Source organism: Mesorhizobium sp. GW821-FHT04C10 (assembly GCF_059420305.1).
Window position 1 is genome coordinate 6321563 of record NZ_JBWKTL010000001.1, and the last position, 57671, is coordinate 6379233.

Consider the following 57671-nt stretch of genomic DNA (forward strand, 5'->3'; position numbering starts at 1 on the left):
GGCCGCGACGCTGATCCTCGACGGACAATGGACGGGCTGGCAGCCCACTCAGCTCAACGGCATCGAGCTCGCGGGCAAGTCGCTTGGCATATTCGGCATGGGCCGGATCGGACGAAGCATCGCCCATCGCGCGCGGGCCTTCGGCATGGCCATCCATTATTCCAATCGCCGCCGCCTGCCGCCCGAACTTGAAGCCGGCGCCCACTTCCATGCCGATCCCACCTCGTTGCTTACGACGAGCGATGCGCTGATGCTTGCCTGTCCGGCCAGCGAGGAGACACGGTACTTCCTCGACACGAAGCGGCTGGCGCTCATGAAACCTGGGGCGATCGTGGCCAATGTGAGCCGAGGCAACGTCGTCGTCGACGACGCATTGATAGCCGCGCTCCAGACCGGCAGGATCCGCGCGGCCGGCCTGGACGTCTTCGACGGCGAACCGCGCTTCGACAAGCGTTATCTTGCCCTTCCCAACGTGTTCATGCTGCCTCACATCGGCAGTTCAACGATCGAGACACGCGTGCGCATGGCCGAAAGCTTGCGCGATGGATTGCTCACATGGGCCGGCGGTGCGACGCCTTCCAATCGCATCGACATCAAAGGGGGGTGATCGGCCGGTCGCCGAGACATAAACGTCGGTTATCGGAACTGCAAAAAACAGATTAGTGGACCGTTTCAAATGTGACCGCGATAGTCGCGCCGAGGAGGACGCCCGCCTGGTTTGCCGGAAGATTGTTCGCGTTGCAGCGGAAGGACCATGAACCTTCCTTCCCTGCGGCGGCAGCGGCACTGCGCGGCGTGAAATACTGGTACATGCTCAGAAAAAGCCTGAAAGACGTAAGGGTAGCCGATTTCAGCCAGATAGGCGCGGGCCCGACCTGTTCGATGTTCCTTGGCGACCTTGGCGCGGACGTCATCAAGGTCGAGCCGCCCTCGGGCGATATTGGCCGGGGGCTCGGCCCGCCCTGGGTCGCGGACAATGTCAGTTCCGTCTTCGTGGCGTTCAACCGCAACAAGCGAAGCATCTGCATCGACCTCAAATCCGAGCAGGGCCTTCGGGCGGCCAGGCGCCTTGTGCGGTCCTGCGACGTGCTGATCGAGAGCTTCAGGCCGGGGGTGATGGATAGGCTGGGGCTCGGCCATGGAGAGGTGAGCGCCGACAATCCCGGCATCGTCTATTGCTCCGTCTCCGCCTATGGGAGCACCGGCGAGGCGGCGCGCCTCGGCGGCGTCGACGGCATCGTCCAGGCGGAGTCTGGATTGATGAGCCTACTTGGCGACGAAGGCCAGCCGCCGAGCAAGGTGCAGGCGCCGGTCGTGGATGTGACCACCGGCTATGTCGCGACGATCGCCGTGATGGCGCAACTCTATCAGCGCCAGGCGACCGGTTTCGGCGGCTACCTGGACGTTTCGATGCTCGGGGCCGCGGTCGCGCTGCAGCAGTCGTCCCTGACCGGCTTTCTCGGCGACGGCGAGTTGCCTGGCCGGCTCGGCAGCGCGGCGCCCTATTCGGCGCCAAACGAGGCGTTTCCCGCAAGCGACGGCTGGATCATGGTCGCCGCCTATCAGGGCGGCCGCTGGGAGCGGCTCTGTGAAATCCTCGAAAGGACGGACCTGGCGCAAGATCCGCGTTTCGAGACGTCGGCCCTGCGGGTCCGGAACCGCCAGGCCATGCGCGCGGAACTGGGTGGCTCTTTCTCCCGCCATCCATGCGCCTATTGGCTGGAACGCCTGATGGCCAGGGACATATTGTGCAGCAAGGTCTGCGACTATGCAGACCTGATCGAGAATCCTGCCGTCGCCCATCTCGAGCTCATCACGAGCCTGACCGACGACCTCGGTCGGAGCCACCGCGTCCCGGGCTTCCCGGTGAATTCCCGCGAGAGCCAGTCGCTGCCGCACCGCGCGCCGCCCAGGCTTGGCCAGCATACGCTGGAGGTGCTTTCCGAACTCGATTTCACCGCCGCCGAGGCGGCGGCTCTCGTCACCACCGGCGCGGTCTTCGCGGACCGCTCCGCCGCAGAAACCGCTTAGGAGGAACCTAGATGTCGGAGTTTTCCGTTCTCCCCGCCAATGATACCGTGCTGGTGCTGACCCACCTGCAGAACGAGTTCGCCCATCCGGATGGAAAGGGAGCGAGCATCGTCTACAAATTCCTCAAGGAGTCGGGCTCTCTCGACCGGATCAAGCGCGTGCTCGCCGTCTGCCGCAAGGTCGGCATTCCGGTCATCTTCCACAACGAGACGTTCCGGCCCGGCCATCCGGAACTGCGCGCCAGCCGAGGCGGCTATGTGCGGGGGACAGGCCGCGTGCTTGGACTTGCCCGCGACGACATGGCGGTGCGCGGCCAGTGGGGCGCCGAGGTGATCGACGATCTGGCGCCCGATCCGGGCCGCGACGAATTCGTCCTGCACAACGCCAAGGTGGATCCCTTCACCTGCAGCGAATTCGAGGTGCTCCTGCGAAACCTGAACCGCAACATCATCCTGGTCGCCGGCCTGGCCTGCAACTTCGGCATCGAGATGACCGCGCGCAGCGGCAACGAGCGCGATTACGGCATCTGCGTCCTGTCGGACTGTATCGATCGGTTCCTCGGCGAATACAGCGAGAAGACGGTCACCGAACTGCTTCCGCTTTATGGCCGCGTCGCAACCAGCGACGAGATCGTCAAGGAACTGGAAAGCCAGGCCTGAGCCAGATCGAGAGGAGGCCGCCGATGCAACAATTCGGGATTTGGATCGACAACGAGGAGCAGGCTTCGGCCTCGGGCCGGTATTTCGAGAGCCTCGACCCGGCCACGGGCAAGGTCTGGAGCCGGGTCGCCGCTGGCGGGAAAGCCGATGTCGAGCGCGCGGTCGCGTCGGCATGGCGGGCCTTTGAAGAGCCCGCCTGGTTTGACATGGAACCGTCGGCGAGGCGCAGGCTGCTGCTCGCGATCGCGGCGCGCATCCAGCAGAACAGGCACCAGCTTGCGGAAACGGAGAGCAACGATTCCGGCAAGCTGCTGCGTGAATGCCTGCTTCATGTCGACGCGATGGCCGAATGGTTCGAATATTTTGCCGGCATGACCGACAAGGTCTGCGGCTCGACGATCCCGTCGGACCGGGGCGTGTTCAACTACACCACCCTGGAGCCTTACGGCGTCGTTGGCGCCATCGTGCCTGGAAACTCTCCGCTGCTGCTGTCCACGTGGAAGCTCGCGCCGGCGCTGGCCGCCGGGAACACTGTCGTGATGAAGCCCAGCGAATACACCAGCGCCTCCATCCTCATCCTCATGCGGTTGCTGAAGGACATCCTTCCGCCGGGCGTCGTCAACATCGTCACGGGCGACGGCGTGGAAGCCGGTGCGGCTCTCGTCGATCACCCCGACGTAAGGAAGATCTTCTTCACCGGCGGGCCGGCGCACGGCGCCGCCGTCGCTGCCGGGTCGGGTCGAAGGCTGGCGCCCTCGATCCTGGAACTCGGCGGCAAGAGCGCCAACATCGTGTTCGACGACGCGATCTACGACAAGGCGCTGGCGGGGGTCATGGCGGGGGTCTTCGCAGCCAGTGGCCAGACATGCATGGCGGGGTCCCGCGTCCTTATCCAGGAAACCATATTCGACAGGTTCTTGAACGACCTCCGCGAGCGGACGAAAGCAATCGTGGTCGGCCATCCGGCCGACGCCACCACGCAGGTCGGGCCGCTCGGCAACAGGAAGCAGCTCGACCGGGTGGCGTCGCTCGTCGAGGGAGCCCTCGCCGAGGGCGCCCGGATTGCAGCGGGCGGCCACAGGGCTAGGGTCGAGGGTTTCGAAGGCGGTTACTATTTCCAGCCGACGATCCTCACGGACGTGACCAACGACACCGCCATCTGCCGCGAGGAAATATTCGGGCCGGTGATGACCGTCATGCCTTTTTCGACGGCCGAAGAGGCGCTGAAGATCGCCAACCGCAGTGATTTCGGGCTCGTGGCCGGGCTCTGGACCAGCGACCTCTATCGCGCTCACTCACTTTCACGCAGCCTCAATGTCGGGACGATCTTCCTCAATCTCTACCGGAAGGTCGCGCCTCAGACGCCTTTCGGCGGGCGGAAGGCGAGCGGCTTCGGGCGCGAAAATGGCTTCGCCGTTATGGGCGAATATCTGCAGGTCAAGAGCGTTCTCGTCGACACGGACGCCGAGCGCGTGCAGGACCCCTTCGTCATGCGGGTTGGCAGTTCCCGCTAGGCTGTCCAGGAGAACGTGAAGCGGCTTCTGTTCCAGAACCGCTTCACGACAAGGACGCCATCAGATCCCGGTCAAGCCCGCATCCTCCCAGCGTGCCTGACAGCAAGACGCCGCCGGAAAGCTCCGGCGGCGTCTTCGCGTTGAACGGGCAAACGGTGCTCAGTGGACCGCCGCATACATGATCTTTTCCTCGGTCACGCTGAGCGGCGAGAACTCCTCGACGATGCGCCCCTTCTGCGACACCAGGATGCGATCCGAAAGATTGATGACCTCGGGAAGGTACGACGAGATAACGACGACGGCCATGCCCTCATCCGCGAGGCGGTTGATGAGCTGGTGGATCTCGGCGATCGCGCCCACGTCGACGCCCCGGGTCGGCTCGTCGAAGATGATGACCTTCGGCTTCTGCACCAGCGACTTGGCGATCACCACCTTCTGCTGGTTGCCGCCGGAAAGCTCGATGACATGGGCGTTGTTGTTGATCGCCTTGATGTTGAGCTTCTTGGTCCATTCGTCGGCGAGTTGCTGCATCTCGCTGAAGCGGACCACGAAACCGCTTGAATGCGAGGATGTCAGTTCACCCATATGCAGGTTCTCCGCGATCGACATGGTCTCGAAGAAACCTTCCATCTTGCGGTCCTCCGTCACATAGACGATACCGTCGAGCACGGCCGGCCGCGGCACGCGATAGCGCACCGATTGCCCGTTGAGGTGTACCTCCCCGCCATGGAAGAAGTTGCGCTTCAAGACGCCGGCGACGATCTTTGCCGTCTCGGTGCGGCCGGCACCGATGAGCCCGAATATGCCGGTGATCTGCCCGGCATAGACCGTGAAAGAGTTGTTGCGCACGAGCTTGCCCATCGACAGGTTCTGTACGCTGAGCACGCGCCTCCCGGGTTTCCTGACCGACTCGCGGCGATGATAGAGCGCCTGCGACAAGGTGCGGCCCACCATGGCGCGCACGATCTTCTCGCGGTCGAAGTTCTTCGTCTCGTCGGTGACGACGTGTTCGCCATCGCGCAGCACGGTGATGCGATCCGAGATCGCCAGCGCTTCCTCGAGCGCGTGGCTGATGAAGATGATCGAGACCCCGCGCTCCTTCAGCCGCTTCATCAGCGCGAAGAAGTAATGCTTCTCCTCGGGCGTCAGCGTCGCCGTCGGCTCGTCGAAGATAATGACGCGCGCGTTGTGGCGCACGGCCCGGGCGATTTCCACCATCTGCTTCTTGGCTGCGCCGAGCGTCGCCACGTTTGCCCACGGATCGACGTTGAAGTTAAGCGACTGCAGGAACTGCTGAGCCGCGATGTACAGGCCGCGAAGGCGATTGAAGTACTTCTCGTCGCCGAGATAGAGGTTCTGGGCGACCGTCATGGACGGAACCAGGCTGTTCTCCTGGAACACCATGTTGACCCCGTTGTGCAGGGCCTCGGCGGGAGTGGCGAAATGCGTCGGCTTTCCGTCGACAAGCATTTCACCTGAGGTCGGCGATGTCACGCCGGCCATCATCTTGGTCAGTGTCGACTTTCCCGCGCCGTTCTCGCCGAGCAGCGCATGGATTTCTCCCTTCTCCAGCGAGAACGACACGTTCTTGACCGCCGGCACGCCCCGATATTCCTTGGTGACGCCTCGCATTTCGATCAGCGATGCCATGCTATTCTCCAAACCCTTCGTCGGTCGGCAGGGACACGATCGCGTCTCCGCCTTTGCTCGTCGCCAGGAGGCGGCCGTCGGCTTCAAGGCAGGACGTGATGCCGTGGCGGCGGCCATCGGCGCGGCTGTGCATGCTGAATATCGGCTGGAACGCCTCGTCCAGGCGCAGAACCAGTCCATAGGAGCGTGTCGGGGCCCATGGCTTGACGATACCGAGGTGCTTCAGCCCTCCGCCCTGCAGGGGCTCGAGGAACGTCAGCGGCGCTGAAATCGAGGGAGCGATCCACAGATGCTCGGGCACCTCGGTCATCATGCTCTGGCGGTAGTCCTCCTCCCTGAGCACGAATTCGATGAGCTGGCTGCGCGGCGCGAAGACCGCAAGCCATGCTCCGCCTCCGACGGCTGGGGAAAGGCGCGCCGGGTAGCCGGCTATGTCGCCGAGTTCCACGACCGGCCGCCGCCCCCTGGCAACGCGTATGAGCTGGTTGCGCCAGCTCTCCGACACGATGACGCTGCCGTCGGCCTGCGCCAGCAGGCCATAGGGGAACGCAAGACCGTCCGCCAGGCATTCGGCTTCGCCGTCGACCGGCACGCGCCAGACCGAACCACTGGCATTCTTCTGCATGAAATCGCGCTTCCACCGCGAGGGCTGGTTCGAGGCCGAGCCCACGGCCAGGACAAGCGTGCCTTCGTCAACGAAGCTCAGCGCGGTCGGGCATCTGATGTCGTGACCACCGACCTTCGACACTATCTTGCCGTCGTGGCGTCCGCCCTTCAGCAAGACACGACCGTCGTCCAGCCCGACGGCGAAACCACCGCCCGGACGCGCTGCGAGCGCTGTCACCGGGCTGTCGAAAGTCGCCACGCTTTCCGACGAAGACCCGCGCAGTGACCTGACCTCGTTGCCCGAGGAGAAGAGGATGCTCGAACCGTCGGATATGAGATTATCTGGCGACTTGGCTTCGAGGGCGAGTGGAGAGCCCTCGATGACCTGATTGGGACTGAGCGCGCCGTCCATGGGCGGCACCGTGACCGAATAGGCGCCGGCACCACGCCAGGCGTCGAAGAGATTTCGGATGGCGCTGATCATTTCTGCTTCCCCCAATAGCAGTCCTGATTGGTGAAGTTCGGATCGGCGCCCGGGATTTTGTATTTGCCGACCCGGTTGTTGTAGATGCCGCCGAGATAAAGGTAGCCCTTGTGCTCGTTGCAGGAGGTGAGCATGGGGTGGTTGACGCCGCTCTTGTCCCACAGGCAGTCGACGATCTTGCCCTGTTCGGTGAACTTCACCACATTGCCGACGTTCATCTGCGGGAAGAGCCATTCGTCCTGCGCCACCCGCTGCACCATCCGCTTGCGGAAGCCCGGCTTGCGCAGGGCGAGATCGAAGACCGGTGTACGCATGCCGACGATCGCCAGCCAATACGTGCCGTCCGAAGCGCGATTGATGTTGTCGGCGTAGCCAGGCAGGTTGGTGATGAGTGTCTCGACCTTGCCCGCCTTCGGACCTTCCAGCCAGTAGCGCTCGACCGAGCAGCCCCAGGTTGTCGCAAACAGCACGGACTTGCCGTCGTGCGCCACGCAGACGCCGTTCGGGAAACGCAGGTTGGGAACGACGGTCCTTGTCGTCTTGTCCCGCGGATCGTAGCAAAGGATGCGACCGTTGCCGCGGCCCTCAAGCGCGTCCACCATCCATTCGTCCGGGTCGAAGCGTATCGTGCCCTCGCTGAAAAAGACCCGGCCGTCCGGTGCGATGTCGAGATCGTCCGCGTAGCGGATGCGGGAATCGTCGATGATGGAGAACAGGGACCGGTTCGTTTCGTCGGCGAGCTTGACCACCTCGCGCGTGTCCTTGCGGATCTGGTAGAGCCCCATGCCGGCAACGCAGCATGTCAGGTTGCCGTCCCGGTCGAAGGCCATGCCCAGCGGCGCGCCGCCGATATGTGCGTAGACTTCCCAGCGTTTGTGGTCCGGGCCGAAGTAGCGGATGATGTCGCCCTGCCGGTTGCCGAAGTAGATGTTGTCGTCCCGGTCGAGCAGCGGATCCTCGCAGCCATCGATCTCGCCAAGGCCGATAAGCTCCACATCGCGCAATTTATCGTTGAGCGCGTAGGGAGAGTCGGATCCTTCCTCGGTGGAGGGGCAAGGCACCATCTTGAAGTAGGTCGGCGAAACATAGACCTGCGACAACACCTTGTGGCGGTTCTTCAGCCAGCGGACATCGATCGCGACGGCGATCAGCAACGCCATGCCGAGCACCATTGTGTTGGCGCCGCTGGTCAGGCCGAGCCGAACGAGACTGTTGGTGATGATGAGCACGATGATGGCGCCGAGGACGGCCTTGGCGATCGAGCCACGGCCGCCGCCGAGGCTGATGCCGCCGAGGACGGCGGCGGTAAGCGCCGTGACCTCGAGGCCGACGCCGGTGCTGGCGCCGGCCGAGGCCAGGCGCGAGGCATAGAAGATGCCGCCGGCCGCCGCGAGCAACCCCGACATGACGTAAGTTATCGCGACCGTGCGGCGCACGTTGATGCCGGCATTGTGCGCCGAACGGCGCGAACCGCCGACGGCGAGAATGTGCCAGCCGGGGCGAAGCCGGGACAGGAAGACATGGCCGACAACAGCGATCAGCGCCGCGAGCAGGAACGCGACCGGAATGCCGAAGACGCCGTCGCCGCCGACAAAGTTCCAGATTTCCGATGTCTGCGTGGGCAGAAGGATGTCGATTGAATAGTTGAGCACCAGCGTGTCGTCGATCGCCCGTACGATGATCAGGGTGACGAGAGTGGTGAGAAAGGCGCGCAGCCGCAGGTAGCCGACCAGCACGCCGTTCACGAGGCCGACCGCCGCGCCCGACAACAGCGCGGCCCCGGCCGCCGCCCATACCGGGTAGCCCAGCCAGTTGAACATCGCCAGCATCACGAAATTGCTGAGCGCGAAGGTCGAGCCGACGCTGAGATCGATGCCGCCGGCGAGCATGACGACCGTCATGGCAAGCACGACGAAGAGAATCTCGCCGAGCTCCCTCGCCTGATCGCTGACGCCGACGCCGCCGAGGAAGTTGGGTATGAGGGACCAGAAGATGCCCAGGGTGACGACCAGGATCAGGAACGGGATCGCGTTGTCGATCCAGTTCTTGGACAGAATCTCACCGATCACATGGTCCGGTATGAGGCGCGTGCGCCAGCGAGCGTAGGTCTCCGAGGCCGACATCAGCGGCGCCTCCTGCAAAATCAGTCACAGGGAGCGGCGCTTGCGCGCCGCTCGTTTTTGTTTCGGATTGTTCGCCTCACCCACTCACTGCTGCGTCCAGCAGGAGGTCGGCGTGACGTTTTCCTTGGTGATGGTCGTCAGCGTCGAATAGAAGCCGAAGGGCTTGGAGCCGGGCTTTTCCGGTGGGTTCTGCAGCAGCGAGCGGACGGCGAGGGCCAGGTCGCGGCCCTGTTCCTTCGCGTTGTAGCCGACATAGGCGTCGAAGGTGCCGTCCTCGATACGATCGCAGGCTGCTTCCTTGCGGCTGCCGCCGTCCGTTATCAGCTTGACCTTCCCGGTCTTGCCGGCTTCGGCGATCGCAGCGGCCGCGCCCATGTCCTGGCTGTCCCAGAACCCCACGACGGCGCAAAGATCCTCGTTCTGCTTCAGGATGGTCGCGGTGATGTCCTTGGCCTTGGAGGCATCCCAGTCGCCCGACTGCGTTGCGACGACCTTGAGCTCGGGATAGCGGGTCAGGGCATCCTTGACCCCCTGGAGGCCGATGGTGACGGTGGGCGTCGTCGGCGTGCCGATGAGCAGCGCGATCTTGCCGGACTGGCCGGTACCCGCGCCGCAATATTTCGCGGCGATGTCGATCTCGCTCGAAAGCAGGTCGAACCAGTCGACACCGACATAGGCGTCACCGGTGTTGAGCGACTTCAGGTTGACCTGGACGACCGCGATACCTTGCGCGTTCGCGCGGTCGACCAGCTTCGAATAGGCCGTCATGTCGAGCGGATGCAGGACAAGTACATCAGGCTTCTCGGCGATAAGCTGGGTGACGGCCTGCGCACCGGCGGCGACGTCCCAGCTCGGATCGCGGATGATCAGCTCGTAACCGAACTGTTCGGCGTCCTTCTTCAGCGCGGCGGCCCACGCCTGTGTCAGGTCGATGCCCATCGAGAGCGGCACGAAGGCGACCTTCTTGCCCTTGAGGGCCTTCAGCGTCGTGAGATTCTGGCCGTCGTCGAAATGCTCGGCGACGGCAACGGCCGGCAGCGTGAAGAACGCTGCCGTCAGCAGGCCCATGATAAACTTCCTGATACGCATGACTTTCCTCCCTGGTCACTTGTTGGCTTTGGATTAAGGCGGGTTAGATGTCCCCTTGCTGGGACGTCTGCTCATCGCGCGGATTGACGATTGAATCCGCGACGATGGCCACGAGAAGAATGCAGCTCTTGACGATGTTCTGGATCGTGTACGGGATATCCATGATCGTCATGCCGTTGAGAAGGATGCCGATGAGGAGCGTGCCGACGACGACGTTGCGGACCCCGCCCTTGCCGCCGCTGAGGCCGACGCCGCCGATCACTGCCACCAGGATGATGTCGTAGACCAGCGTCGAGTTGGCGACGCGGGCGTTCATGGAGCTGACGGCCGTGGCCGTGATGATGCCGGCCACGAATCCGATAAGCGATGAGATTACATACTGCACCACCATCATCGGGCGTACGGGCACGCCGGCGACCCGCGCCGTCAGAGGATTGTCGCCCATGGCGAAGATGAAACGGCCCGGACGTGTCTTGCGCAGGAACAGGAACGCAATGAACGAGAACAATGCGAAAAGCAGAACCGGATTGGGAATGCCAAGCACCCGGCCGCTGCCGATCGCCTTGAACGAGGTCGCGGTGGCCGGCATGAAGGTGACATCGTTGGCGACGAGAAAATAGCGGCCGAAGCCGTAGACGACGAGCCCCATAGCCAGGGTCGCGAAAAGCGCGGGTATTTCGACATAGGCGATGAGCAAGCCATTGGCCAAGCCGACGGCGAGACAGAGGCAAAGCCCGTAAAGGAGCGCAATGCCGAGCGGCGTGCCGCTGTTGGCCAACGTCAACATCCAGGCAACGGAAATCGCCATGGTGGCGACTATGGACAGGTCGATGCCGCGCCCGATGATTGTGAGCGCCATGCCGATGCCGAGCACTCCCAGTATGGAGACGCTGCGTACAAGCGACAGCAGATTGTCGGCCTGCAGAAATCCCTTCAGCGTCGCCGCGAAGACGAGGAAAAGGACAACGGCAATGGTGAAGACGATCTTTTCCTGACTGAAGTGAAAGGCCTTCAGGTAACGGCCCGCCGAGGCGCTCACGACAGGAGCTCTCCGGACGGCCTATCGGCGGCCGGGCAAAGAACCGCCTTCATTGCATGACAGCGCACGGCATTCCTCCCTCATTCCCACCCTTTGCCCCCCTGCGCGCGAGTCCTCCGGCGCATGACGGCAGGGTTTCCTCAGACCCAAATTATCCCAGACGGTTAGAATAAATACTGACCAGTTTTATATTGTCCTGGAAGGTACATGGCTTTGTTTTTTTCCGCAAGCTGACCCTCGAATTTTCGCAAAGCGTTTCCGCGCAATCCATTCGCGGATCGGAAGGCGCGTCTTTGGATATGATGAGTTCTCCACCTTGCGCGCCGCTTCGGTCAGGCGCCCCGGAATTGCGGCTTGCGCTTCTCGGAAAACGCGCGCCGGCCTTCCACGCGGTCCGCGCTGCCGTACAGGTGGCCCCAGAGCATCTCCTCGAAATCCGCCGCCTCGGACAAGGGCAACTCAGCCGCCTTGTCCGCCAGGCGTTTGGCTGCCCGCACCGCCAGCGGCGCGTTGTCGGCTATGGAGCGCGCAATCTCCCTTGCGCGCGGCATCAGCCGCTCCGCCTCGACAACCTCGCTGACGATACCCCATTCCAGTGCCTTGGCCGCCCCGACGATCTCCCCGGTCAGAAGCAATTGCATCGCGACGGGTCGCGGCAGGGAACGCATCAGGCGTTGGATGCCCGCTATGGCGGGGATGGATCCGATCCTCACCTCGGTCAGGCCGAACCGCGCATTGGCCGAGCCGATGCAAAGATCGCAGTTAAGCGCGATCTCCATTCCGCCGCCGACCGCCGCGCCGTTCACGGCGGCAATGATGGGCTTGGTCAACCCCATCCTGCTCAGCGCGATATTGCGGACATAGAGCGGGTGGGTCGCATCGGTCTTGCGATCGAAATAACCCTGGAGAAAGCCGCGTTCCTTCGGAACGGTCTCGTGGATATCGGCGCCGGCGCAAAAAGCCAGGGTTCCTGCGCCGGTGAGAATGGCGACCCGCGCGCTCCCGTCGTCCTCGAAACGCAGCAGCGCCTCGTTCAGCGCGACTATCGTCGAGGGCGCCAGCGCGTTTCTGCGAGCCGGCCGATTGATGACGATCGTCGCAATGCCGTCCGCGACCTTGAAATCGATCATCCGTCACGCCCTCCCCGGCTTCAATTCGGGCGAGGGTGCGATCGGGAGGCCCGGCTGTCTAATCGCAACTTTTTTTAAGGATACAAAAACGCCGGCTTTGAATGACCGGTCAGGCCATCGGTCCTGCCTCTCCCGATTGGCCGGCGAAACCGCCCTAGCCCAGCCTGAGGTCTCTCGCCCGCTTGAGCATCTCAAGCACGATCGGCTCGTTCTCGCCCTTGCGGACCACGGCGAAGAACGCGATTGGGTCGGCGACCATCTCGGGCACCGGAACGAATTCGCCTCTCGCGATCCTGTCGCGCACCAGGAGTTCGGGCAGGATCGCCATGCCGCCCGAACTGGCGACGACATCGATCAGCGTGCGGACATGGTTGCAGGTGTTTATCACGGGCCGCTTCAGGTTGGATTGCCTGAGCGACTCCGCCATCACCTGGTAGAGATGTGAGGGCCTCGACAGGCACCAGACCGGAAGATCGGGCACCTCGCCGCCATCCACGGACCCTGAAAGCCGGAAGGCAAGCTCGCGGCCCATCAGCCACTTCATCTCGACCGTGCCGATCGGAGCTGCCTCCAGCGCCGGGCTGTCGATCGGTCCGACAAGGAAAGCAAAATCGATGGCGCCGGCTTCAAGCTTGTGCCGCAGGTGGATCGTGAGGTCGATCTCAACCTCCAGAGTGACGTTCGGCATCAGGCGTTTGATCTCGGACAGAAATGCCGGCAGGCTCTCGACCGCGACGATCTCGCCACAGCCGATCTTCACAATCCCGGTCGCCGTCGAGAATGCTTCCGTCGCGAGCAGGACGGTCTCGAGCTGCGCCCACAGGGCCTCGCATTGCGCGGCGAACTCCCTGCCCTTCACCGTCAGCAGCATGCGCCGGCCTTCACGCCGGAAAAGGCTGAAGCCGAGATGGTTCTCGAGTTCCCTGACGCGCGCCGATATCGACGGCTGGGTCGTGTTCAGCCTTTCCGCGGCCGCGTTGAACGTTCCAAGGCGCGCGATCCAGAGCAGCGTCTCGATGTGATAGAGCGCGATGCGATTGATCACGAACGGCAGGCCTCCGGTCCCAACATCAATCCGCGGCGCCCGCCCTTTCTACGCCTCTCCAGGGATTTGTCAGGACGCCCGGCCAATGGCGCTCGTGGCACGCCGCGAACGGCTGCCGCGATCAATGCACGGCCGCGTACATGATGCGCTCTTCGGTCGCCTCGCCCGGCGTGAACTCCTCGACGATGCGGCCGAGGCGCGAAACCAGTATCCGGTCCGAGAGGTTCATGATCTCGGGCAGATAGGACGAAATCACCATCACGGCCAGCCCGTCGTCGGCGAGCTTTCCAATGATCTCGTGGATCTCGGCGATCGCGCCCACGTCCACGCCGCGCGTCGGCTCGTCGAAGATCACCAGCTTCGGCTTCTGCACAAGGCCCGAGGCGATGACAACCTTCTGTTGGTTGCCGCCGGACAGTTCGATGACGCGCGCGTTGGAGTTGATGGCGCGGATATTGAGCTTCTTAGTCCACTCGTCCGCCAGGACTTTCGCGCTGGCATGGTTCACGACGGCGGCCGTGTTGAGGCCCGCGCCGAGCAACCCCGAATAGAGATTGTCGGCGATCGACATCGTCTCGAAGAACCCCTCGAGCTTGCGGTCCTCGGTGACGTAGACGATGCCGTCCCGGACCGCCGGTCGAGGCACGCGGTAGCGCACAGAGTCACCGAAGAGCTTTATCTCGCCGCCGTGGAAATAGTTGCGCTTCTGCACGCCCGCTACGACCTTGGCCGTCTCCGTGCGTCCCGAACCGATCAGGCCGAAGATACCCGTGATCTGTCCGGCGTAGATGGAGAAGCTGTTGTTGCGCACCATCGAGCCCATCGAGAGGTTCTGGACGCTGAGCACCTTCTCGCCGGCCGCGCGGTTCTTGCGCGGAGCATTCGAGTAGAGTTCGTTGGACAGGCTGCGGCCGACCATGGCTCGGATGATGCTGTCGCGGTCGAAATCGCTGGTATCGCCGGTGGTCACCAGTTCGCCGTCGCGCAGGATCGTGATGCGGTCGGAGATTGACAGCGCCTCCTCCAGCGCATGCGAGATGAAGACGATGGAAACCCCGCGTTCCTTCAGCCGCTTGATCAGGGAAAAGAAGTAGTACTTTTCTTCCGGGGTGAGCGAGGCGGTGGGCTCGTCGAAGATGATGACGCGCACGTCCTGGCGCACCGCCCGCGCGATCTCGACCATCTGTTTCTTGGCAGCGCCGAGCGTGGCCACCGTGGCCCAGGGATCGACGTTGAAATTGAGCGACTGCAGGAACTGCTGGGCGGCGATGTAAAGGCCGCGCAGGCGGTTGAACAGTCGCTCGTCGCCCAGATAGATATTCTGCGCCACCGACATCGATGGAACCAGGCTTGTTTCCTGGAACACCATGGCGATGCCGTTGGCGAGGCCTTCGGCCGGCGTCTGGAAGGATACTTCCTTGCCGTCGAGCAGCATCTTGCCGCCCGAACGCTCGGTGACCCCGGCCATGATCTTCATCAGGGTCGACTTGCCTGCGCCGTTCTCGCCCAGCAGGGCGTGGATCTCGCCTTTGCGAAGCGTGAAGTTGACCTTCTTGACGGCGGTGACCCCTCTGTACTCCTTGGTCACCGACTGCATTTCGACGATAGAGGTCATGCCCGCTCCGCTTTAGCTGCAAGCGCCATCAGGACGCCGTCCCCCTTGCTCGCCACCATGGTCGCGCCGTTCCAGTCCGCGGCGCTGGTCACGCCGTGGCGCTTGCCGTCGGACCTGCTGTGGAAGCTGTCGACCGGTTTGAAATTCTCGTCGAGCCTGACAAGCAGGCCATAGGATCGGGTCGGCCCCCAAGGCTTGTGGATGCCGAGATGCTTCACGCCTCCACCCTGCAGCGGTTCCTTGAAGCTGCGTCCCGCACGCAGCGACGGCGCCATCCAGAAATCCTCCGGCACCTCCGCTATCATGCGTTCGCGATAGACCTTCTCGCGCAGCACGAATTCGATCATCTGACTGCGCGGCGCGAACACGCTGAGCCAATAGCCCTGCCCCGACGCGGCACGTGCGAGACGACCGGGATACCCCGGAATGTCCCCCAGTATGGTCTCCCAGCTGCCATTGGGGCGCTTGCGCACCAGGCGATGCCTCCACGCCTCCGAAACTACCGGCGCTCCGCTGGGGTCGGTGACAATGCCGGCCGGGAACGCCATGCCTTGGCCGATCGTTTCACCCCGCGATCGTGAGGGCGGCACCCGCAGCACGGTCCCATCCGACCCGAGCGTCATCAGGTCCCGCTTCCATTCCGACGCGCTGTTCCTTGTCGAGCCGACACAGACCAGCAGCGCGCCGTCGTCCGCCAAGCTCATCGCGGTTGCCGACGCGCCCCTTTCCGGAAGATCGATCTCGATCTCGTTCGCATCGCCTGCCGCGGGCCTGATAAGAACGCCGCCTTTGTCGAAGCCGATCGCCAGACCGGCGCCTTCCGATGCCGCAAGCGTGGAGATCGGGGCGTGGTAGGCCTTCACCAGCCGCGGCTGCGCACCCGGCGCGTCCAATGCCAGGAGCTTTTCGGCCTGGCTGAAATACAGCACGCCGCCATTGACCGTGAGGTTGTCGATACCGGTCGCATCTAAAGCGGTGGGAGCTTCGTCCAGCCGCGCATTGGGACGCATGGCGCCGTCCATCGACGGAACCGTGATGGAATATTCGCCCCGGCCCCAGACGGCGTCCCAGATCCGTGTCAGACTGTTTCTCACGACCAGTTCCTGAAATAGAGCGCGCGATCGTTGAAGTTCGGATCGGCATCCGGCAGCTTGAGTCGGCCAAGCCGGTTGTTGAAGACGCCCCCCAGATAGAGATACCCCTTGTGCTCGCGCATCGAGGTGATCATGGGGTGCTTCTGGCCAGAGCGGTCCCAGAGGGATTCGAGGATCTTGCCGTTGACGTCGTATTTGACCACGCCGCCGGTGTTGATGTTCGGATAGATCCATTCCTCGAAAGCCACGCGCTGGGTCATGCGCCGGCGGAAGCCCGGCATGCGCATGGCGAGGTCGAGCGAGGGTGTGCGCATGCCGAGCATTGCGACCCAGAAATGCCCGTCGGATGAGCGCCGGATGTTGTCGGGATACCCCGGCAGGTCGGTGATGACCGGAAGCACCTTGCCCTTCTGCGGCCCGGCGAACCAGTAGCGGTTGATACGTCCCGCCCAGGTCTCGGCGAAGAACAGCGACTCGCCGTCGCCCGTCATGCAGATGCCGTTCGGGAACATGCGGCCCGGCAGGACAGTGCGCGTGACCCCGGTCTTCGGATCGTAGCGCAGGACACGCCCGTTGCCACGTCCCTCCATGGAGTCCGTCGCCCAGTCGGTGACATCGTAGCGGATCGTCGCCTCGCTGAAATAGACGGAGCCGTCGGGCGCGAAATCCATGTCGTCGGCGAAGCGCATGCGACTGTCGTCGATGATCGAAAGCCGGCTGCGATTGGTCTCGTCGGCCAGCCGGATCACCTCGCGGTCCGGCGTCACCTTGTAGAGGCCCATGCCGCTGATGCAGGCATAGAGCGCGCCTTCCCCGTCGAAGTGCAGGCCGAGTGGCTGGCCTCCGATATGGGCAAAGATTTCGCGGCGCGTATAGTCGGGCGCGAAGAACTTGACGATGTCGCCGTGACGGCTGCCCGTGTAGATGTTGTCGTCCTTGTCGAAGGCCAGGTCCTCGGCGCCGTCCACCTGGTCGAGGCCGATCGGCTCGGCCTCGGCCAGCCGGTCGTTGATCTCGTAGGGCGAGCCGGAACCCGGATCGGTCGCGGCGGCCGCTGTCGGGGCGAAGTAGGTCGGCGAGACATAGACGCGCGAAAGCAGCTTATGCCGGTTCTTGAGCCAGCGCACGTCGGTGGCGACGGCAACGAGCAGCGCGCCGCCGAGCAGAAGCGAATTGTAGCCGCTGGGCATCTGCAATCGAAGCAGGCTGCCGGTCAGCAGGACGACGATGAAGGTTCCGAGCAGCGCCTTGGCCACGGAGCCGCGACCGCCGCCGAGGGAGTTGCCGCCGAGCACCGCCGCCGTCAGGACGGTGACCTCCAGGCCGGCGCCGGTTTCCGAGCCGGCGCTGTTGAGGCGCGCCGCGTAGAGGATGCCGGCGAAGCTGGCGAAGATGCCCGATATGACATAGGTCAGGCACACGGTGCCGCGCACATTGATGCCGGCGTTGTAGGCCGAGCGCCGCGATCCCCCGACCGCCGTGATGTGCCAACCCTTGCGCATGCGGGTGAGGAAGATGTGCAGCGCCACCGCGACGACCAGCACCAGCACGAAGTTGAAGGGAATGCCGAGCACGCTACCCGCCGCCAACAGGTCCCATAGATGCGAATCCGGCATGAAGAGGACGACGTCGCGGGCGTAGCGGAACGTCAGGATCTCGACGATGGCGTCGATGATGATGAGCGTCGCGAGCGTGGTGAGGAAGGCGCGGAGCTTGAGGTAGCCGACCAGGACGCCGTTGACGAGTCCGCAGAAGGCGCCGACCAGGATGACGATCGCAATGCCCGCCAGCACTGGCACCTGGATATAATTGAGCAGGAACAGCGTCAGGAAATTGGCAAGGGCGAAGACCGATCCGACGCTGAGGTCGATGCCGCCGGCAAGGATGACGAGCGTCATCCCCAGCACCACGAAAGTCAGCTCGCCCATCTGCCTCAGCATGGTCGAGAAGGTTCCGAAGGTGAAGAAATTGTCGATGACGGTGCCGAAGAAGATCAGCAGCAGCGCAAGGATGAAGACCGGGATCGCATTGTCGATCCAGTTCTTCGAAAGCAGTTCACCCACGACGTGGTCTGGCACCAGGCGGTAACGCCATTTCGCATACGTTTCCGATATCGCCATTTCACATCTCTGAATTCGTAACCTGCGGAAAATAGAGCGCCCGTGCGGGGCGCTCTATCGAAATGGGCTCAGTAGCCGCGCTTGATCTCGTCCAAGGTCCAGCACGAACTCGGGGTCAGCGCCTCCTTGGTGAGGTTCTGCGTCGTCAGGTAGATGGCGAACGGCTCGAGCGTTTCCCCGGCCGGACGCTGCAGGATGACGGCGATTGCGTCGTTGATGTGCTTCGACAGCTCACGGATGTTGTAGGAGACGTAGAAGTCATAGCTGCCGTCGGCGATCTTTTCGCAGGCCGCCTTCTCTCCCGCGCCTTGCGAGACGACGAACACCTTGCCGGTCAGGCCGGCTTCGCGGATGGCGGCGGCCATGCCCGAATCCTGCCCGTCCCAGAGGCCGAAATAGCCGCAAAGGTCAGGCGACTGGCGGACCACCGTCGAGACGACCGAATGAGCCTTGCTGGCATCCCAGTCCGCGGCCTGGTCGGACACCACGGTCATTTCCGGATGCGCCGCCATGACGTCGTTGAAGGCCTTCATGCCGATGAAGTTCGTGGGATTGTTCGGCGTGCCTTCCAGAGCGGCGATCTTGCCGTTGCCGCCGTTCTTGGGGCTGCATTTCTCGACCAGCTTGAGAGCGTTCGTCTCGGCGTTCTTGTACCAGTCGATGCCGACATGGGCGGTCGAGTTGGTGGTCGCCTTGACATTGACCTGCAGCACCCGGACGCCGGCTTCCATCGCCTGCTTGATGACGCGCGCATAGGCCTGCATGTCGACGTTCTGGATGATGACGAGATCGGGATGCTCGCTGATGATCTGCGTGATCGCCTGGACGCCCTGGTCGACGTTCCAGTTCGGGTCGCGAATCTGGAGCTGGAAGCCGTACTGGTCGGCCATCCGCTGCATGCCCGCGGCGAAGCCCGCCGCGATGTCCATGCCGATCGAGATCGGCACGAACACAACCTTCTTGCCCTTCATGCTCTCGTAGAACTTGGTCGACATGCCGTCGTCGAAGCCGCCACCTTCAGCCTTGGCGGCCGACAGGCCAAGCGTGAGTGCGATGGCTGCGCTTCCTATGATGTTGATCAGCTTTTTCATTTTCTCCTCCATTTGGTCAGTAGCGTCAGATATCGCCTTGTTGCGACGTCTGTTCGTCACGCGGGTTCAGAACCGTGTCGATGATGATGGCGACCAGGAGGATCACTCCCTTGATGAGGTTCTGGATCGAATAGGACACGTTCATGATCGTCATCCCGTTGAGAAAGATGCCGATCAGCAGCGTGCCCACGATGACGTTGAAGATCCCGCCGCGGCCGCCGCTCAGCACGATGCCGCCAAGCACGACGACGAGGATGACATCGTAGACCATGGTCGAATTGACGACGCGGGTATTCATGGTGCCGACGAGCGTCGCCAGGACCAGCCCCGCAAAGAAGGCGATTGACGCCGAAATCACATATTGCAGCAGCATCATCGGCCGGGTCGGCATGCCCGCGATGCGCGCCTTCAGAGGGTTGTCGCCCATGGCCCGGATGAACACGCCGGGCTTGGTGTGGCGCAGGAAAAGATGCGCCAGCAGCGCGACGGCCGCAAAGGCAATCACCGGGATCGGAATGCCGAACAGGTAGCCCGCGCCGAATTCTCGGGTCCAGGACGCGCTTTCCGGAATGAAAAGGAGGTCGACATCGACGAAGGCGACACGGGTGAAGCCATAGATCGCCGTGGTCATGGCGAGCGTGGCGAATATGGCGGGAATCTCCGCGTAGGCCACCAGGAAACCGATGACCAGGCCGATGCAGACCACGAAGATGTAGCCGAGCAGGACCGCCTGCCAGACCGGCGTGCCGCCACCCAGCATGAAGATCACCCAGGCCACCGACATGGCCATCGTCGAGATGATGGCCAGATCGATGCCGCGTCCGATGATGGTGAGCGCCATGCCGATGGCGAGGATTCCCAGGATCGAAACGCTCTGGACCAGCGACAGCAGATTCCCGGCATTGAGGAAGCCGGGAAGGGTCACGCCGAAGACAACGAACATTAGCGCGGCGATCGCGAGAACGATCCGCTCCTGCGAGAAAAATGCCGAGCGCCGAGCGCCGGCCTTCTCGTTGATTGCCGTTTGCATAGTACCAGTCCCTCCACAGGCCCCGAGGGGCCAACCATGCGGCAACTACATGGTCAATACACGCTCCGAATAGAGTTCGCTCAAAAGCTCCGCCCTATGTTCGTCGAGCACGGGCGCCGGTCGCCGGATCGCGCCCGGCGTGACGCTCAGGCGCCCAACAACCGCATGCATCGGCAGCGTGCCCATGTCGTCATCTTCCATCTCGACGAAGGTGCCCCTCGCCCGCACATGCGGGTCCTCCATGAGACTCGCGGCGTCGTAGATCGGCCCGACCGTGACCTCGGCCTTGTCGAAGTGCGAAAGGTTCTCGACAAGCGTGCGCTGCGCGATGAAAGCGCCGATTATCGCATCCAGCTCCTCGACGTTCTCGACGCGCTTCTCGTTGGTGACGAAACGTGGATCCGAGCACAGCTCCGGATGGCCGATCGAGCGGAACAGGCGAAACGCCATCTCCGGGGTGGAGGCCGAGAGCGCGACGTAACCTTCGTCCCGGGTGCGGTAGATGTTTCGCGGCGCCGACAGAGCGGTCCTGTTACCTGTGCGCGTCGGCACCGCGCCGGTCGCCTTGTAGACGGCCTGGTCCGCGCCGAGGATCGAGATGATGGGCTCGAGCAGCGAGAGGTCGATCTCTTGCCCCTTGCCCACACCGAGTTCGGCCTCCCTGAGGGCCACGAGCACGGCGGAAGCCCCGTAGAGGCCGGCGATGGAATCGGCGAGCCCAAGATTGGGCAGCAGCGGCTCGCGGTCGGGAAACCCGTTCTTGTAGGCGAAGCCGGACGCAGCCTCGACAAGCGTGCCGAAGCCGGGTTTGTCCTTGTAGGGGCCTGTCTTGCCCCAGCCGCTGATGCGCGCCACCACGAGCTTCGGCTGAAGCTCGAGCAACTCCTCCAGGCTGAAGCCTAGCCTGTCGAGGACACCGGGCCGGAAGTTCTCGACCAGGACTTGGGAACTAGCGACCAGCCGCCGGAATATGTCGCGGTCGTCATCCTTCTTCAGGTCGATGACGATGCTGCGCTTGTTGCGGCCATAGACCTTCCACTGCACCGGTATGCCGTTGAGCTTCCAGGCGCGCAGGGAATCGCCTTCCGGCGGCTCCACCTTGACGACATCGGCACCCAGATCGGCCAGCACATGGGTCAGCATGTTGCCCGCGACGAGGCGGGAGAGATCCAGCACCCGGACACCGTCCAGCGGACATTTCCTGTCGCGAGCGTATGCCTCAGCCACCAACTTCCTCCCTAAGTGCTGAGGCGGGTGTACGGCAGGGCGCGGAGGCGCGGAAATAGCATCTGCCGACTGGGCTATTGGAAAAAGCTTTCGCGAATTGCATGCTTCTCAAACGAGAACGGCGCAGAATGGACAAGCCCCCGGCCGGACACGCACAATGCGGTCGCTGGATCGAGGAAAGGTTGAAGGCGCCATGCACCCGTCGAAGGTTCAAATCACCGAGGTTGGAACGCGCGACGGGCTCCAGTCCGAAAAGACCTTTGTTCCCACGGATCGCAAGATCGAGTTCATCAAGGGCTTCACGGCAGCCGGCCTGCAGCGCATCGAGGCCACCTCATTCGTCTCGCCTCGCGCCGTGCCGCAACTCGCCGACGCGTCGGAGGTCGTCGCCGCCGTCCGGGATATCGGTCCGACGATCGCCGCGCTGGTGCCCAACGCGAAGGGTGCGATGCGGGCAGTCGAGGCCGGCGTGGACGAAATGGTGGTTTTCATCTCGGCATCGGAAAGCCACAGCAGCACCAATCTGAACATGACCGTCGACAAGGCGATAGCGGCCGTGGAGCCCGTGGCCGAAATTGCCCGGCAAAGCGGGATCGTGCTGCGCGCCGCCATCGCGGTGGCGTTCGGCTGCCCGTTCGAGGGCGACGTTCCGACCTCGACCGTCAGCGCGATCGCGGCGCGATTGATTGCGCTCGGGATCGATTCCCTGACGCTTGGCGATACGACGGGCATGGCATCGCCACGCCATGTCGAAGCCGTCTGTGGCCGACTTCTGACGGATCATCCGGATGTCCGCCTCACGCTGCATTTCCACAACACCCGAGGCATGGGCCTGGTGAATGTTCTGACCGGCCTGCGGCTTGGCATAGACCGGTACGAATCCGCCGCCGCCGGACTTGGCGGCTGCCCTTTTGCCGCGGGCGCGACGGGCAACATCTGCACCGAGGATCTGGTCTATCTGCTCTCGGAACTCGGCATCGAAACCGGCATCGATCTCGAAGCGATGATCAGGGTCGCGAAAGAGATGGAACGCTGCCTCGGCAGGCCATTGCCCGGCCAGTTGATGCGCGCTGGCCCTCGCACGCGGCTTCACCCCATCGAGTCGGTGCGCCGAGCCGTCGGCTGACCGGACGAAGGCCCGGCGGCGGCGCGCCAATCCGGTCAGGCGGCCTTGTGGGTATCCTCGATGATCAGGTCGGCCGCCTTCTCGCCGATCATGATCGTCGGCGCGTTGGTGTTGCCGGTCGTCAGGTAGGGCATGATGGAAGCGTCCGCCACCCTCAGCCCTTCGATGCCGCGGACCTTCAGGCGCGGATCGACCACCGCCAGCTCGTCCAGGCCCATCTTGCAGGTGCCGACCGGGTGGAAGAGCGATGAACCTTCGCGGCGTACGAACTCCTCAACCTGCGCGTCGTCGCTCACCGCGTTGCCCGGGCGTGTCTCCTTCACCACATAGGGCGAGAAGGCCGGCGCCCCGAAGATACGCCTGGCATGGGCCAGTCCAGCCGACATGACCCGGAGATCATCCCGATCGGTGACATAGCCATAGCGGATCTTCGGCCGCGCGCTCGGGTCGGCGCTGTCTATCAGCACGCTGCCGCGGCTGCCTGGACGTGTCGGACAAACGGCGACTGTCATGCCCGGTTCGTTTTCGAGAACCAGCGCCTTGCCGAACACGTAGCTCGCCGGCGTGAAGAGAAGCTGCAGGTCCGGGCTCTCCAGGCCTTCCCTGCTCCGGCCGAACACCATCGCGCTCGTGACGCCGAACGTCAGGGCTCCGTTGCCGGCAAAGCCGAATTTCAACACCTCGCGGGCGAGTCGCCATCCTCTTGCAAGCTCGTTGATCGTGGTCAGGTCGCGCAGGCGACTGACGAGCCGCACGGTGAGATGATCGGACAGGTTTCGTCCCACGCCCCGCAAGGCGACCCGCGTCTGTACCCCCACGGACGACAGGTGCTGCGGGTCGCCGATGCCGGCGAGCTGCAGCAGCTGGGGAGATCCGATCGCTCCGGCCGACAACACGACCTCGCGCCCTGCCCTGACCTCCTTCGATTGCCCACCCTGGACATATCGCACCCCGACACACCGGTTGCCTTCGAAGATCAGAGCGGTGGCGGTGGCATTCGGGATCACCTCGACATTGCGCCGAGCGGCCGGAACCCGGAGATACGTCCGGTACGTCGACCCGCGCAGGCGGCCGCGCCGCGTCATCTGGGCATAGCCGACGCCCTCCTGCTGCGCGCCGTTGAGGTCGCGTGTGTAGGCGAACCCCGCTTCCTGCGCGGCCTTGATGAACAGATGGGTCAGGGGAAGTATCGTCCGGTAGTCTTCCACCTTCAGCGGACCCGACTTGCCGCGATAATGCGGATCGCCGGCGCCGGCATAGGTCTCGGCGCGGCGGAAAAGCGGCAGAACGTCGTCGTAGCTCCAGCCACGGCAGCCGAGCTGCGCCCAGCCGTCATAGTCGGCCGGGTTGCCGCGGACATAGAGCATGCCGTTGATCGAGCTGCTGCCTCCCAGAACCTTGCCGCGCGGCGTATGGATCTGCCGGCCGTATGTCCCCTCCTCCGGCTCGGAGGCGTACATCCAGTTGTAGGTCGAGTTGTAGAGCATGTGACCTACGCCGGCGGGAATGTGGATGAGCGGATGGGTGTCCCGGCCGCCGGCTTCGAGAAGGCACACCTTGTGACCGGCTTCCGCGAGTCGTGCCGCGACCACGCACCCGGCCGAGCCGGCACCTATAACGACGAAGTCTGGCTGCATGACGCTCCTCCCGCGATCGGCGAACTCCCAATCGCATCGACTGCATGGAAGGATGGAAAACCACACGCTTGGACGCGCATGAAATATTGAACATCGCTATGGCTATACGTAAGCCTTATATCCTATGGAAGCGGACTCCGCCGCAACCGGGGTTCGCGAGGAACTGGAATGGAACTAAGGCAGCTTCGCTATCTCATATCCATCATTGATTTCGGCAGCTTCTCCAAGGCCAGCGGCCAGCTCAATGTCGCCCAGCCGGCTCTCAGCCAGCAGATAGCCAACCTGGAGAGCGAGCTGGAGAGGCCGCTTCTGGTGCGCAGCGCCCGCGGCGTCCAGCCCACAGATGCGGGATTGCGACTCTACCGCCAGGCACAGATCATTCTGGCTCATGTCGAGCAGGCCAAGTCCGACGTTCTGATGTCGGAATTCGCCGAGCAGTTCGTCGGCCAGGTTTCCGTGGGGTTGCCGACCTCGACCGCAACCATGGTCGCGCTCCCCTACATACAGCGCATGCGCGGTAATTTTCCGGGCATTCAGCTCCGCGTGGTGGAAGCGCTCTCCGGCCACCTGATCGAAATGCTGCTCAACAACAGGATCGACCTCGCCATACAGTTCCGCTCCGAGCCGGCGGCGGGCCTGCAGGTCGAAAGGCTTCTCGTCGAGGAACTCTTCTGGATATCGTCCGAGGCCGAGACGAAGGACAAACCCATCACCTTCGCCGAAATGGCAAAACGCCCCGTCACGGTGCCTGGCAAGCCGCATGCGATGCGGGCCGTGATCGACCAGGCATGTCAGGACATGGGCATAGAACTCCAGATCGTCGCCGACGTCGATTCGCTCCCGGCCTTGCGCGGTATCGCGGCGACGGGCTTCGCCGGCGTTATTCTGCCCCAGTCGGCGCTGGCCGAATCCACCGGCTATGGCGAGTTGTTCAGCCGCCCTATCGTCGAGCCGAAGCTGACCCGGCCGCTGGCGTTGTGCCGATCCGAGGGAGCGCCGCGAAGTCGGGCCATGCAGGCAGCCGAGGAAGTGCTGCGTTTCCTCATCAAGGATCTGGTCGAAATCGGCACGTGGAAGGGTGCGACGCTGGATCCTGAACTGGCATCGCGAAAGCCCGACAAGAGCCTGACGCCAAAGGCGAAGCGCCGCGGCAGGCAACCCGAACAGCGAGCCGAGCCCGCCGCTCAGATGACGCCCTTGGTCCGCAAGGCGCCGATCCGGTCCTCGTCATAGCCGACCTCCCGCAACAACGCCTCCGTGTGCTCGCCCAGCCTCGGCGGCGGTAGGCTCGGGCCGGGTTCCATGCCGCCGTGGCGGATCGGCGAGCCGAGAATGAGGATGGGCTCTTCGCCGGGGTGTGTCGTTTCGACGACGATGTCCTGGCTGCGAACCTGCGGGTCGTCGAAGGCCCGGTCGAGCCCATACACTGGGCCACTGGGGATGCCTGCCTTGTTGAGCACCTCGATCCAATGCTCGGTCGAAGCCTCCCGCGTACGCGCCTCGATGAGCGCGTTGATTTCCAGCCGGCGGGCGGTGCGCGCCTCGTTGGTGGCAAACGCCGAATCCGTGAGAAGCTTCTCGAGGCCGAGCGCCTTGACCAGCTTCTGGTAGACGGCCTCGTTGGAGGGGGCGACCGCGATCTCACCATCGGCGGTTGCAAACAGCCCGTAGGGCGCGACCAGCGCATGGTCGTTTCCCGTGCGCGGCGCGGCCACGCCTGAGTTGAGGAAGTTGGTCCCGTGGAAGGACAGCATGCTCATGAGGCTTGCCAGCATGCTCACGCTGAGGGTGCTGCTTTCCGTGCGCTCGTCCCTGCCGTGGAGCGCCGCCGCGATCCCGAGCGCCGCGTAGAGGCCGCAGACGAGATCGGCTATCGGCACTCCACTGCGCATCGGCGGATCCTCCGCCCTGCCGTTGCAGCTCATGAAACCGCTCATCGCCTGCACTATGAAGTCGAAGGCGGGACGATCGGCGTACGGACCGTCGATGCCGAAGCCGTTGATGTTGCAATGGATGAGGGCCGGATTGATCGCCTTCAGCCGCTCCGGCGCGAAACCCATCTTGCCCAGCACGTCCGGGCGGAAATTCTCGACCAGAACATCGGCTTGCGCCAGAAGGTCCGCCAGTACCTGCTTGCCTTCGGGAGAATAGAGATCGAGCGCGATCGAACGCTTGTTGCGGTTATAATTGGCAAAGTAGCTGCTCATGCCACCGACCATGACGCCTTGCTCGCGAACCGGGTCTCCCTGGCCCTTCGGCTCGACCTTGATCACTTCGGCTCCGAGATCGGCCAGAAGAGCCGTACAGAACGGGCCCGAGATCACACGGGTGAGGTCGACGATACGCACGTCCTTGAAAGACAAGCAGATTCTCCCATTGTTCAGGCAAGCTCTTGCTGATGGAAACCGAAGGAAGCGCAAGGCGGCAACAAAAACTCCACGATGCGTGACCTTCCCGATCGAGAGGCCACGTTTCGTCGGCTGGGGCTAGGATCGCGAAATCTTATGGCCGCTTACCCGCTTCGTATTTTGCCGGGCGCGGTTCACGGCCTAGACTGGCCGCTTCTGATGCATCGGGAGAATGCCATGTCAGCGCAAGCGGCATCCAAGGTCGAGAAGCCGACCCTCAAAGACCACGCGAATTTCATTGGCGGCAAGATGCGGCCGGCGGCGGATGGACGCACGATAGACGTGATCTGCCCGTCGGACGGCCAGGTCTTCGCCACTATCGCAAGAAGCGGACAGGCCGATGTCGACGCCGCGGTCCGGGCGGCGCGTGTCGCCTTCGACACCGGAGCATGGCCGCGAACCTCGGCGACGGATCGCGGCCGGGTCCTGGCGCGCATGTCGGAACTGATCCTCAGCGAGCGCGAGAGCCTGGCCCGTCTCGAGGCCAAGGACGTCGGCAAGATCTACCGCTCGACGTTTTCGGATGTCACGGTGCTTGCGCGCTACTTCGAATTCTATGCCGGCGCGGCCGACAAGATCGGCGGCGACGTCATCCCGCTGCCGACCGGCTTCACGGCCTTCACCATTCGCGAACCCCTCGGCGTCGTCGCCGGCATCCTCCCCTGGAATTCCCCCACCCAGATGTTCGGCCGTGTCGTCAGCCCTGCGCTGGCGATGGGCAACACTGTCGTGCTGAAACCTGCCGAGGATGCATGCCTGACGGTGCTGAGGCTGGCCGAACTCGCCATGGAGGCTGGCCTGCCGGAAGGCGCGCTGAACGTCGTGACCGGCTACGGCCACGAAGCGGGCGCCGCCCTTTCCGCCCACCCCGCGATCGACTTCATCAGCTTCACCGGCTCGCCCGAGGTGGGCACGCTCGTCCAGCAGGCCGCCGCGGCCAACCATGTCGGCGTTACACTGGAGCTTGGCGGAAAGTCGCCGCACATCCTGTTCGACGATGCCGATTTCGCGGCCGCGCTGCCCATCATCACCAATTCGATCATCGTCAATTCAGGGCAGACCTGCGTGGCCGGCAGCCGCCTCCTGGTTCAGGCCAGTGCGATCGACAGGGTGAGCGAACTCTTTGGCGCCCACTTCCAGGGCCTGTCGACCGGGCCGCATGACGTCGAGTGCGATCTTGGGCCGCTCATCAATGCCAAGCAGCACAAGCGCGTGAACTCGATGCTGTCGACGGCGATCGGCGAAGGCGTGCCGGTCATCGCCGAAGGCAGGATCGCCGACGGCAGCTCGCCGGACGGCTACTTCGTCCGGCCGATGCTGCTCGGACCCGTGCCGCGCCAGAACACCATCGCCCGCAAGGAAGTCTTCGGGCCGGTGCTGTCACTCCTGCCCTTCACTGATGAGAGCGATGCCATCGCGCTGGCCAACGACACCCCGTTCGGCCTCGCGGCAGCCGTGTGGAGCAGGGATGTCGGCCGCGCGATGCGTGCTTCGCGGCAGGTCCGCGCCGGCCAGGTCTACATCAACGGCTACGGCGCGGGTGGCGGCGTGGAGCTTCCCTTCGGAGGTTTCAAGAAGTCGGGCCACGGTCGTGAGAAGGGCATGGAGGCGCTGCACGAATTCTCGGCGACCAAGACCGTCATTCTCAACCACGGCTGAATGGGCGTGGAATATCTCTAGCCGACAGCCTATTTCACGATCTGCCCGGGAAGCTCGCCAAACCGCTTTCCGAGCAGGAATTGCAGCATGGCCCGGGTCTGCGCGGGCAACACCGCGCCTCGCCTCACGCAAATGCGCATCTCGCGCTTTGCCCATGCCTCCGCGAGCGGAACGGTGACGATCTGCCCGGAGCGGGCATGGGTGGCCAAACCCTGAGGCAGCACGGTGACGCCGAACCCCGCCGCCACCATCTCGCGGGCAATCTCGTTGCTCTGGACCTGATAGCGCAGAACGAGGTGCTGGTTGAGGTTCGCCGCCGCCCGGCGTAGCTGGTTCATGACCGAACTGCTTTCGTTCACGCCCACGATGTCGGTCGTCAGCAGTTCCGCGAATGTCAGCGACTTCTTCGATGCGAGCGGATGGTCCTTCGGCAGGACCACGACGAGTTCGTCCTGCTTGTAGGCGTAGGTGTCGACGTCGCCCGGGACCTCCGGCGGTGTCGCATAGACCCCGATGTCCGCCGTTCCGGTGCTGACCGCGTGAACCACCTCGAAACTCAGATGCTCGCGGATATCGAGATCGATCCGCGGGTACATGGCGGCGAAATCCCTAAGCTCGACGGCGAGGAAACCTGCCAGCGCGGAAGGCACGGCGCTGATCCGGACATGCCCCTTGGCGCCTTCCGCGAACTCGCTGAGATCCGTTCGGATGCCCTCGACGAGCTGGAATATCTGGCGCGCATGCTCGGCCAGCGCCTCGCCGACCGGCGTGGGGATTGTTCCCTTCGTGTTGCGGTAGAGCAGCTTGACGTCGAAGAGATATTCGAGGTCCTGAATCCGCTTCGTCACGGCTGAGGGCGTGATGCTTTCCCGCTCGGCCGCGCGGCCGATGCTTTTTTCCTCACAGACCGTCAGGAAGAGCCTGAGGCTCAGGAGGTCGAGCTTCGAGATCGTTTTCTTCAGCGGAGGCGGTGTCATGGTTCAACCGCCGCCGCGCAGCATCGCGTCGGCGCCTTTCTCGGCGATCATATAGGTCGCGGCCATCGTATTGGCCGATGGCATGGTCGGCATGATCGAGGAATCGACGACGCGCAATCCCTCCACGCCGTGCACGCGCAATCGGTCGTCCACGACAGCGCGGCGATCCTGCGCGGGCCCCATGCGGCAGGTACCGATCAGATGGAACACCGTCGACCCCTTCCTGCGGGCGAAATCGAGGATCTCGTCGTCGGTCACGATATCGGGACCAGGGCTCTCCCTGCCCAGGAAATAGGATTTGAGGGGATCTGTCTCGAGCAGTCGCCGCGCCAGCTTGACGCCGGATACGATTGCCCTCTGATCGATCTCGTCGCTCAGATAGTTCGGTTGGATGGCCGGATGCTGGCGCGGGTCGCGCGAGCGCGCACGCACGAAGCCCGTGCTTTCCGGACGCTGCTGCCAGACGCCGCACGTCATGCCGTCGAAGCTGTCAAGCAGGCCTGCGACGCCTTCCTTGTAGCTGGCCGGCGTGAATGTCATCTGCAGATCCGGCACCGCGAGGACCGGATCCGATTTCCAGAACACGTGCGCGAGGGAGGGGCTGACCGACAGGACGTTAGGACGGCCCAACGCCCAGCGCATCGCCTGGCCCACCAGTGGCAGGCCATTGACCATGCGGTTGATCGTCCTCACGCCGCGGACCCGCGCGACCACGCGGATAGCCCAGTGATCGCGCAGGTTTTCACCTACCCCTTCGAGCACACGGACCGGCTTGACGCCGAGCGCCTCCAGGACCGGAGCCGGCCCGATGCCGGACACCTGCAGGAGCCTGGGGCTGTTGACCGCGCCGGCTGCTATGACGACCTCGAGGTTCGCATCGAGCGTCTGTTCGCTCCCGTCGGGGCGCTGGATCGTGACGCCGACTGCCTTGCGATCGGCAAAATTCACACAAGAGACTTGCGCGTTGGCCATCAGCTTGAGGTTTGGCCGCTTGAGGGCTGCCTTCAGGAAGCTCCTTGCCGAACTGCGGCGTTGCCCCTTGTGGATCACGCGCTGGTAATAGCCCACGCCAGCCTGTTCGGCTCCGTTATAGTCCGGGTTGTACGGTATCCCCGCTTCCATGGCGCCCTTCACGAAGGCGTCGCAGAGCGGATGATGCCAGTCCAGGTCGGTCACGTAGAGGCCGCCGTCGCGGCCGCGAAGCCGGTCGTCTCCCTCGCCAAGCCGCTTCTCCGTCCGGCGGAAGAAAGGCAGGACGTCTTCGTAGCTCCAGCCGCGATTGCCCATCTGAGCCCAGGCGTCGTAGTCGGCGGCCTGGCCGCGGTTGTAGACGAGCCCGTTGATCGAGCTCGATCCTCCAAGCGTCCTGCCCTGCGTCGTCGCAATGCGGCGCCCGGCGCTCCCCACCGAAGGCTCCGTCTCGAAACGCCAGGTATAGGCGGGATTGAACAGCGTCTTGATGTAGCCGGCCGGCAAGTGGATGAAAGGATGGTTGTCGCGCGGCCCGGCTTCGATCAGGCAGATCGAGTTGGCCGGATTCTCCGAAAGCCTGTCCGCGAGGAGGCAGCCGGCGGTTCCCGCGCCGACAATGATGAAATCGAACTGGCCCGCGGCCTGTGACATCGGTTCGTCCTCCCAATGCGACCCGCCTGCCCGAGCGCATCAGGCAATTTCGCGATGTTTGCAAAGAGCGTTTGGCTATACCGGTATTGCGAGCCGCTCACCCTCCGGCGCGTCACGCGTCCGCCCGGATCGGAGCCTTGGGAAACTAGCGCGGTCGAGGCACCGACGGCCGGATCACGATGACCTTCGGCTCAGTGTACTCCTCGACGGCGAAACGGACGCCCTCGCGTCCAAACCCCGAAGTTCCCGTGCCTCCGTAAGGCATATGGTCGACACGCCAGGTTCCCGGGCCGTTGATGATCACGCCGCCGGCCCTGATCTCGTCGGACATCCTGAAGGCTGTGTCGATATTCGCGGTGTAGATGCCATGGTGGATGGCGCCGCTCACGGCGTTCATCTCCGCTATCGCCTCATCGGCGGAATCGACGGCGCTGACCGCCACCACGGGGCCGAATATCTCGTTGCGCATCACCGTCATCTCGCCGGTCGCTCCGGTGATCACGGTCGGCTCCATGTATGCGCCTTGCCGGTTGCCGCCGCAGGCAAGCGTCGCGCCGCGCGACACGGCGTCGATAATCACGGCCTCGACCCGTTTTGCGGCCGCGTCGTCGACCATTGGGCCGATGGCAGCCGGGCTGTCGGGCCGCATTTCCGTGACGCGCGCGATGAAGGCGTCGACGAACTCCTGGTAACGCGGCCGCTCGACATAGATGCGCTGCACCGAAATGCAGGACTGTCCCGAACGGACGAAGCCGCCCGCGGCGCATTCCTGCGCGGCAAGGGCGACGTTCCCGTCGGAAGCGACGAACACCGCGCCGACGCCGCCAAGTTCGAGATGCACCCGCTTCAGCGGCACGGCCTCCTTGATCTTCCAGCCCACCATGCCGCCCGTGAAGCTGACGACCGGCAGGCGGGGATCGCGCACCAGCGCCATGGTCGCATCATTGTCCACGTCGAGGACCGCGACAGCCTCGGGCGGCCAACCCGCCTCGACCACGGTGCGGGCCAGCCTGATCGTGGCCAGCGGCACACGCGGCGACGGCTTGAGCACGATGGGTGCTCCAGCCGCGATCGCCGGCGCGATCTTGTGCGCCGCGATCAGCAACGGACCGTTGTAAGCCGTGATGCCCAGAACCGGACCGATCGGCTCCCGCCTGATATAGGCGACTGCGCCGCGCGCCCGCTCGACCGCATCGACATTGAGCGTCTCGGACATTCCCGCGCGGGCATGGGCGGCCGTCAGCGTGAACACTTCGATCGCGCGCTGCACCTCGAGCGTCATATCCTTGACGGTGAGGTAGCCGCTTTCATCAGCGAGCGCCTGGGCGATCTCGGCGGCCTTCGCGGCCAGCGCAACGGCCACCTTGTCGAGCACGACGGCGCGATCGAAGCTGCTGGTACGCCTGACCTTGTCAAGCGCTTCCGCCGCGAGCGCCACGGCCCTCTCGACCGCCGCGGCATCGACCGCGCACTCCTCGCCTTCGATGAAGCCGCGCCTGACCTGCTCTGTCATCGTTTCTCTCCCGGGAATCGGCGCGCACGTTGGTGGCCGCTGCCGATCTCTGCAATTCGAATTTCGGAAGGTCCCACCTGCCCGAATGTCGTCGGGTCCCGCAAATCAATAGGAGCGTGGCATACCCCAGAATATGCTGGGCCACCTGTGCCAGCACGAGGCCGTTCGATGTGGGCGCGGTGCGAAAAAGGCCGCGCCTCGCGCCATTTGCGGGAGTTTGGCAGGGTCCTGACGGATCGGTTCCGTCAACTTGCATATCGGGTGAAACCTGCTAATACTCATCAGTAGATATTTACACTTACAGGTTTTCGGTGGGGGAATTCGCGTTGGTGGGAAAGGACATCACGGCTACGGAAACAGCGCCGCCGGCCTCGCGAAGCCTGCCCGATCTGCTGCGCGAGCAGGCCACCTTGCGTCCCAACGCGCTCGCTGTGATCGGCGAGCACGCACAGGCAAGCTTCGCCCGGCTGCACGAGCGCGCCACCAGGATTGCCGCTGCTTTGCGGCGCGACGGGACCGGCCGGACCAGCAGGGTCGGCATGCTTCTTGGCAACGGGCCGGAGTGGCTGGAGATATTCTTCGGCGCCTCGATGGCCGGCGCGGTCGTCGTGCCCTTCAGCACCTGGTCGACCAGGGCTGAACTCGAATTCCTTATTGGCGACTCGGCCATTACCGCACTTTTTGTCAGGCCGAGATTTCTCGACAGGGACTTCGAGGCCGATCTGGACGAGCTTTCCCGCGCCGGCCGGCTTGGCGCCTTGAAGACGATCGTCGTTCTCGCGCCCGACACGACCATCGGCCTCACCATGGACAGCTATCTGGATGGCATCGGCGATCCGGGAGCGTGGCCGGAGGAGGAAGGACCGGCGCCCTCCGACGACGCGGTCGTGCTCTACACATCCGGCTCTACAAGCCGGCCGAAAGGCGTTCGCCTGAAGCACTTCGGCATAATCGAGAACGGCTTCAACATCGGTGAACGGCAGGGGCTGCGGCCAGGCGACCGGGTGTTCCTGCCGACCCCTCTCTTCTGGTCCTACGGCGCCGCCAACGCGCTTCCCGCCACGTTCAGCCATGGGGCCTGCCTCGTGCTGCCGGATAGGTTCGAGCCCGGCGCGGCCTTGTCCATGATCGAGCGCGCGGGCTGCACGGCGATATACACGCTGCCGGCAATCACCAACGCGATGCTGAGGCACCCCGACTTCGATCGTTCGAGGACCAGAACGCTGCGCACCGGCCTCACCATCGGCAGTCCCCGGGATTTCCTCGCGGCCGTCGAGGATCTCGGCGTCAGCCGGCTGTGCAATGTCTACGGCGCGACCGAGACATACGGCAACTGTGCCGTGACCAGTCACGACTGGCCTTTGCAGCGACGCGCGAATTGCCAGGGCGAGCCGCTGCCTGGACAGAAATTCCGCTTCAGGGACGCAGAGACCGGGGCTCTTCTTGCATCCGGCCAGCCCGGCCTCGTCGAGGTTTCCGGCTATGTTTCGCCGGGATACTCGGGTGCCAGCGCTGCCCTCAATGCCGAGATTTTCACCGAGGACGGATATTACCGGACGGGCGATGTGGGCTTCCTCGATGCCGATGGTTCCTTCGTCTTCGTCGGCCGCGATTCCGACATGATCAAGCGCGCCGGCATCAACATATCGCCGGCCGAGATCGAAGACGTGATGAAGACGTCCGAGGGTGTGTCGCAGGCTGCCGTTGTCGGCGTGCCGGACGCGGAGCGGGGCGAACTGGTTGTCGCCTATGTCGTCGCGAAGGAAGGCGCTGCCGTGAGCCCGGCGCGACTTCTCGATCACTGCCGCGTGCAACTCTCCAAATACAAGCTTCCGGACCGGATCGAGGTCGTCGAAGCGTTGCCGCTCACCGCCACGGGCAAGCTTCAGCGCAAGGAGCTCAAGAAGGCCGCCACGACGTTGCTGGCGCAGGAACTCCAGGCAACCTCGACATGAAGAACGCGTGGGGCAAATGGGGCGGCGCCGACGAACGCGGCGCGCTCAACCTGATCGGCGCGGCGGATGTGCGCGGCGCCGCGCAGTTGGTCCGGCAAGGCAAGGCATTGAGCCTGGCGCAGCAGATTTCGCCGACGATGGCCGTGCCGAAAAGCAGGCCCGGCATGATGCACTTCATGAATCGCGACGGCGGCGACTATGCCGCCGGCCGGCGCCGCCCGGGTGGCTTCCAGGTCGCCGACGACACCGTGGTCATGCCTCTCCACGCAGGGACGCATATCGATGCGCTTTGCCACTGCTGGTACGACGATACGCTCTACAACGGCTTTGCGGCGACCGAGGTCAAAAGCAACGGCGCGGCGAAGCTCGGCGTCGACAGGCTCGGACCGATTGCCGCCAGAGGCGTGCTTCTGGATTTCGTTGGGTTGAACGGCGCCCCGCTGCATGACGGGTTCGCGATCGGGCCGCAGATGCTGGCCGCGGCAATCGAACGCGCCGGGCTGGTCCTGCGCCAGGGCGACGCCGTGCTTCTGCGGACGGGCTGGCAGGAGCGTTCACAGGCCGGCGAGGCGGTCAATTTCGACAACGAGCCCGGCCTTGACCTGGACGCGGCCCTGGTGCTCGCCGAAGGCGGCGTGGCGCTTGTCGGCGCTGACAACTTCGCGGTGGAAGTACTCCCCTTCAGCGAGGGCACGGTATTTCCGGTACATCAGCGGCTGATCCGTGACTATGGCATACCCCTGCTCGAGGGGCTGGTGCTCGCGCCGCTCGCCGAGGAAGGGCTCTCGGAATTTCTCTTCGTCGCCGCCGCGCTGCCGATCCGCGGCGCGACAGGGAGCCCTCTCAACCCGGTGGCAATCCTGTGAGCTGGAACCCTTCGCCAACCGTGCCGGCGGGGTCGGCCCTCGCGACCTTTCTTGCTGGCGTCCGGGTCCTCGATCTTTCGCAATACATTCCAGGCCCTCTGGCTACGCTGCTTCTCGCCGACATGGGGGCCGAGGTGTTGAAGGTCGAGCCCCCGAGGGGAGATGAAATGCGCACGCTCGGCCCGCGCGACGCGCTCGGCCGACCGATCTTCTACAACAGCTTGAACGCCGGAAAGACCGTAAAGCGGCTCGACCTCAAGGACGACGCCGACCGCTCCGTGTTCCTCGATCTGGCGCGCTCCGCGGATGTCGTCGTCGAGGGGTTTCGCCCCGGTGTCCTCGAGCGTCTCGGCGTCGGCTACGAAGTCCTGAAGAGCGTCAATCCCAGGATCGTGCTGTGCTCGATCAACGGCTACGGAGCGCGTTCCGCCTATGCCGCCAAGGCTGGCCACGACGCCAACTACCTGGCGCTGAAGGGCATGCTCGACCGTAACGGCACGGACAAGCCGATATTCTTCGATCCACCTGTTTCCGATGTCGCCGGATCGTTGTTTGCCGCAATCGCGATCCTCGGCGCTTTGCATGGCCGCGTCAGAACCGGCAAGGGATGCGCGATAGACCTGGCGCTGGCGGACACGGCAATGCCCCTCCAACTGATTCAGATTGCCGCCTACGGTGCCAACGGCACGATCCCTGCCCGGGGTGAAACCTATCTCAACGGCGGCGCCGCCTACTATCAGGTCTATGCGACCCGTGACGGACGATACGTCGTCCTTGGAGCGATCGAGCCGAAGTTCTGGGAGGCTTTCTGCAACACCGCGCGACGCCCCGACTGGATCGCGAGACAGCTCGAGGCCATGCCGCAGCATGCGCTCCGCGACGCGGTCGCTTCGTTCTTCTCGTCGTTGTCGAAGGCCGAGATCGAGGCGCGGTTTCAGGATGTCGATTGCTGCCTGTCGATCGTCAACGACCTTGGCGAGGCCCTGGCCGACGTCCACACCGTGGAGCGCGGTCTTGTGCGCCGAAACGCCGAAGGCGATCTGCAGGCGCTGTTTCCCGCCCTGATCGACGGAACTCCCCCTTCGCCGCGCAGCCCTCTCTCGCAGACCGATCACCCGCGACCGGCAGCCGCCGGCGCTTCAACCGCCCATGACCGGACATGATCGAAAAGGTGCCTAACCCATGGCCTTGAACAGACGAACCGCAGTGATCGGCAGTGCGATCAAAGCGCCAGTGGCAGACGAAGGGAAATCGCTCGAAGAGCTTCTCTTCGACATCTCCCAGGAGGCCATGCGGGATGCCGGCCTGACCGCCGACGAGATCGACGGCATCGTCGTTGCCTCCAACGACCAGTTCGACGGTCGCGCGATTTCCGTGATGGCCGCTTCCGGATCTGTAGGCGGCGTTGATCGCGATATCCTGTCGACGCCCTCCGCCAGCGAGCATGCTTTCGTGATGGGCGTGCTTCGCGTCGCCTCCGGCCAGTACGAGACGCATCTTGTCGTCTCCTGGAGCCCCGTCGAGGCATCCTCCCTGTCGGAGGCGCAGCGTCTGGGCGCCGACCCCTACTTCCATCGGGCGCTCCCCCTGGACGAGTTGTCCGGCGCCGCGCTTCAGGCTTCAGCGATTCTGGCATCGCGTCCCGAGGCCGCCGAACTCGCCAAACGGCTCTCCGCGCGCAATCGCGCCAATGGAAAGCACGCCTACCCCGAGGCTGTCGCGGGCAGCTCCGAAACTTCCTCGACGCAGGCTGGGCGCTGGCCGATCGAAAAGGACATGGTTTCGCGCCCGGTCCTCGGCGCCGTGGCCATGGTGATCGCCTCGGAAGACTACGTTGCGCGACACAAGCTCGATAACGTCGCCTGGGTGCGCGGCATGGGTTGGGCAACGGAACCTGGCTTCCTTGGCGATCGTGACCTCTCCACGGCGCCCGCACTCGTGGAAGCGGCCCGCCGCGCCTATGCGGAGGCCGGGCTTTCCGATCCGCGCAAGGCCCTGGATGTCGTGGAACTGACCGACATCAGCCCATATCAGGAGTTGCTCGCCTACGACGCGCTCGGCCTTTCCGAGAAATCAAAGTGGCAGGACGATGTGGCATCAGGCGTCTTCGATCGCGGCGGCGACCTCCCCGTCAATCCCTCGGGTGGCGTCGCAACCATCAACCCGGTCTTCTGCACCGGCCTCATCCGCATCGCCGAAGCGGCCCGGCAGATACAGGGCAAGGCCGGGCGCCACCAGATCAACAACGCCCGGACGGCACTCGGACATGCGGCAAGCGGCTTCGCCATGATGTACCAGACCGTGCTCGTGCTCGGGCAGAACAAGGACGGAGCACTGGCATGAGCGCGCCAAGAGTTGGAATCATCGGCATCGGCCAATCCGCCTTCAAGGCGCGCCGTGACGATGCAAGCTACCCGGACCTCGTGCGCGAGGCGGTGAACCAGGCCTTGACCGGCGCCGCGCTCGAACTCGATGACATCGAAGCGATCGTCTATTCCCTGTCGCCCGACGCGATGGTCGGCATCGGCAACGCCGAGCGCCTGGGGGTGGACGCCGTCGGCGGCAGGAACAAGCGCTTCCTGCGCATCAACACGGGCGGGGCGACCGGGATTTCGAGCGTTGCGGCAGCCTATTATCATATCGCGGCCGGAGCGTGCGACGTGGTCATGACGGCCGGGGCCGACAAGGTCGGCGAGTGCGGGGATTCGCAAACCGTCCTGAACAAGATCTGGGATCCGATCTACGAGCGGCCGCTGCCTCTCGGCACCATCACCATGCTTGCGATGTCGGGGATCCGCTACGCCGACAAATACAGCATGACCCAAGAGGACATGGCGCGGGTCGTGGTCAAGAACCGGAAGCATGCTTCGCTCAATCCGAACGCCCACCTCCGCAAGGAGGTGACGGTCGACGAGGTGATGGCGTCGCGTTGCATATCGTGGCCGATCAAGCTGATGGATTGCTGCCCGCAGTCCAGCGGCGGCGGCGCGATGGTGCTGGCCTCGGAGAAGTACATCAAGGAGAACCGCCTGGACGCCGTCTGGATCACCGGCGTCGGACATTGCTCCGAGACATACTATCTCGGCGATCGCATGGGCCGCGGCTTTACCGCCGACCATGCCGACGCCTATGCGCTGCGAAATTCCTTCCAGCGTGCCTACAAGATGGCCGGCATCACCAACGCGCGAAAGCAGGTCGATGTCGCCGAGCTCTACGCGCCTTTCAGCAACACCGAATACCATTCGATCGAAGCGGCTGATCTCGCGGACCTCGGCGGAGCCGTGGCCGGCGTGAACGAAGGACGCTTCTCGATCGGCGGCGACATACCGGTCAACCCGTCGGGAGGCACGCTCTGCACCAATGCGATCGCGGTAACCGCCATGATCCGGGTGGCAGAGATAGCGCTCCAGGTTTCCGGCCGGGCCGGCGGGCACCAGGTCAAGGGAGCAAAGATCGGCATCGCGAGCGGCAATGGCGGCGACCACCAGTTCTTTGGAACGATGGTCGTGGAAGCCTGATCTCGCCGGACACCTCAAATTTCCTCGATACAAGGACGAAAGAAATGGAACTTCTGAAGCGCCGCGAGGCCTGGAACATCACCTACACCCACGCACTCGGCGAAACGGCGAGCTGGTTTTACGTTCAGGTCCGCGACAACGCCAAGATCTACGGCAAGCGTTGCGGCAAGACGGGCCGTGTCCTGGTGCCGCCGCGCGCCTTCTCCGACCAGACGCTCGAACCGACGACCGACTGGGTCGAAGTAGGCCCCGGCGGCCGCATCGAGACGTTCACGATTGTCTACGAGGAATTCCAGAACCTGCCGCCGCCGCCCTACGCCTTCGGCTATGTGATGCTGGACGGCGCGGACACGGCGATAGGCGGCTTCTTCAAGGGCGTGAATCTGTCCGATGCGGCAAAGGCGGCCGAACTGCTCAAGGTCGGCACGCGCGTCACGACGAAATTCGCCGAGCAGCGCAAGGGCGACATGCTGGACTTCTGGTTCGAGCGCGCCTGACGCAGGGCTGACAACCGGCGGCATATGTGACCAGACAGGTGTATGACGTTCAGCAGGAATCGAATAAGGAAAAATCTGCTTCCGCCGTCGGGAAAGTTTAAGTCCTATGCCACAGACAAACATGGGAATACGCGACGAGATCGCCGCGTTGAAAAGGACCCGAATACTCGCGGCGGCGGCCGATCTTTTTTATGAAAACGGCTACGAGAACACGACGCTGGACGCCGTTGCGGAACGTTTGGGTGTCTCAAAGCCGTTCATATATGCCCATTTCAATTCCAAGGCCGACCTTCTCGCGGATATCTGTTCGCGCGGTATCGCCTCATCCCTGGAGGCGCTGGATCAGGCATTGTCGACCGATGCCTCGCCGGGACAGAAGCTGGAGATGCTGAGCAAAGGCTTCGTCACCGCTGTGCTCAAGGCCCAGACCTATATCGCGATATTCTCCCGCGAGGAAAAGAACCTGCTTCCGGAGGATTTCGACCGCATCAACGACATGCGTCGCGAATTCGATCGCAAGCTGACCAACTTGCTGCGCCAAGGCGTCGATATCGGAGAATTCACCATGTCGGACCCGCATATAGCCGCGCTGGGCATCGGGGGCATGGTGAGTTGGGCTTACGTCTGGTACCGCAAGGAAGGGCGCCTTTCGATCGCGGAAGTCGCGGACGAGCTCACCAAGGTCATCCTTGCCATCGTCCAGTACCGTCCCCGGACAGGCAAGCGGTCGCGCTGACCGTCACGTCGGTCGAATAAACGCGGCGAGGAGCCCGCCCATAAGGAAGTTCTCGGATGTCAGGCGACCTCGCGGCCTGGCTGGTGAGCGAAATCCCCCGGACCTTGGTGGCAATCGCCGCGAGGAAGTAGAGGCTGTTCTGGCCGGCGGAATGGATGCTTGCCAGGGATTCTTCGAGTTCGATCCCACAAGATGCCCGGCCTTGACACCGGGCATCTTTGAAAATGAAAATGGATCTTCAGTCCTTATTTTTCGAAATAAGTGGGTTTTCCGTCCGCACCTTTCTTCCATTCGTAAATGACGTAGTCCGGGCGCGTCGGGTCGCCCTTCGCGTCGTAACCAAAGTCGCCGATGGCGGTGCTGAACGGACCGTTCGCCTTGAGGGCGTCGGCCACCTTGTGCGCGTCGTCGGCGGAGCCTGTTTTTGCGATTGCGGCGGCGATAACCTGGACGGCGGCGTAGGAGTATAGTGTATAGGCCTCCGGCTCGAAGCCGGCAGCGCGGAATTTCTCGACGATACCCTTGGCGGCCGGATTCTTGCGCGGGTCCGGGCCGAAAGTGTTGAGTGTGCCGATTACGGCGTCACCGGCGATCGCGGCGAGTTCGTTCGATACCATGCCATCGCCCGAGAAAAGCGTTGCCTTCAGACCCTGATCGGCTGATTGGCGCATGATCAGGCCGGCCTCGGTGTGCAGACCGCCGAAGTAGATCAACGTAACTCCGGCCTCCTTCATCTTTGCGATCAGCGCCGAGAAGTCCTTGTCGCCGATATTGATACCTTCATACAGCACTTCCTTGATACCGTCGGCGTTCAACACGCCTTTCGTTACGTCGACAAGTCCTTGCCCGTATGGGGTCTTGTCGTGGACGATGGCAATTTTGGCATCTTTGAAGTTCGCAGCAATGTAGCCGCCGGCCACCTTTCCCTGCTGGTCGTCGCGTCCGCAGGTGCGGAACGTGTTCCACAGGCCGCGCTCTGTGAACTGCGGGTTGGTGGACGCGGGGCTGATCTCGAGGACACCGTTTTCGGCATAGACTTCCGATGCCGGGATCGAGACGCCCGAGTTGAAGTGGCCGACCACGAACTTGACCCCGTCGCCGACGAACTTGTTGGCCACCGAGATACCCTGTTTCGGATCGGAGACATCGTCCCCGACCTCGATCCTGATCTGCTGGCCGAGGAGACCGCCGGCTGCGTTGATGTCCGCGGCCGCCTGTTCGGCGCCCTTCTGGAACTGTGCGCCAAAGGCGGCGTTCGGACCAGTTATCGGGCCGGCAACGCCGATCACAATGTCGGCCCAGGCGGCACCACTGGACACGCTCAGCGCGATCAGGGCGATCGAATGCAAAAGTAGTTTCTTCATGGATTAACGCTCCCATTAGCATTGTGGACGCTGGTTGGTACTTTCATGCGATGCCCACGTTTGACGCAGAAAGCTGACGGAGATCCGTGCCGCCGCCGTTCCCTCTTCGGGCGGCGCCAATGGGTCTCCGGATCGTTCAGGACATGAGTTCCACCGCCAGGGCAGTGGCCTCGCCACCACCGATACAGACAGAGGCAATTCCGCGTTTCAGGCGATGTTTTCGAAGTGCGTAAATGAGCGTGACAATCACACGTGCGCCCGACGCGCCGATGGGATGGCCGAGCGCACACGCGCCGCCGTGAACGTTCACTTTGTCCGGTGGCAGGTTGAGGTCGCGCGCAGCCGCCATCGGCACCACCGCGAATGCCTCATTGATCTCGAAGAGATCCACGCCCTCGAGATCCCAATTGATGTGTTGGCAAAGCTTTCGGATGGCTCCAACAGGCGCGGTCGCGAAAAGATGGGGTGATTGCGCGTATGTGGCATGCCCCCGGATTGCCGCAAGCGGGGTAACGCCGCTTTTATCCGCCTGCGAACGGCGCATGAGCACGAGTGCCGCGGCACCATCCGAAATCGACGAGGAATTCGCCGCCGTCACCGTACCGCCCTCCCGGAAGGCAGGTTTCAGCATTGGAATCTTTTCGATCTTGGACTTTGCGGGCTGTTCGTCCTCGCTGATGTCGGCGTTGCCTGCCATCAGCGCGACGGGGGCGATCTCTTCCATAAAGCTGCCGTCAACAATGGCGTTTCGCGCCTTCTCAAGGGAGGCAACGGCAAATGCATCCTGGGCGCCTCGGGTAAATTGGTAGGCCTCGGCACAGTCCTCGGCAAAGGTCCCCATGAGCCGCCCTTTGTCATAGGCATCCTCCAGGCCATCAAGGAACATATGATCGACAATCCTGTCGTGCCCCATGCGATAGCCGGAGCGCGCGCGCTCGAGCAGGTAAGGCGCGTTGCTCATGCTCTCCATGCCGCCCGCTACGATGGCGGCCGCGGACCCGCTGACGATAAGGTCGTGCGCAAGCATGGCCGACTTCATGCCGGAACCACACATCTTGTTTACCGTCGTGGCACCGACGCCCAATGGGAGGCCTGCTCCGAGGGCTGCCTGACGCGCGGGGGCCTGGCCCTGACCGGCAGTCAGAACGCAGCCAAGCAGCACCTCATCAACCAGTCCGATGTCGATCCCGGACCGCCCGAGGGCGGCACGGATGGCGGTCGCACCAAGCTCCACGGCGGTGACGTTCTTTAAGTTCCCTTGAAACCCGCCAAGTGGCGTCCTGGCTGCCCCGACGATAACGACCGGATCACGCGTGTTCACCTTCGCCTCCCCTCGCCTGTGGTTGGATCGCCAGGATGGCCTGGTCGACAACCGCATGGAGGCCACTGGCATGGAAGGACATGCGGTTGCCCGATCCGACATTGCTGGTCATGGCAATGGTCAGCCCGCTTTCGGGATCATGCTGCATGACACAGACATAGCCCGGGACGCTGCCCTGGTGGCCGTAGAACGCTCGGCCGCCATAGGCACTCCGGAACATGCCGGCGCCGGTTTCGCGCATGCGGGTACCGGGGAAGGAGGCCGGCACCCGCGAGCCGAACATCTCCTCGAACCATGGGGACGACATCACCTCGCCGGCAAACAACCCGCGCAGGAAGGCGACGAGATCGCTTGGCGTGGAGACCATGTCGCCCAGGCCATATGCGGCTGAATAGGGAAATGTATCGGACGAATCCTGCAACGCATCCGAATAGGCCAGCACCCCATCCATGCGCCACATCTCGCCTCCCAAGGCGATGTCTCTGGTTGCATCCGCTGGCTGTGGAGGACGATGATAGTAGCCCCGCACCAGCCGCTCGGCTGGATAGGCTTCGGTGGCTGGCGACCAGGTATCGTGCAGTCCAAGAGGCCCGAGCACTAGCTGGCGAACGCAGGCGCCGAGAGACTGGCCGGTGACCTCTTCGATCAGCAGGCCCGCCAGGACGTAGCCGGTGTTGTTGTAGACGGCTGGGCCGCCGGGCGCCTTCTGACCGCCCACCTCGAAAGCGATGCCGATGAGTTCGTGCGGTTTCCAGACCCGGCCTGGGTCCATCGGTATCTCATACTCGAATTCCGGCAGGCCGCTGCGATGATTGACCAGTTGCCGCACCGAAATCCGTTCCGCGCCAGGGAGGTCGGGGAACCAGTGCGAGATCGGTGCTCCGAGGTTGATCTTGCCGTCCTCGGCCAACCGGACGAGCGCGGCGACGACGAACGTCTTGGTGCAGCTCCCGATCTTGAAGAGCCTATCGGGCGTAACGGCCGTGCCATCGCACCGGTCCGCCACTCCCGCAGTGACGACTTCCGTAGGTCCTCCTGCCACGGCGAAGGCAAGCGAGGCCCCTACCGCACCCTGGTCGATATAGTCGGCGAGCAAACGGCCGAGCTCATCCACTGTTCTGGTCATCCGCGCCTCCTACTCAGCGATGTCGACGCGCGCGAAATTCTGGCGGCCGAACGGATCCATCACATAGTTCAGCACGCTCTTGCGCACCGGGATCGACACGACGGAATGCGCGATCGGCACCCCGGGAACCTCGGTCTTCACGATCTCCTGCGCCTGGCGATATATCTCGGCGCGCTTGGCGGGATCGGACTCGGCGCGGCCCTGCTGCAACAGCCTGTCGAAATCCTTGTCGCACCAGCGCGAGCGGTTGGAGCCGCCGGCGACGCCATCGCAGCTCAGCATGTAACTGAGCAAATTGTCGGGATCGCCATTGTCGCTGCTGCCCCCGAGCAGGAAACTGTCGTGCTCGCCGGCCGAGGTGCGCTTGAGATACTCGCCCCACTCATACGAAACGATGGCGGACGTCACGCCGACCGCGGCCCAGTCGGCCTGGATCATCTCGGCCATGCGCCGGGCATTGGGATTGTAAGGCCGCGAGACGGGCATCGCCCACAGGCTGATCGACAGGCCGCTTTCATAGCCGGCTTGCTTCAGCAGTTTCCTCGCGCCTTCGGGATCATAGTCGATGGCGGCGTCCTTGATGGCGCCGAGCTGCGCCGGCGGCACCATGCTGCCGGCCAACCTGCCGGAACCCTGGTAGACCGCCTCGACGATCGCCTTGCGGTCTATCGCCTTGGCAAGCGCGGTGCGCACCCTCACATCGCCGAATGGCTTGTGCTCGACGTTGAAGCCGAGGACGCCGACGTTCTGTCCCTCGATCTGGTGGACGTCGATGTCGGGATCGCTCTTCAGGTCAGCGACGGAGGATGGGGGCGGCAACGCGGCGACCTGGCATTCATTGGCCTTCAGCCGCTCGACCCGCGTCGTCGGCTCCGGCGTGATGGCAAAGACCAGCGTGTCGATCTTGGGTGCACCGCCCCAGTAATCCTGGTTGGCGGCGTAGCGGATCTGATTGTCGGCGACATAAGCCTGAAGCACGAACGGTCCGGTGCCGACCGGCTCCCTGTCGATCAGCTCAGGGGTGCCGGCGGCGACCATCTTCTGCGTCTGCTCCAGCGACAGGATCGACATGGCGTCGAGCGCGATGCCGGACAGGAAGGTCACGTTGGGAGCGTTCAAGGTGAAGCGTACCGTGCTGTCGTCGTCCTTCTCGATCCTGTCGATCATCGAGCCGAGGCCGGCGGCGGCGAACATCTCATAAGAGCCGTTGCCGAGCTTGTGGTAGGGATTGTTCGGGTCCCGCTGGCGGTTGAATGTGTAAAGCACGTCGTCGGCGTCGAAGTTGCGCGTTGGGGTGAAATGCGCACTCGATTGAAATTTGACGCCGTGGCGCAGGTGAAACGTGTAGGTCTTGCCGTCCGGCGAAACATCCCAGCTTTCGGCCAGCGCGGGCCCGATCTCGGTGGAGCCCGGCTTGAACTCGACCAGCCGGTTGAAGATGGTCTTGGCGGCCGCATCCATGGTGGAGTCGGCGGTGCTGGTCATCGGGGTGAAGGTTTCGGGGCTGGCCTCCGAGCAGTAGACAAGCGTCTTTGCGGACACCTGTCCCGCAACGAGGATCGACGACGCAAGGATGGCGACACGCAGGAGGGACAAAGGCTTCATGTCAGGAACTCTCCCATTCTGGTTTCGGGTCATCGGCTGCGAAACGCAGGGACATTGACCCGCATCGAAATTCCGGCTGCCAACCGCCAGGACACGAGGCCATCGCGGGATCAGCGCGGCGCCATGCGCAGCGCGCCGTCGAGGCGGATTACCTCGCCATTCAGCATCGTGTTCTCGCAGATGTGCTTCACCAGCCCGGCGTACTCATCCGGACGGCCAAGGCGCGGCGGAAACGGCACACTAGCGCCGAGAGCATCCCGCACATCCTGCGACATGGCGGCCATCATCGGTGTTTCAAAGATGCCAGGGGCTATGGTGGCGACGCGCACGCCATAGCGCGCCAGTTCCCGCGCGACCGGAAGCGTAAGTGCCGCGACGCCGCCCTTTGACGCCGCATAGGCCGCCTGGCCGATCTGCCCGTCGAATGCGGCGATCGAAGCCGTATTTATGATCACCCCGCGCTCGCCCTCGGCGTCGGGTTCCCCCTTCACCATCAGATCGGCGGCAAGCCGCACCATGTTGAAGGTCCCGACGAGGTTGATGGCAATCGTGCGTGCAAATCTTTCCAGACTGTGGGGTTCGCCGCGGCCGATCACCTTTTCGCCTGGCGCCACACCGGCGCAATTCACCAGGCCATGGACGTGGCCAAAGGCATTCCTCGCGAGCTCGATGGCGGCGGCCCCGTCAGCCTCACTGGTGACGTCGGCCCGTTGAAAGCGCACCGCGCCGCCAATCTCCGAGGCCAGTCTTTCGCCAGCCGCGGCATTCACGTCTATCGCCAGGACGCTTGCGCCCTCCTGCGCAAACATGCGTGTGACCGCCGCTCCCAATCCGGAACCTGCGCCGGTGACCAGAAAGACTTTATCCTTGATCCGCATTGCAACATGTCCGGGCGAGAGTTTCTCGCCCGGACATGTTGCAATGAAGCAAAGTGGCATACGATGACCGAAGCGTTCAGATTTGATGATCGGTTTTGCAATGTTTGCTGCCCGGTGCGGTCTGCGCGCGTCACGTCACCGAAGTCGCCGACGAATTGTCTGTCGCCTTGAGCCCGGAGGCGGCCTCCCGGCGAAACGAAGCGGGGCTTTTGCCAGTCCATTTCTGAAATGCCCGATGGAAGGCACTTGGTTCGGAAAAGCCGATATCGGCTGCCAGATCGGCCACGGTTCGATTTCCGCCAAGCAGGGCTTCCATCGCCAAGGCCCTGCGCATTTCGTCCTTGATGGAACGATAGCTCTGCCCCTCCGACTGCAATCGGCGGCGCAAGGTCGGCGCCTGCATGCGCATGCCCGCGGCGAGGCTCTCGAAACTCGGCCAAGCGGATGGAACCGTCATGTGAAGGCGGCCGCGGATGGCGGTCGAGAGTCCCGCATCATGGCGGTAGCGCACCAGAATATTGGCGGGCGCCTGGCGCAGGAATTCCCGCAATGCGCATGCGTCCCGGATAGTCGGCAGATTCAGGAAGTCGGCGTCGAAGACAAGACGACTCTCCGGCTGATCGAACCGCACAGGTGCGCCGAAAAACAGACGGTAATCGGTTCCGGCGGGCGGTGCGCTGCACTTGAAATCGACCCACCGGATCGGCAGGCGGCGGCCCACCAGCCAGCAGTTCACGCCATGGACGATGATCCAGAAGGTGCGATAGGCGAAGGCCGATCTTAGCGGACCGGCATCCTTCAACGTCACCTCGGCAAGGCCGTCCTTGATGATCAGTTCGCCGTGGGGATCATCAAGAACCGCGCGCAGGAATCGCAGGCCTCGCCGCAACGCATGCTCCAGGTTCTCGGTTGACAGGACTGCCTGACATAGCAACGCAAAACTGCCCGCCCGCATCGGCCGGGCGCCTTCGCCGAAAAACTCGTCGTCCATGGTCTCGGCGACGGCGTGCCAGAGGGCGCCGTATTGCTGCGCTGAGATCGGTTCGGTAATGACTGGCGGCAGCCCCACCTTGGCCAGCAGGGGCTCGATCTGCACATTGTGGCGGCGAAGGCATTCGAGCGTATCGTCCATGAAGCAGGGAGCGATCATCCGGCGTTCCATCGCTTGAACCTCCGCCGCGCTAGCGTTGTCCTCGATCAAAGGTGGCCGCGCTCACACCGCGTTGCCGCAAGGTGTTCCTGGCGACCTTTTCGGTTGGCGTTTTCGGCAGCGGCACGTCGGTGATCTCGATGTAGCGGGGGATCATATGGCGGGGTGCGAGCTCCCTGAAGTGATCGAGCAGAGCGGCTGGTTCCAGCGTTGAACCCGCTCTCCGCAGGGCTACAACCATGATGTCCTCTTCCGTGAATTCCGACGGAACCCCGAACGCGGCGCTTTCAACGATGTCCGGGTGTTTCTCGGCAACGGTCTCCACCTCGTAGGCGGAGATATTCTCGCCCCGGCGCCGGATTGCTTCGTTCAGGCGATGCTTGAAATAGAGCCAGCCGTCTTCGTCCATGACGCCGGCGTCGCCGGAATGGTACCAAAGATTCCTGAGCGTCTGCACTGTCTTTGCGTCGGCGCGATAGTAGCCGGAGAACATGCTCCAGCTCTTGTTCGGACGCGACACGATCTCGCCCACCGTTCCGGGCGGAAGGGGTTTATCGGCCTCATCGACGATCGCCACGTCCCAGTCCGGGTGGGGCCGGCCGCAGGAACCCGGTTTCGTTTCGTCCACCGTGTCCAAGGTCACGAAGCTGGTTTCCGTCTGTCCATAGCCCGTGACCAGTTTCATGTCGAAACGGCGCTCGAAGGCCTGCCTGTCAGGAACCATGGGAATGCATTGGCACACCCTGACGGGGTTATTGCCATCGTTCCCGGACTGCGGCGCGCGAGAGAGGATGACGGCCATGGCGCCCAGGAGGTTTGTCGCGGTCGCGCCGCTGGCGCGGACCTGATCCCAGAATCGTGACGCGCTGAAGCCATCGACCAGCGTTGTCGGCGTGCCGTAGATCAGGGGGAGGAACACGCCGAACATCTGGGCGTCGGTATGAAACAGCGGCAAGGCCGAGAAATAGCTGTCGGCGGTCGTGTAACCGAGATTGGATGCCATGGCCGCTGCCCAGGAATAGCAATGATGGTGGGACATCAATGCACCCTTGGCGGGTCCGGTCGTGCCGGACGTGTACAGGATCGCCATCGGGTCGGAGTAGTGGATGTCAGCCAGATCAAACTCCGGCTTTGGCGCCAGACATTCCTCGAAACTGACAATACGGCCGATCTTGATGCCCGCCGCCCTCGCCTCGCCCGGATCGGCTCCAACGAGGATGAGTGTGCGCAGTCCGGGCAGCTTGTCCTGGACCCTTGCGAGCTCCGCAAGCGCGTTGGCGTCCGTAACGAGCACCTCCGCGCCACAGTTGTTCAGGTTATGGCAGAGCAAGTCTCCCTTCAGGCCGGGATTGGTCGGCACCTCGATCGCGGCCAGGCATGATGACGCAAACCACATCGCAACGAGTTCAAAGCAATTGGGCAGCAGCATCGCCACGCGGTCCGACCGGCCAACGCCCAGCTTGCGCAGGCCGAGCGCCAGCCGGCTGGATACGTCCAGCATGTCCTCGAAGCTTGCCGTACGCCCGCAGACGTCGATGAATTTCTTGCCGCCGAGCCTTTCGGCCTGCTCCAGCAGGATCCTGGACAGCACCCGGCCGGCTATGTCGTCTTCGTGCTTGCCGGGAATGTAGATGGAAGGCTGGATTTCGAGCATCGTCATGGGCGCGGTCAAAACTCTTTTGCCCGGGCCTGCGCCTCGGGAGACAAAAAGCCGCTGACCGTGGCTCTGGTCTCGAGGGTCATTGCGTCCGCGAGGGATGAATGAAAGCCTTCATTGATTGCGTGCTTGACGTCGGACACGGCACCGGCCGGCCGCCCGGCGATCGTCAGCGCCAGTTTTCTGGCTTCATCGAGCAGTTCGGCCTCCGCAAACAGCTTCCACGCGATGCCCACTTCGACGGCCTTCCTGGCATCGTGACGTTCGCCAAGGATCATCAGTTCCTTGGCGACCTGCGGGCCGACCTGTTTCGTCAGCAGCGCCGTCACGCCGCCGGTGACGAACAGCCCATAGCTGACCTCCGGGAAGAACCAGCGCGTGTTATCGGCAAACAGCCGGAAATCGCAGTTGATGGCCCATTCGAGCGCCCCTCCAACGCACCAGCCATGCACCGCCGCGATGACGATCTTCCTGGACTGCATGATCTGCAGGGTAATGTTCTGAATGGCCTCGACCCAGGCTTGCGTCGCGGCTTCGGACGAAGTCTGCGCATCAAGGTCCTTGAGGTCATCCCCGGAACAGAAAGCCCGTCCTTCGCCGTGGAGAATGATCACTCGGGTGGTTTCATCCGCTTCGGCTCTCGCAAGCGCCTGGGCGAGTTCATCGACAAGCTGCCTGTTCATGGCATTGAGCCGTTCGGGCCGGTTCAGCTTGATCCAGGCGACGGGCCCGTCGTTTCTTGAAATGACTGCTTTGGTCATGGCGTCCTCCTCAGACGATCATCGGTTCGGCGTAAGAGCCCCAGACATCGCGCAGCGCGGCGCAGATCTCGCCCAGCGTCGCCCTGGCTTTCACCAGTTCGATCGTCTTCGGGAGCAGGTTGATGTCGTCGGACCCGGCCTGCTGGGCGAGTTCCTGCAAAAGTTGCTGGACGCGAGCGCTGTCGCGATTTGTCCGCACCGCATTCAGCCGATCGATCTGCAGCTGGGTGCAATGATCGTCATAGGGATGGATGTGAACCTCCGCCGACCCGCTGGTCTCGTCGACATAGCGGTTGACCCCGACCGAGACCTTCTCGCCGCTGTCGATCTTCTTGAAGGTCGCATAGGCCGAGTCCGCCAGCTTCTGCTGGAACCAGCCCTCCTCGACCAGCCTGATCGCACCGCCGCGCTGGTCCACTTCTTCCAGCACCTTCCAGATTTCGGTTTCCATGTCGCGCGTCAGGCTTTCGACGAAGTACGAGCCGCCGAGCGGATCAATCACCGATGTCACGTTGATTTCTTCGCGGATGATCTGCTGGGTGCGGATCGCCAGTTTCATCGCCTCTTCGGTCGGGATGGCAAAGGCCTCGTCGAGACCGTTCGTGTGCATGCTCTGGCAGCCGCCCAGCACCGCGCCGAGTGCCTGGATGGCCGTTCGCATGAGGTTGTTGTGATGCTCGACCTTGGTCAGGCTCATCGCCGCGGTCTGCACATGCACCCGCAGCCGCATGGATTCCGGCTTCCTGGCCTTGAACCGCTCGGACATGATCCTGGCGTAGACGCGTCGCGCCGCCCTGAACTTGCAGATCTGCTCGAAGAAATCCTGGTGGCTGATGAAGAAGAACGACAGCCGGGGCGCGAAGTCATCGATGTCCATGCCGGCGGCAATGACCTCCTCGCAATAGGCGATGGTGAAGGCCATGATGAAGGCGATTTCCTGCAGCGCGTTCCCGCCGACATCGGACAGATGATACCCGCTGAGGCTGATCGGATTGATCTTCGGCGTCGTCCTGGCCGAGTGCATGATCAGGTCGCGCAGGAGCCTGACCGCGGGCCGCACCGGATAGATCCACTCCTTCTGGGCGACATATTCCTTCAGCGGGTCCGCCTGCAGCGTCCCCGTCAGCTTGTGCAGGTCATAGCCGCGCTGTTCGGCGACAGTGACGAACATGGCGTAGATGACCCAGGCCGACGGATTGATGGTCAGGGAGACCGAGATCGTCTCGAGGTCGATGCCATCGAAGAGGCGGTCGACATCGTCGACCGTATCGATCGCGACGCCAACGCGCCCCACTTCGCCGAATGCCATCGGGTTGTCCGAATCCAGCCCCAGCAGCGTCGGGAGATCGAAATCGGTCGAGAGCCCGGTCTGGCCTGTCTGGATCATGTATTTGTATCGCTGGTTGGTGGCTTCCGGATTGCCGAAGCCGGCGACCTGCCGGATGGTCCACGGCCGTCCGCGATACATCGTCGGATAGACACCGCGCGTGAAGGGATAGGCGCCTGGAAAGCCTAGGTCGGTCGCGGGGGTATCCGCGACATCGGCCGCGGTATAAATCCGCTTCAGCGGAATCCCGGATTCCGTTTCGTATGAGGGCTTCTCCTCGGGCCTGCTCTTCAGCGCAGCCGCGAGCTCATTGTCTTCCCACTCGGTTTGCTTTTCCCGGATGTCTTCGATCGCTTGCTTCGAGAACAGATTCATTCCACCCGTGCCTCACTGTCCCAACCCAGCAACCGGCAGGCGGCGACGGACGGGTCCATGTCCCTGTTCACCACCGCCTGGATGTGGTTCTCGAGGTCGTCGGTTTGCTCGTTGAACTTGAGCTGGAACAGATGCCTGGCGGTGCCGAGTATCCGCGTCCTGGACATGCCGCGCTGGCGCTGCGCCAATTCGCCGCTCTCGCGCAGATGCGCCCAGTGCCGGCCGATCGCGTCTTTCAGCTCGCCGATGCTCTCGCCCGAGACCGCACTGACCGGAAGAACGGGCGGATTCCAGCCCGTGCCTGTCTTGGCCGTTCCCAGCGCCATCATGCCTTTCAGGGCCGAAACCGTGGCCGGCGCCTCCGGCTTGTCGCATTTACTGACCGCGTGTATGTCGGCGATTTCCAGGATGCCTGCCTTGATCGCCTGGATGTCGTCGCCAAGCCCGGGAGCGGACAGGACCACGATCGTGTGTGCCGCCGTCACCACCTCCACCTCGTCCTGGCCGACGCCGACGGTTTCGATGATGATCGGCGAGTATCCCGCCGCATCCAGAATATCGACCGCCTGGAGGGTCGAGCGAGCGAGGCCGCCAAGATGGCCGCGCGTCGCCATGCTGCGGACAAAAGCCTGGCAGGACTGCACCGCATCGCTCATCCGCACCCGGTCGCCCAGAATGGCACCCCCGGAAAACGGACTGCTCGGATCGACCGCGATGACCCCGACCTTGTATCCGTCCGAAGCGAAAGCCTTGATGAGAGCGGAGACAAGGGTGGACTTGCCCGCGCCCGGCACGCCGGTGATGCCGACGATATGCGCCTTGCCCGAGTGCTTGTAGATTTCCGCCAGAGCTTCCGAGGCCTCGGCATATCCGGCCTCGGCACGTGAAATCATGCGGGCAATGGCCAGGATGCCGCCTGCAAGAACATCGGGCAAAAGCTCAATCGAAGGTATGTAGGCGGCGCGCTTCGCCTGTCTCGAGGATGCGCTCATATGCGACCACGGGCCTCGATCAGGTTCCTGATTGTCGTGACAATCAGATCGGCCCGTGCCTCCTGTGGAACGATGGCGTCGACGCCGCTTTCCGACAAGGCGGCGTAGTCTTGCTCTGGGATCACGCCGCCCGCGACAACGAAAATGTGTTCGGCTTTCTGCTCCCGCAGGCAGCGTCCCAATTCCCGAAACAGCGGCACGTGGGAGCCCGACAGAAGGCTGACGCCGATAACGTCGACGTCTTCCTGTATCGCGGCGTTGACGACCTCATTGGGCGATTTGTAGAGGCCGGTGTAGACGACTTCCATTCCGGCATCCCTGAGGATGCGGGCCACGATCTTGGCGCCCCGGTCATGACCATCCAGGCCGAGCTTGGCGACAAGCACTCGAATGGTGCCGGGCGAATGCACGTCGGCATCCACCCCGGCGCTGGTGGCCGGGCCAGTCATGTTCGTGTCAGTCATTGTTGCGCCTTCACTCCGCCGCGATGCCGGAAAGGCCCGCGGTCTCGGCAAGCCCGGATTCGATCGAGTCGGAAATGATCCTCAGGCCGAGGTCCAGTTCCTCCTCGGAGATCGTCAGCGGCGGGGCTATGCGAAACACGCCGCCCATCCCGGGAAGCTTGACGATGTTCATGCTCAGGCCGCGCCGGAACGCTTCCGCCGCGATCCTCGCGCCAAGCTCATGGTCCGGATCCCTGCGCTCGCCATTCTTGACGATCTCGACGCCAAGCATAAGGCCACGGCCACGCACGTCGCCGACGCATTCGTATCGCTGCTTCAGCCCTGACAGTCCGTCGAACAATCTCGCGCCCAGATGCCGTGCCCGCTCGACCAGCTTTTCTTCCTCGACCACGTCGAGCACGGCGAGGCCCACGGCTGCCGGCAGGGGGTCGGAAACATGCGTTGTGTAGAACAGGAAACCCTTCTCGTGCGCCGCCTCTTCAATCTCGGCTGTTGTCATCACCGCGGCCAGGGGAAGGCCCGCGCCGAGGGTCTTGGACAAGGTCAGTATGTCCGGCGTGACGCCGTCCCTTTGAAAGGCGAACATATCGCCGGTGCGGCCAATGCCGGTCTGCGCCTCGTCCAGGATAAGCAGCATTCCGCGTTCGCGGCATTTCTGCTTGAGCGCCGCCAGATAGCCGATCGGCAGTTCCAGCATACCGCCGCTTGAGAGGATCGGTTCGGCGATAAAGGCCGCGAGGTTGCCTGTCGACTGGCTGTCGACCAGATTGAACGCGTCGTCCAGTTCCGTGCGCCAGTCGAGCGACCCGTCGGCATGCTTGAAGCGCGGGCGGAAACTGTTGGGCGCCGGGATGGCCAGCGACCCGACAGCGGCAGGCCCATAGCCTTTGCGGCCGGCGCTGTACGTTGCCGATGCCGCCGCTCCCGTCATGCCGTGCCAGCTTTTCGAGAAGGCAACGATCTCGTGCTTGCCGGTCACCAGCTTCGCCATCCGGATGGCTGCTTCATTCGACTCCGCACCCGTCGAAAGCAGCAAGGTCCTGTCGAGGCCGGGCGCGAGCGCCGCAAGGCGCTCGGCAAGCTCGACCACGGGACGGGACAGCATGCCGCTGAACAGGTGCGCAACTTTCTCGACCTGCCGGCTGACCGTCGAAACAATCCTGGGGTGGGCATGGCCGAGCAGCGCGCTCATCTGCCCGGACGTGAAGTCGAGGATGGGCCTGTCGTCCGCATCATAGACGAATGAGCCCGCGGCGCGCTCGATGATGGCGGGTTCGAACGTGCCCCCATAGCGTATGAGGTGCTTCTGCGCCGAAGCCCAAAACCCGCGATCCAAGTTCTTTGACATCTCACAGCCCCGCTGAAGCGTTCAACAGGACAATTAGCGGTTGGCGCGGATGCAGTAAAATTGATAGTAATCGGATTCAGATATCAACGGAATTGATATGCACGCTCCACTTGATCTCCGGCTGCTGGCAACGTTCGTCCGTGCCGCCCATTCGGGCACGCTCAGCGCGACGGCCGTGCAGGTCGGGCGCACGCAATCTGCCGTGACCATGCAGATCCAGCGGCTGGAAGACGCTCTTGGCCGGAGTCTGTTTCATCGAAGCGGCAGCGGGGTCCGGCTGAACGGCAATGGAGAACGCTTTCTGGTCTATGCCGAACGCATCCTCAAGATCCATGACGAAGCGATTTCGGCGTTCTCGGACAAGGGTCTGCACGGTTCGATGACGTTCGGCAGCCCCGAGGATTATCTGAGCGCGTTCTTTCCCACGCTCCTGAAGAGCTTCGGAAGCCTCTACCCCGATATCGAGATCAAGGTCGTTTCCGCGCCGACCGTTGAACTGCGCACGCTCCTGCACTCGCGCCAGATCGACCTGGCGCTTGTCTCGACCCCGAATGCAAACAGTTCTGAGGATATCGTCCGCACGGAAGGGCTGGTGTGGGTGGGCAGCAAACCGACCCTGGCGCTTCACGAGTTCGGCGACATCGTGCCTCTGGCTCTGCCTGCATCGAACGCCATGGACCACAGAGCCGCATGCGACGCCATGGCCACCGCCAGGCTGCAATACAAAATATCGTATGCAAGCAACAGTCTTGCCGGATTGATTGCGGTCGCACGGTCTGGTCTTGCCATAAGCGTGATGACCGAGGAGGCGGTCCCATCCGACCTCCATGTTCTGAACGCCCCCCTTCCCCAATTGCCCCGCCTTGGCGTTTTGATCGCCTTTGCCGACACTGAACGGTCGCCAGCGGTCGACGCATTCGCCAATCACATCCGAAGCGTTCTTCCGTCGCTCTGAGACCGTCGATATCCGCACGTGTCGTCCGCACGCAATCCACGATGCTTGATGAGGCCCTATCCGGCGAGCAAGCCCTCGACAGATTTCGATCGAACGACTTTGGTCAGGTTGTAAGATCCGAGCCTCAATCCAGCTGAGATGGTGTCGCTCGCCGCCTTCAAGAAATCGTATACGGCAACGTTGCGCGTCGGTTGTGGTCCACCATTAGCCGGCTCTTGAGCGGTGGGACGGCGCGCTGGAAGCAATTTACGCGTTCGCAAATCCGGCATGATATGCCGATCGGATCGAAAGCTGTGCGGCTGGTAAGGTCAAGACCGTCGGCATAGACGAAGTCGGCCGCATAAGTGACCTCACAGCCCAAAGCGATGGCATAGCGCCGGTGCGGCGTATTGAAACCGCCGCCGCCCTTTGCGATTTCCGTGGCGACGCTCAGATAGCGCACGCCATCGGGCGTCTCGGCAAGTTGGCGGATGACGCGGCCCGGCGTTTCGAAGGCCTGATGTGCATTCCAGAGCGGACATGCCGCCCCAAAGCGAGCGAACTGAAGTTTTGCCGCGCTGTGACGCTTGGTGATGTTGCCGGCCCGGTCAATGCGGGCGAAGAATACGGGTACCCCCTTCAGCCCCGGCCGCTGCAAGGTTGAAAGACGATGGGCGATCTGTTCAAGGCTCGCACCGAAACGCGCCGCCATCAATTCGAGGTCGTGGCGGAGTTCTTTCGCTCCCGCCAGAAAATGCTGATAGGGCAGCATCAGTGCTCCGGCAAAATAATTGCGCAGACCTATCTTGCAGATCTCCGCGGATTCCTGTGTGCGGAAGTTCGCCCGCTGGATAATGGCTTCGATCTCTGCGTCCAATTCCAAGACGGCTATCTGGAACGCCATCTGGAACGTTCGTGTCGACGCCGGCGAATAGGGATTGAGGAAGAGGGCGCGGGAGGCGCCATGATATCGGCGCAGGATGTCCTCGCCGGGTTCCGCGCGCAGTATGCGCACACCGTGCCGGCTCTCCAGATGGTTGGACAGGACAAGTCCGGTATCGCGATCCGGGATCCCATGGGTCGTCGCCAGCCGTTCGGCTGCCAGATCGAGGTCAGAAATGTAGTTGTCGACGAAGTGGAAGAAGTCGCGGACTTCTTCGTATGGTGTTGGATCGCTCAAGGTATTGGTCCGAACCATATGATCATCGAAGCTTGCAAGCTGCTCGCTGTTGCGGCGATAGGCTTGGTGGCTGGCTATCAGCGCGTGGGCAAATCCTGGCGCATTTTGTGTGACGAGTTTCAGTTCCTGCAGGCTTGGCGAGTAAGCATCGAAAACCGGATCGGCAAGCGCCTCGCTGAGCGCGGAGAGCAGGCGATCGCTGTCGCTTCCAGACATCGATCCGATATCGATCTTGAAGTGCTCGGCAAGCGACAGGAGCACCGAGGCCGAAACCGGGCGCTGATTGTTTTCTATCTGATTGAGGTAGCTGGTCGAGATGCCGATGCGCTCGGCGAAGGCGGCCTGGGTCGCTTTGCTGCTTTCACGCAGCTCGCGGACTTTTCTGCCGATGAAGAGCTTGCCTGTGGCCATGTTCGCAACTTTGCAAAATGCATTTTGCAATTTTCTATATTATGCCTGCCTACCTGTTCAAACGTTTTCTCATTCGGGCTTGTCACCTAAGACCCAGGCAGCCGGGTTCTGTGCAAGGACAGGAGAAACGAATGACAATCTACAACGCCATTGCCGGGCGGTTGGGCACAACAAACCACTGGGTCGATGTCGCCACAGTGGTGGCAGCCTCGCTGCTGGTGGCGATCTCGGCCAAGATCGCGGTGCCTTTCTACCCAGTACCGATCACCATGCAGACCTTCGTCGTCATTGGCCTGGGATTGGCCCTTGGACCGGTTCGCGGCCTCGCCACCATTGCGCTTTATCTGGCAGAAGGTGCCGCGGGGTTTCCTGTCTTCGCCGGCACGCCAGAAAAGGGTATCGGCCTTGTCTACATGATGGGGCCGACGGGAGGCTACCTCCTGGGCTATTTGCCATCGGTTCTTGTTGCCGGTTGGCTTGCTGTGCGCGGCTGGGATCGCAATCCACTTTACGCCACGGCCGCTGCCCTGCTGGCCGCCGCTGTCATCTACGCGCCGGGGCTGCTCTGGCTCGGCAGCGTCATCGGATTCGACAAGCCGGTTCTGCGGTATGGCCTCATCCCGTTCATTCCCGGCGATATCGTCAAGGCGCTGCTGGCGGCGCTGGTCTTTCCCGCCGCCTGGAAATGGCTCGACGCGCGGGACTGCCGTTGATGC

Annotated in this window: 48 protein-coding genes (2 of these 48 running past the window's edge); 17 read left to right on the plus strand and 31 right to left on the minus strand. The window is 63.3% G+C overall.

Annotated elements, in window-relative coordinates; all coding sequences use genetic code 11:
• The 4 genes from AC07UC_RS30380 to AC07UC_RS30395 all read left to right on the plus strand — a co-directional run.
• Positions 1–607, plus strand: the 3' portion of a protein-coding gene (locus tag AC07UC_RS30380) for a 2-hydroxyacid dehydrogenase (RefSeq protein ID WP_494908424.1). Its footprint begins 380 nt before the window's first position; only the last 607 of its 987 coding nucleotides appear in the window; its start codon lies beyond the left edge, outside the window; it ends in the stop codon at positions 605–607.
• Between the two features lie 131 nt (positions 608–738).
• Positions 739–2031, plus strand: a complete 1293-nt coding sequence (locus AC07UC_RS30385) for a CaiB/BaiF CoA transferase family protein (RefSeq protein ID WP_494908425.1) — start codon at positions 739–741, stop codon at positions 2029–2031.
• A gap of 11 nt (positions 2032–2042) precedes the next feature.
• Positions 2043–2690 carry a cysteine hydrolase family protein gene (locus tag AC07UC_RS30390; RefSeq protein WP_140775007.1) on the plus strand — a complete coding sequence of 216 codons (648 nt, stop codon included), beginning with the start codon at positions 2043–2045 and terminating at the stop codon, positions 2688–2690.
• Between the two features lie 23 nt (positions 2691–2713).
• Entirely contained in the window at positions 2714–4204 is a 1491-nt protein-coding gene (locus AC07UC_RS30395) for an aldehyde dehydrogenase (protein ID WP_494908426.1), read from the plus strand.
• A 159-nt stretch (positions 4205–4363) separates the two neighbouring features.
• On the opposite strand, the gene AC07UC_RS30400 is transcribed toward AC07UC_RS30395, so the two are convergent.
• The 13 genes from AC07UC_RS30400 to AC07UC_RS30460 all read right to left on the minus strand — a co-directional run bounded on the left by AC07UC_RS30400 (position 4364) and on the right by AC07UC_RS30460 (position 21547).
• Positions 4364–5854 carry a sugar ABC transporter ATP-binding protein gene (locus AC07UC_RS30400; RefSeq protein WP_202323781.1) on the minus strand — a complete coding sequence of 497 codons (1491 nt, stop codon included), beginning with the start codon at positions 5852–5854 and terminating at the stop codon, positions 4364–4366.
• Position 5855: 1 nt separating this feature from the next.
• Positions 5856–6944, minus strand: a complete 1089-nt coding sequence (locus tag AC07UC_RS30405; protein ID WP_494908427.1) for an SMP-30/gluconolactonase/LRE family protein — start codon at positions 6942–6944, stop codon at positions 5856–5858.
• Positions 6941–9067 (minus strand): ABC transporter permease, encoded by a 2127-nt coding sequence (locus tag AC07UC_RS30410; protein ID WP_494908428.1) that lies wholly within the window; start codon positions 9065–9067, stop codon positions 6941–6943. The genes AC07UC_RS30405 and AC07UC_RS30410 overlap by 4 nt, the downstream gene beginning before the upstream one ends.
• Before the next feature lie 84 nt (positions 9068–9151).
• Entirely contained in the window at positions 9152–10156 is a 1005-nt protein-coding gene (locus tag AC07UC_RS30415) for a sugar ABC transporter substrate-binding protein (protein WP_140775002.1), read from the minus strand.
• Between the two features lie 43 nt (positions 10157–10199).
• A complete protein-coding gene (locus AC07UC_RS30420) occupies positions 10200–11195 on the minus strand; it encodes an ABC transporter permease (protein ID WP_244735227.1) in 996 nt (331 codons plus the stop codon).
• Positions 11196–11527: 332 nt separating this feature from the next.
• Positions 11528–12325 carry an enoyl-CoA hydratase/isomerase family protein gene (locus AC07UC_RS30425; RefSeq protein ID WP_494908429.1) on the minus strand — a complete coding sequence of 266 codons (798 nt, stop codon included), beginning with the start codon at positions 12323–12325 and terminating at the stop codon, positions 11528–11530.
• Between the two features lie 154 nt (positions 12326–12479).
• On the minus strand, positions 12480–13370 hold the full coding sequence (locus AC07UC_RS30430; RefSeq protein ID WP_494908430.1) for a LysR family transcriptional regulator: 891 nt from the start codon (positions 13368–13370) through the stop codon (positions 12480–12482).
• A 121-nt stretch (positions 13371–13491) separates the two neighbouring features.
• Complete coding sequence (locus AC07UC_RS30435) at positions 13492–14985, minus strand: sugar ABC transporter ATP-binding protein (protein ID WP_494908431.1); 1494 nt, start codon at positions 14983–14985, stop codon at positions 13492–13494.
• Complete coding sequence (locus tag AC07UC_RS30440) at positions 14982–16079, minus strand: NHL repeat-containing protein (protein ID WP_494908432.1); 1098 nt, start codon at positions 16077–16079, stop codon at positions 14982–14984. The genes AC07UC_RS30435 and AC07UC_RS30440 overlap by 4 nt, the downstream gene beginning before the upstream one ends.
• Positions 16076–18199, minus strand: a complete 2124-nt coding sequence (locus tag AC07UC_RS30445) for an ABC transporter permease (protein ID WP_140774998.1) — start codon at positions 18197–18199, stop codon at positions 16076–16078. Before AC07UC_RS30445 ends, AC07UC_RS30440 begins: the two co-directional genes overlap by 4 nt.
• A 68-nt stretch (positions 18200–18267) precedes the next feature.
• Positions 18268–19290 (minus strand): sugar ABC transporter substrate-binding protein, encoded by a 1023-nt coding sequence (locus AC07UC_RS30450; protein ID WP_181180064.1) that lies wholly within the window; start codon positions 19288–19290, stop codon positions 18268–18270.
• Positions 19291–19315: 25 nt separating this feature from the next.
• Complete coding sequence (locus AC07UC_RS30455; RefSeq protein ID WP_202323787.1) at positions 19316–20320, minus strand: ABC transporter permease; 1005 nt, start codon at positions 20318–20320, stop codon at positions 19316–19318.
• A 45-nt stretch (positions 20321–20365) separates the two neighbouring features.
• Positions 20366–21547 carry a CaiB/BaiF CoA transferase family protein gene (locus AC07UC_RS30460; RefSeq protein WP_244735228.1) on the minus strand — a complete coding sequence of 394 codons (1182 nt, stop codon included), beginning with the start codon at positions 21545–21547 and terminating at the stop codon, positions 20366–20368.
• A 157-nt stretch (positions 21548–21704) separates the two neighbouring features.
• On the opposite strand from AC07UC_RS30460, the gene AC07UC_RS30465 reads away from it, so the two are divergent.
• Positions 21705–22673: a hydroxymethylglutaryl-CoA lyase gene (locus AC07UC_RS30465; RefSeq protein WP_494908433.1), complete on the plus strand. Its 969-nt coding sequence runs from the start codon at positions 21705–21707 to the stop codon at positions 22671–22673.
• A gap of 35 nt (positions 22674–22708) precedes the next feature.
• Here the strand turns inward: AC07UC_RS30465 and AC07UC_RS30470 are convergent, their stop codons facing one another.
• Positions 22709–24310: a GMC family oxidoreductase gene (locus AC07UC_RS30470; protein WP_494908434.1), complete on the minus strand. Its 1602-nt coding sequence runs from the start codon at positions 24308–24310 to the stop codon at positions 22709–22711.
• 168 nt (positions 24311–24478) lie between these two features.
• Between AC07UC_RS30470 and AC07UC_RS30475 the strand changes: the two genes are divergently transcribed.
• Positions 24479–25543 carry a LysR substrate-binding domain-containing protein gene (locus AC07UC_RS30475; protein WP_494908435.1) on the plus strand — a complete coding sequence of 355 codons (1065 nt, stop codon included), beginning with the start codon at positions 24479–24481 and terminating at the stop codon, positions 25541–25543.
• On the opposite strand, the gene AC07UC_RS30480 is transcribed toward AC07UC_RS30475, so the two are convergent.
• On the minus strand, positions 25495–26673 hold the full coding sequence (locus AC07UC_RS30480; RefSeq protein ID WP_494908436.1) for a CaiB/BaiF CoA transferase family protein: 1179 nt from the start codon (positions 26671–26673) through the stop codon (positions 25495–25497). The two genes, AC07UC_RS30475 and AC07UC_RS30480, sit on opposite strands and share 49 nt — an antisense overlap.
• Before the next feature lie 222 nt (positions 26674–26895).
• On the opposite strand from AC07UC_RS30480, the gene AC07UC_RS30485 reads away from it, so the two are divergent.
• Positions 26896–28377, plus strand: a complete 1482-nt coding sequence (locus AC07UC_RS30485) for an aldehyde dehydrogenase family protein (protein ID WP_494908437.1) — start codon at positions 26896–26898, stop codon at positions 28375–28377.
• Between the two features lie 29 nt (positions 28378–28406).
• Here AC07UC_RS30485 and AC07UC_RS30490 read toward each other — a convergent pair whose 3' ends face one another.
• From AC07UC_RS30490 to AC07UC_RS30500, 3 genes are all read right to left on the minus strand, one after another.
• Positions 28407–29354: a LysR family transcriptional regulator gene (locus tag AC07UC_RS30490; RefSeq protein ID WP_494908438.1), complete on the minus strand. Its 948-nt coding sequence runs from the start codon at positions 29352–29354 to the stop codon at positions 28407–28409.
• A 3-nt stretch (positions 29355–29357) separates the two neighbouring features.
• Positions 29358–30977 (minus strand): GMC family oxidoreductase, encoded by a 1620-nt coding sequence (locus tag AC07UC_RS30495; RefSeq protein WP_494908439.1) that lies wholly within the window; start codon positions 30975–30977, stop codon positions 29358–29360.
• A gap of 145 nt (positions 30978–31122) precedes the next feature.
• A complete protein-coding gene (locus AC07UC_RS30500; protein WP_494908440.1) occupies positions 31123–32490 on the minus strand; it encodes an aldehyde dehydrogenase family protein in 1368 nt (455 codons plus the stop codon).
• 329 nt (positions 32491–32819) lie between these two features.
• Here AC07UC_RS30500 and AC07UC_RS30505 point away from each other — a divergent pair, with 329 nt between their 5' ends.
• The 7 genes from AC07UC_RS30505 to AC07UC_RS30535 all read left to right on the plus strand — a co-directional run bounded on the left by AC07UC_RS30505 (position 32820) and on the right by AC07UC_RS30535 (position 40062).
• A complete protein-coding gene (locus AC07UC_RS30505) occupies positions 32820–34445 on the plus strand; it encodes a class I adenylate-forming enzyme family protein (protein ID WP_494908441.1) in 1626 nt (541 codons plus the stop codon).
• A complete protein-coding gene (locus AC07UC_RS30510) occupies positions 34442–35311 on the plus strand; it encodes a cyclase family protein (protein WP_494908442.1) in 870 nt (289 codons plus the stop codon). The genes AC07UC_RS30505 and AC07UC_RS30510 overlap by 4 nt, the downstream gene beginning before the upstream one ends.
• 20 nt (positions 35312–35331) lie before the next feature.
• Positions 35332–36474 carry a CaiB/BaiF CoA transferase family protein gene (locus AC07UC_RS30515; protein WP_494909010.1) on the plus strand — a complete coding sequence of 381 codons (1143 nt, stop codon included), beginning with the start codon at positions 35332–35334 and terminating at the stop codon, positions 36472–36474.
• A gap of 70 nt (positions 36475–36544) precedes the next feature.
• On the plus strand, positions 36545–37654 hold the full coding sequence (locus tag AC07UC_RS30520; protein WP_494908443.1) for a thiolase C-terminal domain-containing protein: 1110 nt from the start codon (positions 36545–36547) through the stop codon (positions 37652–37654).
• Positions 37651–38829, plus strand: a complete 1179-nt coding sequence (locus AC07UC_RS30525; RefSeq protein ID WP_494908444.1) for a thiolase family protein — start codon at positions 37651–37653, stop codon at positions 38827–38829. The genes AC07UC_RS30520 and AC07UC_RS30525 overlap by 4 nt, the downstream gene beginning before the upstream one ends.
• A 44-nt stretch (positions 38830–38873) precedes the next feature.
• Complete coding sequence (locus tag AC07UC_RS30530; protein ID WP_140774982.1) at positions 38874–39326, plus strand: Zn-ribbon domain-containing OB-fold protein; 453 nt, start codon at positions 38874–38876, stop codon at positions 39324–39326.
• Positions 39327–39432: 106 nt separating this feature from the next.
• On the plus strand, positions 39433–40062 hold the full coding sequence (locus AC07UC_RS30535; protein WP_140774981.1) for a TetR/AcrR family transcriptional regulator: 630 nt from the start codon (positions 39433–39435) through the stop codon (positions 40060–40062).
• A gap of 245 nt (positions 40063–40307) precedes the next feature.
• On the opposite strand, the gene AC07UC_RS30540 is transcribed toward AC07UC_RS30535, so the two are convergent.
• The 12 genes from AC07UC_RS30540 to AC07UC_RS30595 form a co-directional block, all read right to left on the minus strand.
• Positions 40308–41426, minus strand: coding sequence for a branched-chain amino acid ABC transporter substrate-binding protein (locus AC07UC_RS30540; protein WP_494908445.1), 1119 nt, complete (start codon positions 41424–41426; stop codon positions 40308–40310).
• A 136-nt stretch (positions 41427–41562) separates the two neighbouring features.
• Positions 41563–42747 (minus strand): acetyl-CoA C-acyltransferase, encoded by a 1185-nt coding sequence (locus AC07UC_RS30545; RefSeq protein WP_494908446.1) that lies wholly within the window; start codon positions 42745–42747, stop codon positions 41563–41565.
• Positions 42734–43873: a serine hydrolase domain-containing protein gene (locus AC07UC_RS30550; RefSeq protein WP_494908447.1), complete on the minus strand. Its 1140-nt coding sequence runs from the start codon at positions 43871–43873 to the stop codon at positions 42734–42736. Before AC07UC_RS30550 ends, AC07UC_RS30545 begins: the two co-directional genes overlap by 14 nt.
• Positions 43874–43882: 9 nt before the next feature.
• A complete protein-coding gene (locus tag AC07UC_RS30555) occupies positions 43883–45478 on the minus strand; it encodes an ABC transporter substrate-binding protein (protein WP_494908448.1) in 1596 nt (531 codons plus the stop codon).
• A 110-nt stretch (positions 45479–45588) separates the two neighbouring features.
• Complete coding sequence (locus AC07UC_RS30560) at positions 45589–46356, minus strand: 3-hydroxyacyl-CoA dehydrogenase (RefSeq protein WP_494908449.1); 768 nt, start codon at positions 46354–46356, stop codon at positions 45589–45591.
• A gap of 130 nt (positions 46357–46486) precedes the next feature.
• Complete coding sequence (locus tag AC07UC_RS30565; protein ID WP_494908450.1) at positions 46487–47518, minus strand: AraC family transcriptional regulator; 1032 nt, start codon at positions 47516–47518, stop codon at positions 46487–46489.
• A 19-nt stretch (positions 47519–47537) separates the two neighbouring features.
• Positions 47538–49166 carry an AMP-binding protein gene (locus tag AC07UC_RS30570; RefSeq protein WP_494908451.1) on the minus strand — a complete coding sequence of 543 codons (1629 nt, stop codon included), beginning with the start codon at positions 49164–49166 and terminating at the stop codon, positions 47538–47540.
• Positions 49167–49174: 8 nt separating this feature from the next.
• The gene (locus AC07UC_RS30575; RefSeq protein ID WP_494908452.1) at positions 49175–49924 is read right to left on the minus strand and encodes an enoyl-CoA hydratase/isomerase family protein; all 750 of its coding nucleotides are present in this window, start codon (positions 49922–49924) and stop codon (positions 49175–49177) included.
• A 10-nt stretch (positions 49925–49934) separates the two neighbouring features.
• Positions 49935–51626 (minus strand): methylmalonyl-CoA mutase family protein, encoded by a 1692-nt coding sequence (locus AC07UC_RS30580; protein ID WP_494908453.1) that lies wholly within the window; start codon positions 51624–51626, stop codon positions 49935–49937.
• On the minus strand, positions 51623–52618 hold the full coding sequence (meaB, locus tag AC07UC_RS30585; protein WP_494908454.1) for a methylmalonyl Co-A mutase-associated GTPase MeaB: 996 nt from the start codon (positions 52616–52618) through the stop codon (positions 51623–51625). The genes AC07UC_RS30580 and meaB overlap by 4 nt, the downstream gene beginning before the upstream one ends.
• The gene (locus AC07UC_RS30590; protein WP_202327564.1) at positions 52615–53067 is read right to left on the minus strand and encodes a cobalamin B12-binding domain-containing protein; all 453 of its coding nucleotides are present in this window, start codon (positions 53065–53067) and stop codon (positions 52615–52617) included. Before AC07UC_RS30590 ends, meaB begins: the two co-directional genes overlap by 4 nt.
• 25 nt (positions 53068–53092) lie before the next feature.
• Positions 53093–54430: an aspartate aminotransferase family protein gene (locus AC07UC_RS30595; protein WP_494908455.1), complete on the minus strand. Its 1338-nt coding sequence runs from the start codon at positions 54428–54430 to the stop codon at positions 53093–53095.
• A gap of 97 nt (positions 54431–54527) precedes the next feature.
• Between AC07UC_RS30595 and AC07UC_RS30600 the strand changes: the two genes are divergently transcribed.
• Positions 54528–55385 carry a LysR family transcriptional regulator gene (locus AC07UC_RS30600; RefSeq protein WP_140774970.1) on the plus strand — a complete coding sequence of 286 codons (858 nt, stop codon included), beginning with the start codon at positions 54528–54530 and terminating at the stop codon, positions 55383–55385.
• A 157-nt stretch (positions 55386–55542) separates the two neighbouring features.
• On the opposite strand, the gene AC07UC_RS30605 is transcribed toward AC07UC_RS30600, so the two are convergent.
• The gene (locus AC07UC_RS30605) at positions 55543–56955 is read right to left on the minus strand and encodes a helix-turn-helix domain-containing protein (protein WP_494908456.1); all 1413 of its coding nucleotides are present in this window, start codon (positions 56953–56955) and stop codon (positions 55543–55545) included.
• Positions 56956–57086: 131 nt separating this feature from the next.
• On the opposite strand from AC07UC_RS30605, the gene AC07UC_RS30610 reads away from it, so the two are divergent.
• Both AC07UC_RS30610 and AC07UC_RS30615 read left to right on the plus strand, forming a co-directional pair.
• Positions 57087–57668 carry a biotin transporter BioY gene (locus AC07UC_RS30610; protein ID WP_494908457.1) on the plus strand — a complete coding sequence of 194 codons (582 nt, stop codon included), beginning with the start codon at positions 57087–57089 and terminating at the stop codon, positions 57666–57668.
• Positions 57668–57671, plus strand: partial view of an acyl-CoA carboxylase subunit beta gene (locus tag AC07UC_RS30615; protein WP_494908458.1) — the 5' end (the start) only. It continues 1529 nt past the right edge of the window; only the first 4 of its 1533 coding nucleotides appear in the window; the start codon lies at positions 57668–57670; the stop codon falls past the right edge of the window. Before AC07UC_RS30610 ends, AC07UC_RS30615 begins: the two co-directional genes overlap by 1 nt.

Excerpts from the sequence above, each read along its gene's own strand:
- AC07UC_RS30390 (WP_140775007.1), top strand. The coding sequence starts at position 2,043 with ATGTCGGAGTTTTCCGTTCTCCCCGCCAATGATACCGTGCTGGTGCTG.
- AC07UC_RS30395 (WP_494908426.1), top strand. The coding sequence starts at position 2,714 with ATGCAACAATTCGGGATTTGGATCGACAACGAGGAGCAGGCTTCGGCC.
- AC07UC_RS30400 (WP_202323781.1), bottom strand. The coding sequence starts at position 5,854 with ATGGCATCGCTGATCGAAATGCGAGGCGTCACCAAGGAATATCGGGGC.
- AC07UC_RS30405 (WP_494908427.1), bottom strand. The coding sequence starts at position 6,944 with ATGATCAGCGCCATCCGAAATCTCTTCGACGCCTGGCGTGGTGCCGGC.
- AC07UC_RS30410 (WP_494908428.1), bottom strand. The coding sequence starts at position 9,067 with ATGTCGGCCTCGGAGACCTACGCTCGCTGGCGCACGCGCCTCATACCG.
- AC07UC_RS30415 (WP_140775002.1), bottom strand. The coding sequence starts at position 10,156 with ATGCGTATCAGGAAGTTTATCATGGGCCTGCTGACGGCAGCGTTCTTC.
- AC07UC_RS30425 (WP_494908429.1), bottom strand. The coding sequence starts at position 12,325 with ATGATCGATTTCAAGGTCGCGGACGGCATTGCGACGATCGTCATCAAT.
- AC07UC_RS30435 (WP_494908431.1), bottom strand. The coding sequence starts at position 14,985 with ATGACCTCTATCGTCGAAATGCAGTCGGTGACCAAGGAGTACAGAGGG.
- AC07UC_RS30445 (WP_140774998.1), bottom strand. The coding sequence starts at position 18,199 with ATGGCGATATCGGAAACGTATGCGAAATGGCGTTACCGCCTGGTGCCA.
- AC07UC_RS30450 (WP_181180064.1), bottom strand. The coding sequence starts at position 19,290 with ATGAAAAAGCTGATCAACATCATAGGAAGCGCAGCCATCGCACTCACG.
- AC07UC_RS30455 (WP_202323787.1), bottom strand. The coding sequence starts at position 20,320 with ATGCAAACGGCAATCAACGAGAAGGCCGGCGCTCGGCGCTCGGCATTT.
- AC07UC_RS30465 (WP_494908433.1), top strand. The coding sequence starts at position 21,705 with ATGCGGTCGCTGGATCGAGGAAAGGTTGAAGGCGCCATGCACCCGTCG.
- AC07UC_RS30470 (WP_494908434.1), bottom strand. The coding sequence starts at position 24,310 with ATGCAGCCAGACTTCGTCGTTATAGGTGCCGGCTCGGCCGGGTGCGTG.
- AC07UC_RS30475 (WP_494908435.1), top strand. The coding sequence starts at position 24,479 with ATGGAACTAAGGCAGCTTCGCTATCTCATATCCATCATTGATTTCGGC.
- AC07UC_RS30485 (WP_494908437.1), top strand. The coding sequence starts at position 26,896 with ATGTCAGCGCAAGCGGCATCCAAGGTCGAGAAGCCGACCCTCAAAGAC.
- AC07UC_RS30490 (WP_494908438.1), bottom strand. The coding sequence starts at position 29,354 with ATGACACCGCCTCCGCTGAAGAAAACGATCTCGAAGCTCGACCTCCTG.
- AC07UC_RS30495 (WP_494908439.1), bottom strand. The coding sequence starts at position 30,977 with ATGTCACAGGCCGCGGGCCAGTTCGATTTCATCATTGTCGGCGCGGGA.
- AC07UC_RS30500 (WP_494908440.1), bottom strand. The coding sequence starts at position 32,490 with ATGACAGAGCAGGTCAGGCGCGGCTTCATCGAAGGCGAGGAGTGCGCG.
- AC07UC_RS30510 (WP_494908442.1), top strand. The coding sequence starts at position 34,442 with ATGAAGAACGCGTGGGGCAAATGGGGCGGCGCCGACGAACGCGGCGCG.
- AC07UC_RS30525 (WP_494908444.1), top strand. The coding sequence starts at position 37,651 with ATGAGCGCGCCAAGAGTTGGAATCATCGGCATCGGCCAATCCGCCTTC.
- AC07UC_RS30530 (WP_140774982.1), top strand. The coding sequence starts at position 38,874 with ATGGAACTTCTGAAGCGCCGCGAGGCCTGGAACATCACCTACACCCAC.
- AC07UC_RS30535 (WP_140774981.1), top strand. The coding sequence starts at position 39,433 with ATGCCACAGACAAACATGGGAATACGCGACGAGATCGCCGCGTTGAAA.
- AC07UC_RS30540 (WP_494908445.1), bottom strand. The coding sequence starts at position 41,426 with ATGAAGAAACTACTTTTGCATTCGATCGCCCTGATCGCGCTGAGCGTG.
- AC07UC_RS30550 (WP_494908447.1), bottom strand. The coding sequence starts at position 43,873 with ATGACCAGAACAGTGGATGAGCTCGGCCGTTTGCTCGCCGACTATATC.
- AC07UC_RS30555 (WP_494908448.1), bottom strand. The coding sequence starts at position 45,478 with ATGAAGCCTTTGTCCCTCCTGCGTGTCGCCATCCTTGCGTCGTCGATC.
- AC07UC_RS30560 (WP_494908449.1), bottom strand. The coding sequence starts at position 46,356 with ATGCGGATCAAGGATAAAGTCTTTCTGGTCACCGGCGCAGGTTCCGGA.
- AC07UC_RS30565 (WP_494908450.1), bottom strand. The coding sequence starts at position 47,518 with ATGGAACGCCGGATGATCGCTCCCTGCTTCATGGACGATACGCTCGAA.
- AC07UC_RS30570 (WP_494908451.1), bottom strand. The coding sequence starts at position 49,166 with ATGACGATGCTCGAAATCCAGCCTTCCATCTACATTCCCGGCAAGCAC.
- AC07UC_RS30575 (WP_494908452.1), bottom strand. The coding sequence starts at position 49,924 with ATGACCAAAGCAGTCATTTCAAGAAACGACGGGCCCGTCGCCTGGATC.
- AC07UC_RS30580 (WP_494908453.1), bottom strand. The coding sequence starts at position 51,626 with ATGAATCTGTTCTCGAAGCAAGCGATCGAAGACATCCGGGAAAAGCAA.
- meaB (WP_494908454.1), bottom strand. The coding sequence starts at position 52,618 with ATGAGCGCATCCTCGAGACAGGCGAAGCGCGCCGCCTACATACCTTCG.
- AC07UC_RS30590 (WP_202327564.1), bottom strand. The coding sequence starts at position 53,067 with ATGACTGGCCCGGCCACCAGCGCCGGGGTGGATGCCGACGTGCATTCG.
- AC07UC_RS30595 (WP_494908455.1), bottom strand. The coding sequence starts at position 54,430 with ATGTCAAAGAACTTGGATCGCGGGTTTTGGGCTTCGGCGCAGAAGCAC.
- AC07UC_RS30600 (WP_140774970.1), top strand. The coding sequence starts at position 54,528 with ATGCACGCTCCACTTGATCTCCGGCTGCTGGCAACGTTCGTCCGTGCC.
- AC07UC_RS30605 (WP_494908456.1), bottom strand. The coding sequence starts at position 56,955 with ATGGCCACAGGCAAGCTCTTCATCGGCAGAAAAGTCCGCGAGCTGCGT.
- AC07UC_RS30610 (WP_494908457.1), top strand. The coding sequence starts at position 57,087 with ATGACAATCTACAACGCCATTGCCGGGCGGTTGGGCACAACAAACCAC.